Here is a 57,671-nt window from a genome sequence, read left to right as displayed (position 1 = left end):
TTTTCTACAAACTCAGGATTATTCCTGATAATCTCTTCGTCCTGACACGAAGAGAGCCCAACCATCAAAAGGGCTGCTAAAGCTATAAATTTCTTTTTCATTGCTTTATCTGTTTTTATTGTTTATATTTTATCTCTTTTCAAGATTAAGAACCGGCCTGTGTTACTGTAATCGTGTTAGAAACAACCGTATTGTCAGTCGTATTAACCAACTTGATAACAGCTGTACGTTCTGCACCTGTGCTATTTACTTCATCACCACCGGAGGCCATAGAAACTGTCAATTGAGACGTACTATCCAGTGTAGCAGTTAGCCATGTAACAGGAGTAACGTTATCGCTTCCGTCTACAACAGAAACCGTCCAATCCGAAGTATTTTCTACATCGCCACTAACAACTATTGTAGAAATATCTAAACCTGTACCGTCAACAGCAACAGAACCTGTTGTTGTTGCAAAAGACGGAACCGTCTTTCCAGCTGGTTGAGAAACTGCGATTGTTTTTGTCGTGCTTCCTGCTGATTCCGTAACAGTAATAGATGCTGTTTTTGCTTTATAGGTATCATTGGCTGCATCCGGAGCTACAGTAAAGTCGCCATTACCTGTTACAGCAGTATAAGAACCACCTAATGAAAAACCGGTACCTGCCAAAGCAGCAGTCCAAGTGTTTGCCGGGTCTCCCAAGACTACACTGATAGTCTTTGTATCCATTGCAGTTTCGGTAGCTGTGAAGGCAAGAGGTGTTTCATCCACCGTTATAGCCGGGGCAGCAGCAGTACCTGCTTTCTGGGTAATGGTAATTGTTTTGTAAACTTCCGTTGGTTTTGTTGTATTGGCAACCTTCAAAACGGCTGTACGCGGAGTTGTGGTACTGTTAGTAGCAGCTGTTATACCAAAATAGCCATTATTACCATCTACAAGAGTCTTGCTTTTTGAAACAGACAACCAATCATCACCACTTTCAACAGAAACAGTCCATTCAGAAATAGCAACAACCGTTACCTTACGTTCGCCCTCAGTTGTTTGTCCCTCAACGGCAGCATCAATAAAACCGGTTGCAGGAATACTATCCATCTTATAGTTAGCAGCATCATCCTTGTCTACCAATGTACCACGCGCAGCCAAACGGATAGAACCGATGTTCTGGGCAGCCTGTTTCACAACGATGTACTGAATCACCTTATCTGCTCCTTCCGGACCGGAGATAGTCATTTTAATAGAGTCTATACGTGCCTGATCCGTCTCATTCTTCTGGGCAACAATCGAGAATGTACCCGAACCTGTACCGGTTTTACCGTCATCATTATTCGTAAAGCCTGCATCTGCCCTTGTCAAAACGGCTTTGTCAGCCAGGTTAAACCAATTTGCGCTCTCTGAAGCTGTCCATGTTGCTCCGTCAGGAACAGTTACATCGATGTTCATAGAGTCCGAAGACATCTTTTCGCCAGAGAAGCTGATCTCGTTGCCGGCAAGCAAAGCACCGGACAAATCGATATAGCTGGAAGCATTAGGAGCCTGTTTTACAATAAGGGGCTGTTTGATAGACGGACGTTTTACGTTTCTCACAATGACAGTTCCTACACGGTCTTCTTTGCTACTTGGATTTGTAGTAAGGGTAACCAATTTGAATGACTTCATTACAGAATCGCCCGGAAGGACAGAGAATGCAATCCAGTCGCAATCGGCCGGCTTAACCAGTTCCCATTCTTCATCGGCAGCAACTTTAATAGTTACAGAATCAGCAGCCGTTTCACCGGTTGTTGCAGCAGGCAAAGAAAGCGTATTGTCGGCAAATGCCTGGCCTGCTTTTAATCCGGCAGCATCAACGCTCAGTTTGATAGTGCCGTGGGTAACATCAGAATTAACCGTATCGCCAACCAGCCAGTCTTTAACTTCCAGGGTAGCGTCCAACGTACCCGAACCTACATTTAAAATACTTAACAAATAACGGTTGTTTGCCAGGACAGGGATCGTGTTTGCATCACTCTGGTTCTTTTTAAACTCTACATTGTAAACCTGAGCCGCACCGGCCAAAGTTTCACCAACCAATGACAATTTGATATTTTGTGTTTCAGCAGCCGTTGCCGGATACATGTAGAATACACTCTTGCTCTCACCATAGTTGCTGTTTTCGTAAGCAGTAAAGTCTATGATAGGAAGGCTTGCCACTATCGTCGGTGTATAAGGAGTAGCTTGTGCAAAAATACTGTTACTACCCGGAATATCTTTCAAGACGATTTCACTAATCTTGAAAGATGATTCTTCACACCAGTTCAACACGTCGAAACGGGCCATACGGCGGGTAAGATGTACCTCCTGGTTTCCAGCCAGACCACCTTCCGGCACTGTGATCGTACCTAATTCGGGGAAAGAACCGCTCATCAACAACGGGCATGCGATATGTCCCTTCAATGTGTTGGTGGCCTTTGCAAGGAAAGCGGTTGTGTCGGTTACGCCCAGTTCCAGGCTATCCAATGACAGGTTGTCGCGGCCGTTGGCTACGAAATAGAACTTTTTCTGTTCACCCGGATAGACTGAGATTGTGGCCTGGTAAGAGGTTCCTACCGGTGTAAGCGTAAACGAGCTGCCGGCTTCGCCGCTTCTGAAGATTTCTTTCAAAATCACAGGCTTAGGATCGGCTTCCAGGGAATCTTCGCCGAACACATAGATGTCGAGCGTTTTCAATTCATTTTCAGCATCTGTTGCCAGTGCTGCGTAAGGCACTACTCCCTGAGCTGTGCCGGGAAATACAAACGTAATCGTCTTTCCGACCGGATTCCCGTTTTCCGGGCCGCCGGTGAAAAGAGAATCGTCATCGCTACAAGCCGCCATCATGAGGGAGGCAAGAGCCAATAAATAATACTTCTTTTTCATAACATAAAAATTAATTAATAAATTAGTAAATATGGGGTATGTCCATTCGCCAATATTAACGTCCATATATATCTTACGCATCTCTTATATAAACCCGCCGATACTGCCCCCGTCGTTCCAGTCCATCACCACGGCCGACGAGACGATGATACCCCCCGACGGGTCTACCTCTACCACAAGGTCGAACTCCTGGCGAAGGTTCTCATCCAGGTTGATCTGCATCGTACGGAAATACTTCCAAAGATCTATCTCCTTGATGACCGGGGTGTCCCCGGCATAAAGGCAGAAAAGGGGATGCGTATCATTGGTTAAGCGGTATGTGACAAACTCGCCCGATACACTGCCTGTGATTTCCATTTTGACGTCTATACGGTGGTCTACCTGCGTTTCCAGCTTCTGGGGGATATAATAAAAGATACCGGCACGGGTTATCAAACCTTCCGTTTCATCATAGTATGATAAGGGGGAACCTTTAATTTCGTACTCCGGACTGAATGTGTAAGAAGAAGGCACATCACGCAAAGTCATTACAAAATTATTCGTATTGGCAGGAGGCTTACCTGTCCATTTTACCATGATATTCAATTTGCAATGGCTATGCACCATATCGATACGCTGACGGCTGACACCACGCTCCCTGACCGAAAATGTGGTGTAACCGTAATACAGCTTTTCTGCATTTTTCTGCCAGTAAGCATATTCCGATTTCATTGTACTGTACGGGTTATCCAGAAAAAGCTGCATATCCGAAAGTTTGGTTTTACCTATTACAGACTCATTTACGTGGCTGGCCGTATCTACATTTGCCCAGGTGACCAATGTGTATTTACCCGGACCCAAAGTGAACTCGCCATACAGTATCTTATTCCTGTCTACCAGGTTATTTACCTGGCGAAGGATACCCGTGTCATCAAAAATAAACTCCTGCATGCTGTGGATATAGTCCGGCAACACGTTAGCCGTTCCGCTACCCGTATACCAATACTCCAGACGGGCGTTGTAACGACACTCCTCCAACTCGCCGTCCAGGCTGCAAGAAGCCACGAGGAGAAGCAAGAGCAAGGCGCAGATAAACGCAGACAAGAGGCGTTTTAAGTCGATATGAACAGACTGGATTCTCATCGTTTCACCTCCAATCTGATTAGGTTTTCGCGAGCCTTGGGGGCATCAACCGCCAATGCCTTGCGGAAGTAATACTCAGCCTCGGCACGGTTACCTTCGATAAAGCATAAGACGCCGTAATTATTATACGTCAATGGATTATCCTTAAAACGATCCAGATACATACGGGCAGACTTTGTATCGCCCACCAAAAGAACGGCGGCGGCAGCATTGACGCTGGCGGTAACGTCGTCAGGGTAAAGGTTAGCGGCTATCTCGTAAACCTCACGGAACTGCGTAGTGCCGGGACGGTAAAAATGGGACACGCCCATGATCTCTTCCAAACTGAGCAAATCCGGATGGGTATAAAGCAGTTTGGAGGCTTCACGGTCACTGACATTCCTTACCTCATAAGCAACCATCAACTCGATTCGCCGAAGTTTGGGAAAGTAATTTTTTAAGAGCTCCTTATAAGGCGCACCACCATCCAGTTCCATCAGGTAACGCTCCCTGCCCTCGAATATCCCATAATTGTCGATGATGAAACCTACCGCCTTTTTATAAGGCAAACCCGAAGAATCCACCAGGCTACGCAGGCCGTCCCAATCCTCACCCACCCAAGATGTGAGCAAAGGGCAATCCTGCAAATCATAATGCCCGCTGAGGTACTTTTTGAAACCCTCGCTACGATGTTTTGACAATGTCTCGTTATCGTAATAAGCTCCGTCGGGAGATGAATAACCCGTGATCTGGATATGGCGGAAACGGGCCAGGTCATTCTGCAACAAGGGCTGCAACAAATCATCTATTTTAGACAATTCTCCTTTATTATTGCCAAACGAAGGATCGACTACCGAAACGCCCTTGGGATAATCGATATAAGCCGTAGCCGAAGACGTACGGACTTTAACGGCCTCCTCCTTCGGGATCAGGTAATTTACCATATCCGAAAATGCGGAACTCTCCACCTCGCGGATGACGCGGACTGCCGGTACAGAAGCCAATGCCGGCGGCTGAACGCCTGGCTGGGAACAAGGAGGAGTTAAATTGATATCCTTTGTCAAAACATCCGTAGCCAGAACCGATTCCGTACAACAATCTTTACTTATCTGGCGCAAAAGCAAGGAAGAATGCTCCATCCAAGAAGCATAAGGTATACTCACGCGGTAACGCAAATTATAACTGCTGCCACGTTTAACACCCACCCAAACATGGTAAGGCTCCTGGCCGCGGCGGGCAGGATCGACCGTTTCCTCACGACGGTCGAAGCGTGCACGCTGGCTACCGGACAATACAACAGGAGGCAAAACGACACGTTTACCTTTATAATGCAACTCGGGGACAAGGCTTAATGATTGCTCGGAAGGTATACGGATGCCATGGGCAACGATCTTTAAGTCGATACGGACACTATCGTCCCTCACTGCCATTTGCTGGGGGATAATACGGATACCGATCTCCGAACCCGATACCGTCTTCTTGGAATCGGCATGTATTGTTGGAGAACTCAAAAGTAAGGCTATGAGCAGTATTATGGCACGCAGATGACACAGACAGCCACAGATAGACGCAGATAGATGTCCTTTAAAAAGAAATCTGCGCAAATCTGTATGATCTGTGTCATCTGCGTGCCATAATACTATATATATTCCCATATCTTTATCAATGTATCAGGTAGATTATCGAAATGCCCAACTTGGTGGGGCCGTAATAATGGCGCTTGTAACGGCCCATCAACTCCGCACATTCCGCACATACGTATTTATTATATTCCATATAAGCGTAACCCACCCCCAAGCTGAGTTCCAAACCCCAACGACGGCCGATAGCGAAATGGTAACCATACGAAACACCGCCACCGTAAAAGTTACCGCGGTACGTATATTTATCCAGATCGGGAATGAATGGGATCTGACCTACGTTGTATTTTGCCCAATGGCCATGGACACCGAAAAAATGCCCCTCGAAAGACTTACAAGGCCAAAAACGAAACTCAGGCTGGACTAGGACGTGGCGAAGACTCATCCCATCAGGGAAAAATGTCCAGGAATTGTAATTGCCCGAAACATCCAAAGAAAACTTTCGACCTAACGCAACCTCTAACCCCAGATTCGGCGTGGTAGTTGCCAAATAAGCTAAATTTGTCTTTATAGCTAACTTCTGGGTGTAGACATTCAAGCTACAGGTTATACATAATATGATCCACAATAGTGCTCTAAGCATTTTATACTCTTTTTTATATAAAAAAAATTCCGCTTCATAAATGTCTCTTATTTATGAAATAAGGGACAATAAGCACAAAATGATGATTATCAATTACATACAAAAACAAAAAGTTTACTTTGTTTGAAATACGCCCAAAAAAATATTTATCGAGAGAGCTTACAATATATGCTCTGTGAAAGATTGATGAAGCATTAAAAAAATAGAGGCAATTTAGGTAGTTTGGTTATTTTCCCTTATTATTTTTTTACTAATAATACCTTTTTGTAAACAAATATTTACAGTATTAAGCCTGCAGAAAAGGGGAAATCATGTAAATTGATGTTAAACACAAAAAAGGTACTGCCCACGCTTTATCTAATATGACCGAAGTTTCATTGCTTTTGTGGCTCAAATAGTAGATTTCGCAGGTAAAAACTATAAAAAAAGGTGTTTTTTAACCTTTAGTATCCAAAAATCCTATTGATAAATTTTTACATTCAATTTTTATACCTATCTTTGCAGCATATATCCGTTTTTGTAGGGTAAAATGTAAACTCTTTCATAGGGTTTTTGAGCATAAAAAAAAGAGGATGTCCCTTATTTCATAAATAAGCGTCATTCTCTTTTTCTCTTCTGTATCATTTCATCAAGCCTCCTGATTATTTGCATATTAGCTTTATCCAATACAGATTGATCCAAACTGTCCAGATAGAAACGTGTTGTTTTCTCTGAGGTATGTCCTAATGCTTCACCAATAACGGCAACCGGCGTGTTCTGACGTTTAGCTTCTGTTGCCCAAGAATGGCGCGCGGTATAAGAAGTCAGCTTAACCGGATTTTTCATCAGATTTGAAATCTTTTCCAAATTACGATTATACCTCCTTAAACACGACTTATATTCCGTATATGATGCATCAACCCTTTTCAAGATCGGAAATAAAAGACCATCTACCCCCTGCCCTGCATATCTCTGTATGATTACACGCATACCTTTTGTAAGACGGGTGGTAATAAGAGCATTCGTTTTTCTACGGTAATACACCAAAAAGTCGCCTTGAATATTTTCCTGTTTAAGATTTACCAAATCTATGAACGGAATACCGCTAGCCATATAGCTGAACACAAAAATATCGCGCGTCAATAATAAAAAAGGCAGCTCTAGTACAAGCATAGCAATTTCTTCGATTTCTTTTGCCGAAATAGCACGCTTATGTGTACGTGTCGGACGCATACGCATACGCGAAAACGGATTTACTCCTAGCGCTACCAACCCCTCACTTACCGCACTATGATAAGCAGCACGGATACAACTGATATAAGTATAAGTTGAATTCTGGCTCAACCGCTGCTTTTTTAAAAAATCTTCAAAATCACACACCATCTGTATCGTGATTTTATCCAACATAACAGAACCTCCTTTCATAAAACTGGCAAACCGGTTATGGGCGCTTCTGTAAAGATTGGCAGTACCGTAACGTTGATTACTTTCCAACACTTTTTGTCGGGACATCATGTAAACTAAGGCATCTGTGCCTGCCTCACGCTGTTTCACTCTATTCATAATTAATTAATTTAGTTTATAACAAAAACATACTGAAAAACAACTGAAGCAAAACCATTGTTGTACCGGTATAAAACATCCCGATGATTTTTTTAAATCATCGGGATGTTTTCCAGAAATGATCAGGATGATTTTAATTATTATAAAGAACACATATATTATACCCTATACCAGGAAAATTCAAGATTAACAACAAAACAATAAAATAAAGGCCGCCCTACCTTCACAGGCAAAGCAAAGCCAAACTTATAACTAATACCTACTATAAAGTACTACCATCTTTTTAGTACAATAAATTACGGGCTAAAAATATGTATTATTTTTATACAAAAACCGGGGTATATAACAATGTCATTAAAATGTAATTAAATCCACGATGTATTTTATAAAGCAAATCGGCATCAAACATCCTAATAACCAGCACAAAAATACACAAAGCAAGTTCTATTTTTATGGCTTCAGCCAAACTATCAAGAAATTTGGCTGAAGCCTAAAAAAGGCTACTCTATCTTATCCGTCAGCTAAAGCAGACGGTAACTGAACTTAGGCTGAAGCCATAAAAAACAGAAAAACTGATAAAATAAAAGCCCTATCCCCGAATCATGACCGGTAAACCGTATGTTATCCACCGGTAGGCTACTGAATTTACATATCACACTTCCGAAAGCAGTAACCTGCGGAACTCCGGATGTAAGCCACTCTTTATGAAAGGCAAAGGTATGAAATAAAATTAGACTTAGCGCAGAACATAATAAGGCTGACAAAAGCGACTTAGGCGATAAAAAGGAAAGAGCAGAAAGCCATCCGAAACCAACAAAAAGCCAGATGAGGACAGAGTTACAATATTCTTTCATGCTGAAAAACAAAGAAATAATTCTTTTGTATAGTCGAAGTATTTTGATAAATTTGCATATTGTGTAAATTAGAATGAAGACAAAGACAATTAATAGGCTCAAAGCAGTGCTTGCAGAAAAGCAAGTAACCAACAAATGGCTCGCTGAAAAGATGAATTTAAGCACTACAACCGTTTCGTGTTGGTGTACATATTATCAAGAGGAAAATTAGAATATGGCTAAGAAAAAGAAACTACAAATTCGCAATAGCACCGCCGAATTTTTAACTTTTGCCTATCAGTCGAAAGGCGATGGCGTAGAAGTGCGTGTGCAAGACGGCACCATTTGGTTATCGCAAAAAAATATAGGACTACTATTCGATACCTCAACTGATAATATCGGCTTACATCTCAAAAATATCTATGCCGAAGGTGAATTGGATGAGGTTTCAACTACCGAGGATTTCTCGGTAGTTCAACAAGAAGGTAGTCGCGAAGTTTGCAGAACGATAAAACATTATAATTTGGATTTGATTATTGCCGTTGGTTATCGTGTAAATTCCAAGCGGGCAACGGCGTTTCGGCAATGGGCAACAGCGATTTTGCGCGATTTTACATTGCGGGGATATCTCATAGACCGAAAACGAATGGAAAACGGCGCTTTTCTTGATGACGATTATTTTGAACGGCTTTTGGAAGAAATTCGGGAAATCCGTTTGTCAGAACGGCGATTTTATCAGAAAATTACCGACATATACGCTACAGCAATGGATTATAATCCTGAATCACCCACGACCAAAGAATTTTTTGCAAAAGTTCAAAACAAAATGCACTATGCAGTACATAAACATACCGCTGCCGAATTGATTTACACACGAGCCGACCACAGCAAAGAAAATATGGGATTGACTTCTTGGGAGAAAAGTCCAAACGGGAAAATAATAAAAACAGATGTGACGATAGCCAAAAATTATCTTACCGAAACGGAATTGGAATCTCTTGGGCGTATCGTCAACGGTTATTTGGATTTTGCCGAAGAATACGCAAAACGGCATGTTCCCCTCTCTATGTCTGATTGGGCAAAGCATTTGGATTTAATTCTACAGGCAAATGGAAGAGATTTATTACAGAATACAGGCAAAATTACTGCAGCTCTTGCCAAGCAACATGCTGAGAGTGAATTTGAAAAATATCGTCCTATTCAAGACCGCCTGTTTGAATCCGACTTTGACAAAGAAATAAAACGTATTGAAGGTAAGCGAGATAAATCAGACGATTAAAAATGATGTTTTCAACTTTAGTGTCAAATCGTTACCTCTATCGCTGAAATTCCTTGCTTATAGTCTTTTGTTCAATAACTTATCCCCAAAAATTACAACTTGGATGTAATAATCTCAGTCGGCTACAGGGTGAAATCTATGCAAGGTACAAGACAGGATTCGAGAGATTCGCTTGTCAGAACGGCTTTTCTATCAACAAATCAAGGATATTTACGCCACTAGTATTGATTATGACCCGTCCGATGAAATGACCCTTGCCTTTTACAAAAAGATAATAAAAAGAGTGGCATGTAAAGGCTTGGATTAATGGCTTTAGCCTGGTTTCAATTGCCGTCGGTTTCAACCAACGGATTATAGGCTAGTTCTATTTTGATGGCTTCAGCCAAACTATCAAGAAATTTGGCTGAAGCCTAAAAAAGCTGTTTTATCTTATCCGTCAGCTAAAGCAGACGGTAACTGAACTTAGGCTGAAGCCATAAAAAACAGAAGAACTGATAAAATAAAAGCCCTATCCCCGAATCATGACCGGTAAACCGTATGTTATCCACCGGTAGGTTACTGAATTTACATATCACACTTCCGAAAGTAGTAACCTGCGGAACTCCGGATGTAAGCCACTCTTTATGAAAGGCAAAGGTAGGTAAATTAATTACCGTAAATCTAAAAAGAAAAGAAGTACCGTCCGGGTATTGTCTCAAACACCTTGGTTAGCGGACTGAACGATTATGAACCGACTGTATTTTTAAAGAATACATATTGACCGAGCTCAATAAAGTAATTAATTTAAAAAACAAAGATTATTGTATAAAAATAAATCATTATATTTGCACCCGTACGCTTCATTTTTATATTAGCTATTATGGAAACCACAGTCTACAATTTTACATATATATAATACTAATGTATATATGGAAAAACATATCGGGAATACTATTAAATCACATCAATATTATAAGTAAATGAAAAAGATAAGTTTTTTTATCGGGATAATCTGTACTCTCTGTTTGATTTCATGCAGTAGCAACAAACAGAAAAATTTGGAAAAGCCAAAGTACATGTGGTTCGATGCACAAGGGAATTTTGACCGTTTTTCCAGCAAAGATTCTATTATCTATTATTTAGATAAGACAAAGGATGCCGGATTCAACACAGTTGTAATTGATGCGCGCGGTTTGAACGGGTATGCAAACTACTCAAGTAAAATACTCCCATCGGCACGTCCGAATCAGGATTGGGATTATTTACAATTTTTTATTGACGAATCCCGCAAACGAAATCTTGAAGTATGCGTGTCTGCCACGATCTTTCCGGCAGGCCGCCCATTCAACCGGACAGGTGTAGCGTATGACGATAACAGATGGGATGGCAAAACCTCTATACTATATACTCCCGATGGAATGATTGACATCAAGGACGATACAACAAAAGTTGCAACGTTTTTAAATCCTATTTTCCCCGAAGTACAAGACTATTGCCTAAGCTTTATAAAGGAACTTGTTACAAATTACGATATCGATGCATTTGCATTAGATTATTGTCGTTACTCAGGCATAGAATCTGACTTTTCGGAAGCAAGTAAAAAAGGTTTTGAAAACTATATCGGTAAAGAAGTAGCGAATTTCCCTACCGATATTTTTACCTGGCAAAAAGATGAAAAGGAAGAATACTATGTAAGTGACGGAGAGTTAGCTCCTTTATGGTATGAATATCGCTCAATGGTTATACACGACTTTGTAAAAAAAGCAAAAGAGGAAATTAAAGCAATCAAGCCGTCAGTCCGCCTCGAATATTGGAATGCATCCTGGCATCATGTTTTATACCGGCAGGGGCAAAATTGGGCAAATAAAAACTACGACCCATATGGAGAATATCCATGGGCATCTAAAAACTACAAAAATACAGGATTTGCCGAACATCTGGATCGTTATATGGATGGGGCTTATTTAGAAAGAGTTTATGGTCTAGATGACCCCGAGTCCATCGAGTTTGCTTATGAAAAAGGGAAACGGCTTATTGGAGGCGAGAATGTAATGGTTGGCAGTATTTATGCCCAAGCCCATGATATAATGGAAGATGCAGCATACGTATCCTTGGAACAAACCGAAGGATTGGTTGTTTTTGATATTTCACAGGTTATTCAATTTGATTTATGGGATGAATTTAAACGGGCAATAGACAAGTACGAGTCACAGAAATAAGCTTTTCTGAATTTATATCCAAAGTACAGCAAAAAACAGCCTGTAAAAGTCAGGGTTAATGGCTTCAGCCAAACTATCAAGAAATTTGGCTGAAGCCTAAAAAAGGCTGTTTTATCTTGTCCGTCAGCTAAAGCAGACGGCAACTGAACTTAGGCTGAAGCCATAAAAAACAGATAAGCTATCCGGGAATATAGTACCACTCTTTTGGAGAACAAAAATAAGAAAACATACTTAATACACAGAAAAAGAGTGGCCTATAAAGGCTTGAATTAATGGCTTTAGCCTGGTTTCAATTGCCGTCGGTTTCAACCGACGGATTATAGGCTGGTTCTATTTTTATGGCTTCAGCCAAATTTCTTGATAGTTTGGCTGAAGCCTAAAAAAGGCTGTTTTATCTTGTCCGTCAGCTAAAGCAGACGGCAACTGAACTTAGGCTGAAGCCATAAAAAAAACAGATAAGCTATCCGGGAATATAGTACCACTCTTTTGGAGAACAAAAATAAGAAAACATACTTAATACACAGAAAAAGAGTGACCTGTAAAGGTTTGAATTAATGGCTTTAGCCCGGTTTCAATTGCCGTCGGTTTCAACCGACGGATTATAGGCTAGTCCTATTTTGATGGCTTCAGCCAAATTTCTTGATAGTTTGGCTGAAGCCTAAAAAAGACTGTTTTATCTTGTCCGTCAGCTAAAGCAGACGGCAACTGAACTTAGGCTGAAGCCATAAAAAAAACAGATAAGCTATCCGGGAATATAGTACCACTCTTTTAAAGAACAAAAATAAGAAAACATACTTAATACACAGAAAAAGAGTGGCTTGTAAATACTTGGACACAACGGACGGAGAAACCGTTCGCAAGGTTGTTCTCATTCATATTGGCATTACTACTGTTGAAGTTCAAACGGGGAGATTTACCCGACGCCGAAAGTGTAGAAGACCAATAATTACCCTCGGTAGACAGACCGCCGGAATTACCATTACTGTTGTTACGGTAACCTGCAGCAGGCAGAACCAAAGTAACCGGTATAAGCTATACGAAGTGAATACAATTAAGCAAGCAAAACCGTAAAGCTTCATTAATAACTAATAGAAATACGAAACAGGCTTTACTAATACGCAACTTTTAATCTATCAGTCGGTTACTGAATTTACATAATCACACTTCCAAAAGCCATGACCTTCGGAACTCTGGATATAGCCACTCTTTTGGAGAACAAAAATAAGAAAACATACTTAATACACAGAAAAAGAGTGACCTGTAAAGGCTTGAATTAATGGCTTTAGCCCGGTTTCAATTGTCGTCGGTTTCAACCGACGGATTATAGGCTGGTTCTATTTTTATGGCTTCAGCCAAACGAATATCTTAATATAAACTCACTATACTCATCATTAAAAGATTTCCTTTTATGATGCTCTTCTTGATTTTGTATATACTTACGAATTTTATCCAAGATACTTTCACTTACTGATACTGCAAAATAGTCATCTTGCCATTCCAGTTTACACTTCCATTTTCGATTAAACCAAAAAGCGGATTCACCTTTTATTAATTGAATAACTTTTGCTATATTCTGCTCAGAACCTAAAGATACTAAACAATGAACATGTTCCTTCTCCCCTCCTATTTGATCAATGAATATTCCTTTGTTAAGTGCATTTATCCGAATATGTTCAAAAAGTTGAATGCGATGCGCCCTATTAACTAATTGAGGTAGCCGGTTCTTTGTACTCCACACACAATGAACAATAATTTTAACGTAAGCCATAGTCTATAATGTTTTGATTTTTCACCAAAAATCGCAATTCTATTTATAAAAAGCAAGAAAATAGAATCTGCAATTTGGCTGAAGCCTAAAAAAGGCTGTTTTATCTTGTCCGTCAGCTAAAGCAGACGGCAACTGAACTTAGGCTGAAGCCATAAAAAACAGATAAGCTATCCGGGAATATAGTACCACTCTTTTGGAGAACAAAAATTCAAGAAAAACATACTTAATACACAGAAAAAGAGTGGCCTATAAAGGCTTGAATTAATGGCTTTAGCCTGGTTTCAATTGCCGTCGGTTTCAACCGACGGATTATAGGCTAGTCCTATTTTGATGGCTTCAGCCAAATTTCTTGATAGTTTGGCTGAAGCCTAAAAAAGGCTGTTTTATCTTGTCCGTCAGCTAAAGCAGACGGCAACTGAACTTAGGCTGAAGCCATAAAAAAAACAGATAAGCTATCCGGGAATATAGTACCACTCTTTTGGAGAACAAAAATTCAAGAAAAACATACTTAATACACAGAAAAAGAGTGGCCTATAAAGGCTTGAATTAATGGCTTTAGCCTGGTTTCAATTGCCGTCGGTTTCAACCGACGGATTATAGGCTAGTCCTATTTTGATGGCTTCAGCCAAATTTCTTGATAGTTTGGCTGAAGCCTAAAAAAGGCTGTTTTATCTTGTCCGTCAGCTAAAGCAGACGGCAACTGAACTTAGGCTGAAGCCATAAAAAAACAAATAAGCTATCCGGGAATATAGTACCACTCTTTTGGAGAACAAAAATAAGAAAGAATGTTTCTGAACATACTTCCATGAAATAAAATCGAGCCTTATCCTACTTTTTAGATCTATTTCATACATTTGCGGGCGTATAAAAAGAAAGACGCGAGAAATAATTACAACAGCGAATAAACAATCATTAAATAATGAATCTGCTTATTAATAAAAATCCTCGTATCGAGGTTGTGGATGCTTTACGTGGCTTCGCAGTAATGGCCATTGTTTTAGTACATAACCTGGAGCATTTTATCTTCCCGGTCTATCCGGCAAACTCTCCAAACTGGTTAAATGTATTAGACCAGGGAGTATTCAATGTTATTTTTTCCTTATTTGCCGGAAAAGCTTATGCAATCTTTGCACTCCTGTTCGGATTCACATTTTATATTCAAAATAACAATCAAAAAAAGCAAGGTAAAGATTTCGGTTATCGTTTTCTGTGGCGTTTGGTATTGTTGGCCGGATTTGCAACACTAAATGCCGCCTTTTTCCCTGCCGGAGATGTATTACTATTATTCGTTGTTGTAGGAATTATATTGTTCTTTACCCGTAACTGGGACAACAAAGCTATTTTAATAACCGCCGTTATCTTCCTATTACAACCTGTCGAATGGTATCACTATATTGCAAATCTGATAAACCCCACTCATCAGCTACCAAACTTAGGAGTAAAAGAAATGTATACAGAAGTGGCAGAATATACGAAAGCCGGAAACTTTGTAAATTTTATTTCAGGCAATATTACGTTAGGACAAAAAGCAAGTTTGCTATGGGCGGTAAATGCCGGGCGCTTCTTTCAGACAGCCGGATTATTCCTGTTAGGTTTCTATATCGGTAGAAAACAACTTTTCATTACATCAGAAAAAAATTCCCTTTTTTGGGTAAAAGCGTTAATAGCCGGCGCCATATCTTTCGCTCCCCTGTACACTCTGAAAGAACAGATTATGACAAATGACACAATCATACAACAAACTGTAGGTACGGCATTTGATATGTGGCAAAAATTGGCTTTCACACTGGTACTGGTTGCTTCATTCATTCTGCTTTACCAACAGAAAAACTTTAGTAAAGCTGTTTCTAATTTACGTTTTTACGGAAAAATGAGCCTTACCAATTATATATCCCAGTCAATAATAGGAGCTATCATTTATTTCCCGTTCGGTCTGTACCTCGCTCCTTATTGCGGATATACGACCAGTCTGTTAATAGGCTTTCTGGTATTCCTGTTGCAAGTAAAATTCTGCAAATGGTGGTTGTCTAAACATAAACAAGGCCCGTTAGAATACATATGGCACAAATGGACTTGGATAGGAACAAACAAGTAAAAACAAAAGAGTGGCCTGTAAATGCTTGGACACAACGGACGGAATAACCGTTCGCAAGGTTGTTCTCATTCATATTGGCACTACTACTGTTGAAGTTCAGACGGGGAGATTTACCTGCCGTAGAAAGTGTAGATGACCAATAGTTGCCGTTGGAAGCCAGATTGTTGGAACTACCGTCACTGTTGTTACGGTAACCTGCAGCAGGCAGAACCAAAGTAACCGGTAGGAAACTATACGAAATGAATACAGTTAAGTAAGCAAAAACGTAAAGCTAAATTCATAACTGACATAAAACAGTATATTCAACTATCTGCAACCTTTATTTTGCCAGTCGGTTACTGAATTTACATATCGCACTTCCGGAAGCCATAACCTTCGGAACTCCGGATATAGCCACTCTTTTGATGATGCAAAAGTAGATAATAAAAAAATAGAGCTACCTGCTGTTTTCAGATAGCTCTACTAAAAATTATTTATTATGTCCGGGCGCATACCTTTTAGCTGATTTTTCGCCCGTAATCTTTTTTGCTTGTCCCGGTGGAATAGTTTTTATCTTATCAGGCTTGGAATTCACATGAATACGAGTGGCACAGGAAGAGAAACTGATACCTGCCGATATTATGAATAAACACGTATAGAAAAAGGAACCCGTTCGATTTTCATTCATCAAACAGGTTCCTTATTTTCTGTTTCCAACTCCTTAATTTCTTTATTCAAAAAGACAGACAGAATAGTCCTCAACACAACTATTCCTCCTAAGATAGCCAATTCATTGAGAGTAGGTTCTAAGACCGTTTTCAATATATCAGAAGCTATCAGAAATTCCAACCCAAGAAGTAAGTAGGTTCCAAATGTGGCTCTTAGTTTTCGTATATTGATAGTAGAATAGCCACCTGTGAATCGCCTAATTTCGTTACGTAAAAATGATATAGCCCCGATGAATGCACCATAAGTGACAATCAGAAGACTTGTCACACTTATTATTGTTGCCAATGTATTCAAAAAACTATTCAACATAAATAAGAGGCTTTGTTATCATAACATAAATAGCCGGTTGAAAGTTTCATACAGAAGTTTATCATAAATAATGTACCGGAAGATCTGAAACAAAAGAGTGACCTGTAAATGCTTGGACACAACGAACTGAGAAGCCGTTCGCAAGGGTGTTCTCATTCGTATCGGCACCGCCACTGTTGAAGTTCAATCTAGGAGACTTACCTGCCGGAGTAAGAGTAGAAGACCAATAGTTACCGTTGGAAGCCAGATTAGCGGGACTACCATTACTGTTGTTACGGTAACCTGCAGCAGGCAGAACACCAAGTAACCGGTATAAAACTATACGAAGTGAATATAAACAGGCAAAATCGTAAAGTATTACTAATAACTAATAGAAACACGAAATAAGCATTGCTAATCCGAAACTTTTAATCTACCAGTCGGTTACTGAATTTACATATCACACTTCCGCAAGCCGTAACCTTCGGAACTCAGGATATAAGTCACTCTTTATAGAGGGCAAAGGTAGTAAAAAGGGTGGGGTAGTAAACAATAAAGAACGACAATGATAAGCCCATGCCTGCATTCACAAAGCATCTATACAAGGAATAAAAAGAACAGAAGCCGGAAAAACAACCTTTTTATAATATTCAGCAAGATCTCAATTTATCACTTGATTTATGCCAAGCCGCTAGCTGTTTAGATACAGATTCTATAATCTCAGCTGCGGCTGCATATTGTTTAAGGCTGATCTGTTTCAAATCCATAAGTAAACGTATTTGCAATTTTATAACAACAACATGTTCGCGCGCTTTTGCCAAAATAGGAGCTTTTTCAGAATTTGAATTCGCGTTATATATACACACCAAAAGATTTATCAATTCATTCTTCACATTTTCACCTAACGTATAACGATAATCTCGTTGAAAATTCCGGTTTAAACGAAATATCATCAATAACAAATCGTACGTAGCTTTATATACCGGAAGGTTATCGTATATCATTTTTTTAATTGAGCTTGCAAATTAGAAACCAACATCATGCATTGTATAGGTGAAGCCGTTTCGACACTGAAAGCCATTAACTGACTAATTACCCTCCGTTCAACTGTTGTTAATCCGGATATAGTTTGAGATTGGCAGCTTTCTGAAGCAGATGTTTCTTCAATCAACGATATTTGTGATTTCCATTCTTCAAATTCTTCCGGGGTATAAACATTTTCCACTTTAAATGATACTAATTTATCATTTTCCCGGATATATTCTCTTCCGGACAAAATATCCTCTAATGAACCGGAAGGAAAACCTAAAGAAACAACATCTTTTTTTATGGCTTTAATGTGTTTCTTTAATAACTTATATGCTTTTATCTCCTTCACAAACCGCATAGCAGATTGTTCATAAGCTTTCCAAAACATACCTTCCATATGTAAAAAAACAATCGGCTCAGACGTAGATTCGGCTTCTAATTTATCTTTCAAATTCATACTTAACCTTTCTGCTTTTTGCTTAATTAATACTATTAAACTTACAAAGGTAATTAAATAAAAAAACATCACGACGATTTATTTCAATCCATCATGATGTTTTCTAGCATTTTTTTTAACTATTTATCCGAAAAAAAATGCTAATCCATTAATTTTCACCAAACAAGCAAACAGAGTCCCTACGTGCTGCAGGAACAGCCCATTGTATTGGGACAAACATCCAATGATTCATAGGCTGTGGAGAAAGTACCTTTTTCTCTTCAATGTACTTCATCAGATAAAAACGGAGATCTTTATCAGTAGATGCTATAATACGATCTTTTAACTGTTCTAGCGGAATACCAGCTCCTTTTGTCAACAACTCTCCTCCTCCATTTCCCCGATATGAATTCAATGCCACTTTATACATTTTATTCATTTCAAAAGGAGTTCTGTCGGCCATACTTAAAATTGTCACTTTTTCACCTGCAGGTTTAGTTACATCAACTGTATAAATAATACCTGAAGCCGAATCAAAATTAAAACTAAAATTAGTAAAGGTACAGCGACCGTCATCTCCTTCCTTTTTGGTCAATAACAAAAGATGATCTGATGGTGATTTCATATAATTACTCCACAGGGCATAAGATTCTTCGAGGTATCCCTTTATTTCAGTCCCGGATAGCATCATTGTATAAAGCATATTTTCATACTTATACAAATTAAACATATCACTAACCTTCACATCTCCCTTATAAATTGTAGCATCAAAAGAAAGAGGTGCCGCAAAAGATATTTCAGCCCCTGTTAACTGTAACTGCAACGTATGTATAAAATCAATAAAAGCCGACGAGCCAAAATAGGCAGGCCGCGTATTAATAGTCTCCGTAAACGAGCCGATTTTACGAGAAACAAAATTCTTAACTATATCATATTGCGTATTGAATCTTTGCATAAACTCTTTACTTGGTTCATACGTATCAATATCAATAAGTCTACCTGTAATGTTTTTCTTTTCTACAACTTTATCATCCAAAGTTAATACTACATCTACACAAGCAACCAATCGCCCATTACTGGCCGGATCAATAATTAGAATTGAATCACCATCTGCATTCAATATTTTTTCGCAAGCACGGCGATGGTCATGCCCCATCAAAACAAAATCGAAACCGGAAACATTGCGGGCAACTTCGGCAGATGCATTCTCCCGATATTTGTCCATCATTGTACTGGCATCTTTTCCTGAATGAAAAACTCCAACAATAATATCCGGACTCTCTTTTTCCCGAATTATTTTTATCCATTTACGAGCCGTTGCCTCCATATCTTCAAAACGCAAGCCTTTCCATAAATTTTCTGATAACCAAGCAGGAATAGCAGGAGTTATCATACCCAAGACTGCAATTTTAATTCCGTCCCGTTGAATAATATGATAAGGTTTCAAATAAGTACTTTCATCTGATGTTCGTATAATATTTGCTCCGAGAACCGGAAAATTACATTGTCTGATCCAACGATCATAAACAGTATGTCCGGTTTCAACATCATGGTTTCCCATATTACCGATATCATATTTCATATAATTCATCATATCAGCCGCTATATGAATAGAAGCCGTATCTATATAATTATAATAATATGCAGAAGGCTGTCCCTGGAGAATATCACCATTATCTATCAAAATCAAGTTTTCTCCATAAATTTCCCGTTCCCCTTGTACAAAATTACACACACGAGCCAGACTTCCACCCCACTCATGCTGATCTATAAAATTATAAGGGAAATAATTACCATGTATATCACTTGTTTCAATGAATCGCAATTTCACCTCCCTGATTGCTGCTGAGATATCATAAAAAATCAGCAACAGGACAAAAACAATAGCAGTACGTTTCATTATACAAACAGTTGGTTTAAATAAATAACTCAGGTTCTTTACGGGCACTGAAATTTTTATGAAGCATTGCAGTGTATGGAGTATCAAAAGTACGTGCACCTTCCGGGCATTCTTTCACACAAGCGCAGCATTTAATACAACGCTCAGGATTACTGAACATTCCTGTATCAAGAATTGAAATAGCATCCGTAGGGCATATTTCTATACAATATTCACATTGGGTACAAAGTTCTTCATCCGTTACAGGAGCCTGAGGAGTAGAAGCACCCTTTATCTTATATGGAAAATTTCCCTTTACCTGAAGAGGAGTAATATCTTCTAAAGACCGTAAAGAAGAAAGTTTCTTCAATACATCTTTTCCTAAAGTCATTGCTTTTTGTATATCCATGTCATCCGGACGCCCTGCTGCAATTGGCATATCCTTACGGCTAAATGAATGCTCCCCTATAAAAGCTCCTGCCATGACCGGTATAAAGCCCAATTCCGTAACAAGATCACACAACTCCTTCAAAGCATCTTCATAATCCCGATTTCCATACAAGACAACGGGAATTACCGGAGCTTGATTAGAACGAAACATACGTAATCGCTCTATTGCCGTTTCAGCCACCCGTCCCCCATAGACAGGTACAGCTATAATAGTCAGCTCTTCTTCCACATTTTCAATTTTATCCGGAGTCTCATGAGTTATATCCGATTCAGAAAATGTAACAGCATCTAGCCCTTCTGCAATAGCATAAGCGATCTTTGCAGACGTATGTGTTGGCGAAAAATAAATTAAATGTACTCTATTGTAATGCATATTTATTATTTTAAAGCTTCGTTTATCTTTTCCATTAACTCAGAAAATTCTTCTTCCGTATAACCGGAAGTGGCATAAATTACCTTCCCGTTTTTTCCTATCAAATAACTGCGCGGGATCAAACTATTGGCAAAAGCGCTGAAAATAGCACGGTTCTTATCCGGATACAGAGGAAAATCAAAACCTTTCTTTTCATTATATTTTTGTAAATCGGCATCTGTATGTTCACGGCCTATTACCAACAATTTAAACTTATCATTATCTTTATATGCAGGCCATAATGTCTTTTGTATTTCAGCCAACTCTTTCTGGCAAGGAGGGCACCAGGTTGCAAAGAAATTTACAAGAATTACTTTTCCTTTAAGAGAGGAAGACGGAAGTTTTGTTCCATCATCTGAAATAACCGTAAAGGCAGGCATTGAATCTCCAACTTTTACAAGTTCTGCATTACTTTGAGCTTTAATGGCCAAAGACAAGACAGCCAATAAGCATGCAACTATACACTTCTTCATATTTTTTTTGTTTGCCGTTTAAAAATCAAAGGCAAATGTACGTTATTTATTACGACAAAAAAAGCTGAGAATAAACGATTATTCCCAGCTTTAATTTTATGACAAATATTAAGATTCACTTTCTGCTTTGAGCCACATCATAACCGGCTTTCAATGCTTTCAGGTTCATTTCTACTATTTCTTCCCCTTTACGTCCGAAAATATGACGAATACCATCTTCTATCTTATTATAGTCTATACCAATAAATGGAGCCGCAGCACCCAACATTACAATATTTGCAGCCCGGACAGAACCAACTTCCTTTGCAATTGCTTCTACATCCAAAATAACTCTATTAGGTAATTTTCCCAATTCCACATTTACTTTTTCTATATCCGGATAGTTTGGTATATTAATAAATGGTTGAGAATTAGTGACCAACCAACCTTCTTTCTTCAAATAAGGCAAGTAACGAAGACTTTCCATAGGTTCCAAAGATATAATTAAATCAGCTTGCCCCTGTGGAATCAGATCCGAAGCAATGGGCTGGTCAGACAAACGAAGATTAGACTGAACATCTCCTCCACGTTGGCTCATACCATGTACTTCTGCCTGTTTCATATATAAGCCATCTTTCAAAGCGGCTTCTCCAATTACGGCGGCAATAGACAGGATACCTTGTCCTCCTACACCTGATAATATAATATCGGTTTTCATTTTTTGCTTGCTTTTTTCTTTCTTGTTAATGTCTGTATACATTCACGACGAGGTATTAAAACAGATACACCATTATATTCTATCTCTTCACGAATGATAGTTTTCATTTCATCATAATTCTTCTTCAGTGGGATCATAACACGAATATGGGCCGGATCAACTCCTATTCCGGCACAAATAGATTCCAATCGTCCGGTTCCCGCAGAATCCTGACCACCAGTCATTGCAGTTGTCTCATTATCAGAAATTACAATCGTTACATTACTGTTTTCATTGACGCAATCCAATAAACCGGTCATGCCGGAATGTGTAAAAGTAGAATCGCCAATTACAGCGACAGCCGGAAACACACCCGCATCAGATGCACCTTTTGCCATAGTAACAGAAGCTCCCATATCAATACACGTATCAATAGCCCGGAAAGGTGGTAACGCTCCCAAAGTATAACAACCTATATCTCCGAATACCTTAGCATCCTTATATTCTGCCAGTACTTCATTTAGCGCTTCATACATATCGCGATGTCCGCATCCCTGGCATAATGCAGGTGGGCGTTGCTCTACAACTTCCGGAATTGCATAATAACGATGAATTTCCTTACCCAATGCCTTGCCAACAGCATCAGGAGTAAGTTCTCCGTCCCGCTGCAAAGTTCCATCTAAACGACCACGAATGGTTATCCCTTTACCCAAGAAACCTTTCAATTGCTCTTCAACAACCGGGTAGCCCTCCTCAAGAACAAGAATTTCCTTGCACTCATCTGCCATTTTTTCAATATACTTCTTAGGCAATGGATATTGACTAATTTTCAATACCGGATATTCAAATCCATCCGGATAATTTTCGGACAAATAATTAAAAGCAATTCCTGTAGCAATAATTCCTTTATCTTTCTTCGGAGTATCATAGTAAACATTATATTCCGATTTTTCAGACGCTTCGGTAAATACTGCTTGGGCTGCCAATAATGTTTTAAAACGTTTGCGAGCCAGAGCTGGTAACAAAATAAAACGTTGACGGCCATCTTCCGGACAACTCATCTTATTTTGTGATTTCATTTCACGGGTAACAACTCCTGCACGAGAGTGTGCCATACGAGTCGTAATACGCACCAATACCGGATATCCCAATCTTTCTGAAAGCTCAAAGCCTTCATACACCATATCGTATGCTTCCTGTTGACTGGACGGTTCCAACATCGGAATCATGGCAAAATTTCCATATAGACGATTATCCTGTTCGTTTTGTGAAGAATGCATGGAAGGATCATCTGCAGAAATGATAATCATACCGCCATTAACTCCACTCATAGCAGCATTCATAAAACAATCGGCAGCAACATTAAGCCCAACATGCTTCATGCAACATAGTGCCCTTTTCCCGGCATAACTCATACCCAAAGCGGCTTCCATTGCTGTTTTTTCATTTGTACTCCAACGGCAGTGAATGCCTCTGTCTTTTGCTACCGGAGAATTTTGTATAAATTCGGTAATTTCAGTAGATGGAGTTCCCGGATAAGCATACACACCCGACAGGCCTGCATCAATAGCAGCCTGGGCGATGGCCTCATCCCCTAAAAATAGATGTTTTTCCATGTGTATTTAGTTTTCTTTTTATTGACCACATATTTATAATACAGACGCCAAAGATACAGATTTTAATATAACCTGAAAGTAAAATGCTACCGAATCTTCCTTTTGTTAAGTTCTGCACGGTAACGATTAGCATTTCGATTATGCTCGGCTAATGTGACTGCAAAATTATGGCGTCCGGAAAAATCTTCTTTGGCACACATATACAAATAATTATGTTGTGTATAATTTAGCACGGCATCCAATCCTTTAATTGTAGGAATACGCAAAGGAGCAGGTGGCAATCCTGCATATTTGTAAGTATTATAAGGAGATTCCACATCCAAATGCTCAAATAAGATACGCTGCAAAGCAAAATTTCCCAAAGCAAATTTAATAGTCGGATCTGCTTGTAGAGGTATCCCTTTATGCAAACGATTGATATAAAGCCCGGCCACCATCGGATATTCATCCGCAGCTGCAGTTTCTTCTTCCACAATAGAGGCCAGTATAGTCACTTCTATAGGAGTGAGACCTATTGCTTTTGCTTTTGCCAAACGTTGTTCTGTCCAAAAGGAGTTATATTCGCGAAGCATACGCTGTAATAATTTTCCGGCAGAAATATTCCAGTATACTTCATAAGTATTAGGAATAAACATAGCATTAACAGTAGCCGGAGTAAATCCCAGAGATGCACAATATAAAGAATCATTCAACAAATCCATTAATTCGGGCTTATCAATCATCAATTGTTCACTCAAGCGCTCCGCCAGATCTTCTTTAAAACGAATATTATTAAATGTAATACGCGTAACTGTCTGGTGACCACGTCGAAGTTCTTTCAATAAAGACAGGTTACTCATCCCCGGAACCACAGCATAACGCCCGGTCTTCATATTCGAAGCATACTTTAATAATCCGGCAACTTGTTTAAAACCTCCAATATGGGAACAATTTGCAGAATCCTCCAATTGGCGGCATAAGTTTTCAAAATTCTTTTGACGGTCAATATAAACATAGACTGTCTTTTCCGGAGAAAAGTTTGGAGCTAGCAATAAACAATAGGTCCACACACCAGCACCTATCAACATGAGCGCAGCAATAATAGCTGCAATAATAACTGTACGCTTCTGGAATTTTTTTTCATTCATATCGTAAAAATAATCTACTGAATATCAGAACAAGCCACAAAAGTAGCATCTTTTTCTTAAAAATACAGTGAAAAAGCCTTGCATATTCAAAAACATACACCTATCTTTGCGTCGCATTTCAAGGGAATAAGCACAAAGCACAAGGAAGTTTGGGTGAGTGGCTGAAACCAACAGTTTGCTAAACTGTCGTACGGGTAACCGTACCGGGGGTTCGAATCCCCCAGCTTCCGCGCCAAGGCTGTCAATCTTACATGATCGACAGCCTTTGTTGTTTCTTGAAAATGCTATCATAAACCACATAAACATCTAGCCTTTCTATTTGTTATAGTAGAAACATATAAAGATATAATCTATGATAGTTGCACATATCCGTACATATACTAGCAATAAGCTATCTTCCGAAATCCAACAAGAAACTATCGAGAAGTTTGCCAAACTCCATAAATTAACTATTGATAAATGGTATAAAGATTCCGGCAGCAACGCCCGTAACAATAAAAAAATAGAAAATGTCATTAAAGGATTAGATGAAGGAGACACGTTAATTATAGCCGACATTTCCCGTCTCAGCCGAAAACTTGTAGAAATAATGCATCTCCTGATGATATGTATTGAACGTAAAGTTATTCTATACAGCGTATCAGAGGGATATACATTTAAAAACAACATAAACAGTAAAACATTAGCATTCACATTCGGCCTCGTTTCCGAAATAGAACGAAAACTTATTTCTGTCCGCACAAAAGAAGCCCTGGCTTTAACCCGAAGCAAAGGAGTAAAACTAGGCCGGCCAAAAGGAAGCTTACAAATGGAACGGCTTTTACCTTACAAAGAACACATAAGAAAAGAAATTAAAGACGAAAACATCACTTATGCAGAATTAGCCGAATATTACAAAGTATCTCTCAGCAGTTTCAAACGCTTTGTAAAAGAATATGTCAATACAGAAGAATAAAACAGAATTCCACAAACAGAGGCTTTAGATATCCTTCCACTTTGTCACCTTCTTCGGGGCTTATTCCTAAATTGTAAAACGATCTGACGCCAGGTATAAATACTGATACATACATTATTGATCTATTATTTCGGGATTGTGCTTGCAACGCTTTAGTGCTTCCCGCGAACATTTTTCACTACTTTTCTGTCAAGAGAAAAGTAGTGAAAAGATACAAAGTTGTTTCTGTCACTTTTGGCTTGACCCAAAAGTAACCAAAAGGTCAAGGCTACACCGTCCGGGCTACTCCGGAAAAAGACTTCGCTGAACCAGCGGAACTCGCTTTGCTCAGACAGCCGCCGGTTTCGTCGCTACGTCTTTTACCTGCGTTTAACGCCCAGCCGCTGATGCCACAAGTGAGAAAGCAGAGCTTTCTTTTGGGATGGCCGATACAGTCTGCTCTTTTATGGCTTTAGCCTGGTTTCAATTGCCGTCTGCTTCAGCTGACAGACTAAAGGGAGATTTATTTTTATTGGCTTTAGCCAAATTTCTTCTTGGAAAGCTCTTTTTAGCTATCTTCTCCAATTGGGCTAAAGCCCTTAAAAGATGAAGGCTCTACTATCCGTCGGTTGAAACCGACGGCAATTGAACTTAGGCTAAAGACATTGGAGAAAAGTGTTCGCGGAAGTGTTAAAATAAAATTCGGTCCGGTTTGTTTTTAAGTTTTTAAAATAGTGGTTTTGTGTTGTAATATTCTATATAGTAGCATGCCATATATGACAGTATTTAGGCAGACAACTAAATTGAATAAGGTAAGCAACCTGTAAGAAAAGGGTAGGCAACAATAAAAGGGACTTTCAGGCAAGTTTTATAAAACTTGCCTGAAAGTCCCTTTTATTGCTATTTATAACCAAACTGATTTTAGAATCACTTTTCTATACGTATGCGGGCATCTACTGCAAACAAACCCCTATCTGTTGCAAGCAGCGGATTTATATCCATTTCTTTAATCTCACTGGCAAAACGAAGAAGGGTGGAAAGACGTACTATTATATCAGCATACAATTGTTCATCTATACCTTTCTGTCCGCGTGTACCTTTAATAATAGGATAACCCCGCAAAGAACGGATCATTGAGAATGTTTCGTCGTACGATAACGGAGACAAACCATAAGAAACATCCTGAAGGACTTCAACAAAAATACCTCCTAAACCACATAAGACAACGTGCCCGAAACGATCTTCATATTTCGCACCCAGAAATAACTCCTGCCCTTTCAGCATCGGTTGAATCATTATTGCTTCTACCCCCGGCAAGCGCATCATACGTTCATATTCAAACAATAAATGCTCCTCACAACGAACGTTCAACGCCACTCCTCCAATGTCGCTTTTATGGACAGGTCCAACTACTTTTGCCACCACCGGATACTTGACTTTCTTGGCAAAAGCGATCAATTCGTCTTTATCAGTAGATGTAAACTCTTCTACCAAAGGAATATTTGCAGCACATAGCAACATACGAACCTCTTCAGGTTTGAGATACCCACTCCCCGGCAACCGGTCTATAATACGGCGGACTTCGGGAACATCAACACCATATAACTGAATGTCCGTACTAGCAGGCTTCGGCGTATTTATCACGCGTGAAAGAGCTGTTCCCAATGTTACTTCATCCGAGAAATTAACATGTCCTTTCTTAACAAAACTCTTTACCTCGGGACCTGCTGTTACAATTGAGGGCAAAACAGGGAAAATAGGCTTCTTGCATTCCTCCATTTTCTTATGCAACACTTCATATGTATCATATAATTTAACCAAACCGGGACTACCGAAAATAACCATTATCAAATCAATATTCTCAAACTTATTTTCGCAATAGTCGATAGCTGTCGCCAAATGCTCAGGCGTTCCGGTTCCTATTATATCGATCGGATTGCCAACTGCTGCACCCGGATATAGTTTTGATTTCAACTCATTAGCTACAGGGCCTTCCAGATTCGGAACATTCAAACGGCCTTTAGATAAAGCATCCGCAAGCATTACTGCCGGACCACCGGCATGAGTTACAATAGCACAATTTTTGCCTTTTACATCCTTTAAGGTAAAGATACTAGCCACTGTAGTCAATTCTTCACGACTGAAACAACGAACAATACCTGCCTTACGGAATAAAGCCTCAACAGCCGAATCTGAACTGGCAATTGCTCCTGTATGAGAAGAAGCCGCACGCTTACCGGATTCGGTACTACCAGCTTTAATAGCAGCAATCTTACAGCCTTTACGTATCAAAGAAGATGCGTGGTACAACAATTTATCGGGTTGCTTGATCTGTTCTATGTAAAGCATTTTTATTTTAGAATCGAACACCGGATCAAAATTACGATCCATATATTCCAGTATCTCCTCTACTCCGTTCTGTTTGGAATTGCCAACCGACCAAACGGAAGAAAAACGAAGTCCTTTTGTCAATGCAGATTCAATAATAAACAAAGCCGTACCACCCGAACTGGAAATAAAATCTACACCATCCTGATGAAACTCCGGTATCGGCTGAGTGAATACACCATGATAATTCATATTCATCAATCCGATACAATTGGGTCCGATCAAAGCTGCATTCGCTTCTTCTACAATATCCAGCATACGTTGTTCCAGAATTGCACCTTCATGCGTTTCCTCCCCAAAACCGGCCGATATTACAATAAAGGCTTTTACGCCTTTCTCCCTGGTCAATACTTCCATTACGTCCGGGCACGATTTACCTGGTATGGAAATAATAGCCAACTCTGTATCCGGTATATCATGTACAGACGGATATGACTTCACTCCCTGTACATCGGTCTCTTTTGCATTTACAACGTACAAGTCTCCTTTATATTTACCATCCAACAAATTACGTACTAAACGGCCACCCGGCTTATGTACATTGTTGGAACCTCCCACCACTACGATGCTTTGAGGATTAATTAGCTCTCGGTTAATCATAACATTTTGATTAAAATAGATTCTGCGAACGGGAACAAATATAGTTTTTTTATCGACTTTTTCGCAAAATCCGGATAATTTATTTACACTTTGCACATTCAGCAAGCAACCAGTTACACCAGTTATCCATTCCGTCTCCTTGCAGAGCAGAAACTTCGAATATCTGTAAATGATGATTTACCTTCAAGGCATTTTCTTTTAATTCGGCTACACTTGTATTCAGATAAGGAGCCAGATCGATCTTATTAATAACACAAACTTCCGCTTCGACAAATATATGCGGATATTTCAGCGGTTTATCGTCACCTTCGGTTGTACTGACAATCACCACTTTTCTGGCTTCTCCCAGATCAAACATCGCAGGACAAACCAAATTGCCGACATTCTCAACGAACAAGACCGATCCTTCCACCGGATTAAGATGTTTTACCGCATGATTTACCATAGACGCTTCCAAATGACAACCCGTTCCTGTATTTACCTGGAAAACGGGAACATCCAACGCCGATATCCGGTCGGCATCATTAGAAGTCTGCTGGTCTCCTTCTATTACATATATAGATTGCTTACCTTTAAGCCATCGGATCGTTTCTTCCAGCAGGGTTGTTTTACCAGAACCGGGCGAACTCATCAAGTTCAGTACAAAAAGTCTTTTGGCTTCAAAATAGCCTCTGTTTCGTTCCGCCAGAAGATTATTGCGCTGAAGAATATCCTGTTCCAGATTTATAACAGCTACTTCTTCATGGTGGTGTCCATGTTCATGTGAATGATGATGCTCTCCGCATCCGCAAGTTCCACACATACGCTTTGTTTTTTATAGTTTGAATTCCTTTTCTATTTAATAACAATCGACTTTATACGAAGCTCTTTTCCGTGCAGGATATTTATCAGCCACGAACCGCAATGGGGGCAAGAAGCATATAGAGCACTAGTAGGAAATCGTGTTCCACACTCGCCGCAACAAGCCTCGCCATCTATATAATGGCGCACTATACGGGCTTTGTCAAGCATAGTGCCTTTCACAGCACTTTCAAGAGCAAATTCCAGCGTTTGCAATTCTACACCAGCAAGACACCCAATCTCCAACTCCAGCTCTTCTATCGCCGAAGCCTGCCTCTCGCGGGCCTTTTCTTCTGCAAGTTCTACAATACTCTGCGCTATTGATAATTCATGCATATACAAATGTAAACGGAATATCCGTATTAAACTCTATTTATATAACAAATATTGTTCAAGGATTGTTAAGGCGCTTTGCTGCCGCAACCGTTAATTGTCCTGCCGCCACGCCACTATCGTTACACGGAATACGCGAAGGTATATATAAAGGTATATCCACATCGGCAAACATGCGTTGCAACGTCTCCGTAAGAAATTTATTCTGAAAACATCCGCCGGATATTACCACTTTCCGTGCACCCGTGAGGTTTAATAGTTGTTCGGCCTTCTGTCTGATCACAGCAGCCAGTGTAAGATGGAAACGGGCAGAAATCACTCCGACAGAAACACCGTCTGCCTTATCCTTTATAACCGATTCCAAAACAGAGCGAAAAGAGACAGTTTCACCTCTCTTCCCGTCAACAGGATAGAGTATCTGCCTTGCATCCATAATGGTTTGCTCCAACAGAATGGGTGCTTCGGCCTGCCGTGTTGCCACATCACAGACTCCCAACAAAGAAGCCACAGCATCAAACAACCGGCCAGCACTGGAGGTATAAGGCGTATTCACCTTCTTTTCCATCATCTTCTGCAACATTCCGATCTTCTCTTTTCCGATCCGTTCTTCAAATGCAGCCGGAACCGGCAGTCCATAATGCCATAGATAAGCAACCGCCATGCGCCACGGCTCCACAGAAGCCTTATCTCCGCCCGGTAGAGGAATGGGCTCAAAGTATGACAAACGCGTATATTCCATACGGTCGCAGAGAAAAAATTCACCGCCCCAAACCGTACCATCATCACCCAGCCCGGTACCATCCATTATGACGGCTATCACAGGCTCGTGCAAACCATGTTCCAGCATACAAGCAACAGCATGTGCATGGTGATGTTGCACCTTCAGCAAAGGAAGTTGTTCCTCCTGAGCCAGGCGGGCAGCTTCGCGTGAAGAAAGATAATCGGGATGAAGGTCGCAAACCAGATAGTCGGGTATAAAGCGGAACAGATGCCGGAAACGATTCAGCGATTCGCAATAAAAAGCATACGTCTCCCAGTTCTTCAAATCGCCAATATACTGGCTCTGCAAAACGGTATCGCCTTTTCCCAAAGCAAACGTATTCACCTTCTCGGCACCGAATGCCAAAATCCCCTCCACCGGCATATCCGCAAAGAAAGGCTCCGGTACATATCCGCGCGAACGGCGTACCAGGCAAGGCTGCGTGCCACAAACCTGCACTACAGAATCGTCTACCCGATTATGTATATCCCGGTTATGATGGAGTATAAGGGACACTTCAGACTGCAATTGCCTTTCGGCCTCTTCGGGAGTAATAAGGATGGGGACTTCACTCAGGTTGCCACTCGTCATCACTAATACCGGAGTTTGCAGGCAGTCGAACCAGTCATAATGCACAGGCATATATGGAAGCATGCAGCCCAACGTGCGCATACCTGGATTCAGAGCTGCCGGCAAAGACGGTTGTTGCAGCTTTTGTTTCAGCAAAACAATAGGCCGACGCCACGACGCCAGGCAGTCTTCTTCTGCCGCATTTACTTCGGCATACCCATGTACTGCTTTCATGTCCCGGAACATCACAGCAAACGGTTTGCTGTCACGCTGCTTTATCACCCGAAGGTGTTGCACGGCTCGTTCGTTCAAGGCATCACATACCAGATGATAACCGCCTATACCCTTCACGGCAATCACTTCGCCACCGGCAATTAAACGGGCAGTCAGTTTCAGCAAAAAAGAATAATCCGCATACCTTTGTCCTTTGTAAATTGCATAATAAGATGGTCCGCAATGATTGCAAGCTATCGGCTGCGCATGAAAACGACGGTCGGCTACATCTTCATACTCCGTCCGGCAAACAGGGCACATAGGAAAGACAGACATCGTAGTCTGTTGCCTGTCATAAGGCAAATCGCGGATGATAGAAAAGCGAGGACCGCAATGCGTACAATTAACAAACGGATACCGGATACGTGATGCCTGTAACTCGCGATCTATCAAGCAGTCGGAGCAAACAGCAATATCCGGAGAAACTTGCGTAACCCTGTCGGAATCTGAACGGCTTGGCAAAATACGGAAATCCGTAAAAACAGTATCTTCTTCCGGTTCTTCACTTTCTATAATCTGATGAATGAAAGCAACTGGTGGATGCTCTTTCCAAATACGCTCAATAAAAACAGCCTTCCGGCCAGAAGGAAAACAAGCGCGGATATAAACACCGTCCGTACGGTTGTCTACCTCGCCCTTTATCCCCATCTCCGTAGCCAGGTGATAGATAAACGGACGGAAGCCGACCCCTTGCACCTGTCCGCGGACAACCAAACCAGTTATCTTTGCTTTCTTCATAAACACAAAGATAACCTATTTTCGTATTAATATCACCAGCTTTACACCTCTCCCACCGGAAACTTAAAACGTTTGCCTATTATCGATCAACATACGCAACCTACTTACCGATATATTTGTTACATTTGAAAGCGCGAAGAAAGTTAACAAAAATCATTTCAATATGTGTTTAGCAGTACCAGGCAAAATAATAAGCATTGACCAGCGTATTGAAGATTTGGCCATGGCAAAGGTAGATTTCGGAGGAATAATCAAAAATATCTGCATTCAATGGGTCGATGTAGCCGAAGGCGATTATATCCTGGCACATGCCGGAATGGCTATTTCCGTAGTAGACTCCCAAGAAGCGGAACAAACGCTGGCCGACCTGAAACAACTTACCATCGACTGCTGAGTAATACAGTATAGTATGAAATACGCCGACGAATATAAAGACAAACAACAAGTACAAGCCCTGGTTCATGCCATCCGCAAAACAGTGACACGTCCTTGGCACATCATGGAAATATGCGGCGGACAAACGTACGCCATAGCCCGCTATCGTCTGGAAGAAATGCTGCCGCCGGAAATACGGCTGCTTCACGGACCAGGCTGCCCCGTATGCGTCACACCTGTCGAAACGATAGACCGGGCATTATATATAGCCAGCCAACCCAATGTCATTCTGGCTTCCTTCGGAGATATGATGCGCGTTCCCGGAAGTAAAGAAGATTTATTACAAATAAAGGCCAAAGGAGCAGACATTCGCATGCTCTACTCTCCGTTGGATGCAGTCACGTTAGCCGCAGAGAACCCGGACAAAGAAGTCGTATTCTTCGCTATCGGTTTCGAAACAACAACACCCATACACCTGATGGCTCTGAAGGAGGCTATCAGACGGAAATTGGACAATTTCTCCCTGCTCACCTCCCTGTTTACCGTACCGCCGGCAATTGAAACAATTCTTTCAGACAAAGATTGCAAAGTAGACGGATTCCTTACAGCCGGCCATGTATGCGCCATTACAGGAAACAGCACCTACCATCGGCTATCCGAACAATATAAAACGCCAATGGTTGTGACAGGCTTCGAGCCTGTCGATCTTCTATACGGCATCTACCGGTGCCTCTGTCAGCTGGAGGCAGGTATCTATAAGTCGGAGAACGCTTATAAACGAGCCGTTCCCGAAGAAGGAAACCTCCAGGCTCGTGCCCTGATGGACGAAATGCTCAAACCATGTGATCAGGAATGGCGCGGAATAGGGATTATCCCGAATAGTGGGAGGCAACTCAGGCAAGAGCTGAAAAAGTATTCCTCCCGGGAGAAATTCAGATTTCATCCGAAGGAAATCCGGTTTCCGTCCGCATGCATTGCCGGAGAGATTATGAGAGGAAAGAAACAACCGGGCGACTGCCCCCATTTCGGAACGGCCTGTCATCCGGAACACCCTATAGGTGCACCGATGGTTTCGTCGGAAGGCGTTTGTGCCGCTTACTACATGAATAAGAAGTAGTCATTCTGACTACTTAAATAAAAGAAAAGAATATGGAACTAAATTGCCCGATTCCCTTTACCGATTCAGACTGTGTTCTACTGGCACACGGAGGTGGAGGAAGAATGACGCACCAGCTTATCAGCCGTATTTTCTATCCGGCTTTTCGCAATCCGTTGCTGGAGCAAGATCACGACGGTTGTGTCTTTCCTGTTTCAGCCGGAAGGATGGCTTATTCTACCGACTCATTCGTGGTTGATCCGATCTTTTTTCCCGGAGGAAACATCGGCGACCTGGCTGTGAACGGTACGGTAAACGATCTGGCTTGCTGTGGCGCCAAGCCGCTTTATCTCACGGCCGGATTCATACTGGAAGAAGGATTAAAACTGAATGACCTGGAACGCATCGTACAATCTATGAAAAAAGCGGCCGACCGTGCCGGAATACAAATCGTTGCCGGCGATACCAAAGTAGTAGAACGAGGCAAATGCGACAAACTATTTATCAATACCAGCGGCATAGGGATTGTGCCGGCAGGCATACACATTGCACCTTCACAGGTACAAGAAGGCGATGTGGTTATATGCAGCGGGGCCATAGGAGTACACGGCATAACGATTCTTTCCGCCCGCGAAAGCCTTGGCTTCGAAACAAACCTGAAAAGCGATACCGTTTCTCTAAACAATATGCTTTCAGAATTGTTAACATCTATAGAGGAAGTACATGTTTTACGCGACCCTACACGAGGAGGCGTAAGCGGAACTTTAAATGAAATTGCCCAGGCTGCCAACGCAGAGATTATCCTTGACGAAACATCCCTGCCTATTCCCGAAGAAGTACGCGCCGCTTCCGACATTTTGGGGCTAGACCCGCTTTATATAGCCAATGAAGGGCTCGTATTAATTATTTTACCGGAGAAGGATGCCCAAACAGCATTATCCGTCATGCATCGTTTTGACGAAGGAAGAAAAGCAACTGTCATAGGGCGCATATCTTCAAAAGGAAAAGCGCTCGTCAGGATGAAAACCATTTACGGTAATTACCGTATTGTTGATATGCTGAGCGGCGAACAGCTTCCCCGGATTTGTTGATGATGAAAGCATAAACTATTAACAAGAATAAGTTATGGAAAAGAAACGACCTACCGTTTATGAGGAATGCCGCCAGAAAGGGATTTCCCGGAGGGATTTTCTAAAGTTCTGCACCACAATGGCTGCACTTATGGGACTCGAATCCACAGGCGTTGCACAGGTAGTACATGCTTTGGAAACCAAACCGCGGCTTCCTATCATCTGGCTTCATTTGCAGGAATGCACCTGTTGTACCGAATCATTCATCCGGGCGGCACATCCGATTGTTGCCACTTTGCTACTCGACAAGATATCACTTGACTATACAGAAACCCTCATGGCTGCAGCCGGCGAACAGGCAGAAGCAGCAAAAGAGGAAACAATGAAAAAATATCACGGACAATATCTTCTTATGGTGGAAGGATCCATTCCTACCAAAAACGAAGCCTATTGCTGTGTAGGCGGTAAGAGTGCCATGCAAATCACACAAGAAGCCGCAGAAGGAGCCAAAGCCATTATTGCCTGGGGCAACTGCGCTTCGGCAGGTTGTGTACAAGCAGCCAACCCGAACCCGACAGGGGCAAAAGGCATTCACCGTGTGATCAAAGGCAAACCTATTATTAATGTACAGGGTTGCCCTCCTATCGCCGATGTTATGGCAGGTGTAATCGTTTACATGCTCACTTTCGAACGTATGCCTCAGCTGGACGGCCTGGGACGTCCGAAGATGTTTTACTCCAGACGCGTACACGACACGTGTTATCGCCGTGCCAATTTCGATGCAGGCTTGTTTGTTGAAAGTTTCGACGACGAGAATGCCAAACACGGTTACTGCCTGTATAAAGTAGGATGCAAAGGGCCAAGCACCTATAACTCCTGCGGTATTATCAAATGGAACGAAGGCACCAGCTATCCGATACAAAGCGGACATCCATGTATAGGCTGCAGTGAAGAGAACTTCTGGGACAACAGCCCGTTCTACAAACGTATGCCAGACATACATGGTTTCGGCATAGAAGCAACTGCCGACCAGATTGGTCTTGCCCTGGGGGCGGCAACCGCCGCCGGTATTGCAGTTCATGCCGTAGCAACTAATATCCGAAAGAAAAAGCTTATCGACAACGACGAGCCGGAAAGCAAATCCACCATCTAAATCCGAAATACCATGTCAGAAAGAGTAGTTATAGACCCTATTACCCGTATAGAAGGACACCTGCGGGTAGAAGTAGAAATAGAAGGCGGCAAAATTAAAGACGCCTTCAGTTCCGGCACGATGGTGCGTGGAATAGAAAATATTGTACGCGACCGCGATCCCCGCGATGCCTGGGTATTTGTAGGACGCGTATGCGGTGTTTGTACATCCATTCACTCGTTATGTTCAGTAAGAGCTGTAGAAAATGCACTAAACATATCCGTTCCGCCCAATGCCGAAATGGTTCGCAATATAATGCAAGCCGTATTATTCATGCACGACCACACGGTGCACTTCTACCAGCTTCATGCACTGGACTGGGTGGATGTGGTTTCGGCTTTAAAAGCAGATCCCAAGGCGGCGGCACTCATGGCACAACAGCTCTCTCCCTGGGCTAAGAATACGGAAGGCTATTTTACCGAGACCCAAAACAAGCTGAAGAAGTTTGTTGCCAGCGGACAACTGGGCATCTTTGCCAATGGTTATTGGGGACATCCGGCCTATAAGCTGACACCGGAACAAAACCTGATTGCCACCGTTCATTATCTGGACGCACTGGAATGGCAAAAAGAGGTTGTGAAAGTACATGCCGTATTCGGAGGTAAGAATCCGCACCCCAACTTCCTGGTAGGCGGAATGCCCTGCAGCATCGATATGAATGAAGCCAATTCTATTAACTCAGACCGTCTTTCTCTTGTAAAGCAAAAGCTGCAACAGGCAAAAGAGTTCATAGACCAGGTGTATATCCCAGACCTGATGATGATTGCCAACGTATATAAAGACGAATGGACGAAGATAGGCGGAGGAGTGCGAAATTATCTGTCATACGGTGATTTCCCCTTACATGGTTACGACAGTGTAGACCATTATTTCCTGCCTCGTGGAGTTGTATTGGATCGCGACCTCAGCAAGGTTCATCCTATCGATGCCAATTCATCCGAAGAGATACAAGAGTTCATTTACCATTCATGGTACAATTATACACAAGGCAACAAAGCCGGTTTGCATCCCTACGAAGGCGAAACAAACCTGAACTACACAGGTCCTAAACCTCCATATAAGTTGCTGGATGTAGAAGATAAATACAGCTGGATTAAAACTCCACGTTGGAAAGGCCAGCCGATGGAAGTAGGTCCGTTAGCCCGCATGATCGTTGCTTACGCGGCGGGTAAAGAACCGCAGAAAACGGCTATCGACAATGCCCTGCAACAATTAGGCCTGCCTCCGGAAGCCCTTTTCTCCACACTGGGAAGAACTGCAGCACGCGGTTTGGAAACCCAATTGGTTGCCAACTGGGCACTCAAGTTCTTCGATCAACTGATGAAGAACCTTGAAAATGGAGACTCCCGTATGGCGAACCCCATCATGTGGGAGAATGAAAACTGGCCGAAGCAGGCAAAAGGCGTAGGCCTTACCGAAGCTCCACGTGGCGCGCTGGCCCACTTTGTTGTCATAGAAAACAATCGGGTAAAGAACTACCAGATGGTGGTACCAACCACCTGGAATGCTTCTCCGCGAGATGAGAACGGCGTACTTTCTGCTTATGAATCGTCGCTACTGGGAACGCCGATGCACAATCCGAACCAACCGCTGGAAATCCTCCGTACCATACATTCCTTCGATCCGTGCCTGGCTTGCGCCGTGCATTTATACGATGAAGAAGGAAAATACGTACATCAAATAGATACTTTCTAAACCGAAGATTTATGAAAAGCAGAAAGAGACGATTGAGAGAGGTATATGTATGGGAACTTCCCGTACGTATATACCATTGGGTAAATGCGCTATGTATCGTGATACTCTGCATCACCGGCTTTATCATCGCCGATCCCCCAGCCATATTGAACCCTTCGGAGGCTTATTTCAGCTATTGGTTCGGAGTGGTCAGGTTTATCCATTTCATAACGGCATTTGTTTTCTTCTTCAACTTCGTCTTCCGCCTTTACTGGGGATTTGCAGGAAACCGCTATGCGCGCTGGAACAACTTTATCCCGCTACGCAAATCCCAATGGAAAGAATTAGTGGAAGTCATCAAAGTAGATATCCTGATGGTAAAGAATAAACCGGTAGACAGTATTGGCCATAACACACTGGCCAGTGTCATCTACTTCGGTACCTTTTGGGCGTTCTTGTTACAAAGCATCACCGGGTTCGGATTATATGCAAAGATGAGCCAGTCCGTATTTCCGCAACTGTTTGCATGGACTATTCCTTTGATGGGCGGCGACCTGATGGCGCGACAGATACACCACTTCCTGATGTGGTTCTTCATCCTCTTCGCCATCGTACATATCTATCTGGTATTTTACCATGATTATATCGAACGGCGTGGCGAGGCCTCTTCTATTATCGGAGGCTGGAAATTCATAGAAGAAGATATTGCCAACAAGGAAGAAGTAACCGAAACGGCAGAAAAACTGACCGAAATTGCGCGTAAGGAATGAACGAAACGAATCACCACCAGAGAAATACACTTATACTGGGTGTCGGCAACCTGCTTCTCAAAGACGAAGGTGTCGGCATCCATACTATCCGGGCCTTGGAAAAAGAGACACTTCCATCTCACGTCCGTTTAATGGACGGAGGAACAGGCGGACTGCATTTGCTTTCGTGGCTGGACGGCTACGACCCTATTATCATGATAGATGCTACCCTGGACAATAATCCGCCGGGTACCGTACGGCTGATACGTCCGCGCTTTGCCACCGACTTCCCTCCGCTAATGAGTGCCCACGAAATAGGCCTGCGCGATATGATTGAGGCGATGATACTGACAGGCAAATTACCTGAAATACATCTTATCGTCATCTCCGTAGGAAGCATCAACGAAGTAAACATGGAACTAACACCGGAGGTGGAGGCAGCCATACCCTACGTGGTGCAGACAGTGAAGGGGTTAGTGTGCCACAGCAGGCTCCCACATCCATCTCCCTAGGTAGGGAGGTTATTTCTCCCTAGGTAAGGAGAAAAGTTCTCCCTAGGTAGGGAGAACTTTACCCCCTAGGTAGGGAGACATATCAAACAGGAGAAGGCTAGAGCCTCCCATATGCTCGTACGGAAAGGTAAAACAGGCATTATTTCAAGACATAGTATAGCATAGCCGCAACGGCAGCCCCCGCGATAGGAGCCAACACCGGAATCCAGGCATAGCCCCAATGGCTGCTGCCTTTGCCCTTGACAGGAAGAATTGCATGCATGATACGTGGCGCCAAGTCTCGTGCCGGATTGATGGCATAGCCTGTAGGCCCTCCTAAAGAAAGACCTATCACCCATACGGTAAATGCTACAGGTATGGCACCGACAGAACCCAGCCCGATGGGAAGCGTGCTATTGCTATCGTAAGTCAACTGGCCATCCGTAATATAGAAGACAACAAACATCAGGGCGAATGTGCCCACAGCTTCGGTGAAGAAATTAATAGCCGGATGGTTGATCTCGGCATTCGTACAGAATACTCCCAATTTGGCATCCTGGTCTTCCGTTGCATCAAAATGATCTTTATAGACTAACCAGACTAGCAGAGCACCAGCTGCAGCTCCCAGCATCTGTGCAATAATATAAGAGCAGACATCACACCACGGGAACGTACCGCCAATGGCTAACCCGATAGACACCGCCGGGTTCAAATGCGCCCCACTATACGGGCCGGCTACAACAACTCCGATAAACACTCCCAAAGCCCAGGCTGTGGTAATAGCCATCCAACCGGCTCCGTGGCCTTTCGTCTTAGACAATACAACATTTGCCACAACACCTCCTCCCATCAGGATAAGAAGCATCGTTCCGATAAATTCGGCTATAAATGGAGACATGGTATTCTAATTTAAGTATTAATATTGCAGATTAGTCAACAGCCCATTGCTGCGAGCGGCCAACGGCCTTATGCCATTCGGCCAGTTGTTGCCTGGCAACTTCCTCTTTCATTTGAGCGCTGAATACTTTGTCCAGGCACCATTGTTCTTTCAGTTCGTCTACATCTTTCCAATAGTTCACAGCTAATCCCGCCAGATAAGCAGCGCCGAGAGCTGTTGTTTCCAATACTTGCGGACGCACTACCGGACAACGGGATATATCGGCCTGAAACTGCATCAGGAAGTTATTTGCTATAGCTCCGCCATCGACACGGATCTCTTTTGGTTTTGCATGTATATCGTTTTCCATTGCAGTAAGCACGTCATACACCTGGTAGCAGATACCTTCAAGAGCTGCACGGGTAAGATGTGCAGCCGTCGTTCCGCGCGTTATTCCGATAATAGCGCCCCGGGCATACTGGTCCCAATAGGGAGCACCTAATCCGGTAAGTGCCGGAACAAAGTAAACACCTCCGTTATCAGACACCGATTTAGCCATTTGCTCCGTAATAGAAGCGTTTGGTATCAGCCCTATTCCATCACGCAGCCACTGTACGACTGCACCGCCGACAAACACGCTTCCTTCCAGGGCATACGTTACTTTGTCCCCCAATTTCCACGCAATGGTAGTCAATAGGTTATTCTGCGACAAAACGGGCTTGTCTCCTGTATTGACAATCATAAAACAACCTGTACCGTAAGTCGTCTTTATCATGCCTTCTTCCACACAAAGCTGTCCGAAAAGTGCAGCCTGCTGATCGCCGGCCATGCCCGAAACAGGGATGCCCTTCTTGAATAAAGGCAAAGAAGCCTCACAGTACACTTCGCTGCATCCCACCACACGAGGCAGCATGGAAGCCGGTATAGTAAACAGGTCTAATAGTTCTTTGTCCCATTCCTGGGTACGGATATTAAACAACATGGTTCTGGATGCATTCGTAATATCCGTAATAAATTTTTCGCCACGGGTCAGCTTCCATACCAACCAGGTATCTACTGTCCCGAAGCATAGTTCCCCGCGTTCGGCGCGTTCGCGGACACCTTTCACATTATCTAAAACCCACTTTATTTTAGTTGCCGAGAAATAGGCATCTATAACCAAGCCCGTTTTCTGCTGAAGACGTTCGGCGTAGCCTTGCGATTTCAACTCTTCACAATAATCGGCCGTACGCCTGTCTTGCCAGACAATAGCATTATATACGGGGAAACCTGTTTCCCTGTCCCATATGATTGTGGTCTCGCGTTGGTTTGCAATACCTATGCAAGCGATATGTGTATCCGTCACGTCCGCTTTAGCCATTACTTCCTTAATAACAGACGATTGTGTATACCATATTTCATTCGGATCATGTTCCACCCAACCGGGCTTCGGAAAATATTGCTGAAACGCCTTCTGAGCTAAAGTAATAATTGATCCCTGATGGTTGAACAGTATGGCACGTGAAGTTGTAGTCCCCTGATCTAAAGCCAGTACATATTTGTTTTTGAAATTCATATCTTTATATTCTATAAGATTGTTCTGTTTGTCTTTTACTAATTCAGTATATAATTAGAAGCCACTTTATTGAAAGCTTCCAATTGCTTTTCCTGCCAATTTATATCTTTTCCGCGTTCTCTGGCTAAAATGGAAGCTACCTGTGGTGCCATTGCCATAGCAGCACGTGCATCCATAAAAAGGATGCGCAAACGGCGCGCCAACACATCTTCCAGCGTACGTGGCATTTCATTACGAATAAGCCAAACCACTTCTCCCACTGTATAATCATAATCAGGATGCAGCTTCTCTCCCATCTCCGGGGAAGATTGGCTTAATTGTTTTATTTCTTCGGCATCAGAGCCATATACGTAGAGAGGATCGGTAAAATCGGGTGAAGGTTTGGAACCGTGAATGGCAAATGTTTCCGTCTTGCAGTCACGCGTAGGCACGTGCATATACCGGATTGCCAAATCTAATGTATCCTGAGCCATTTTCCGGTAAGTAGTCCATTTCCCGCCGATTATTGTTATCAGGCCCGACTTTTCACGTATCAATTTATGGCTGCGAGATATTTCTTTTGTCTTGGTACCCTCACTACGGGGTGCGGCCAACGGGCGAAGGCCTGCAAAGACAGATAAAACGTCGCTCCGTTTCGGAGCTTTCGTCAAATATTTCCCTGCTGTTTCTAAAATGAATTGTACTTCTTGTTCCAAAGCAACCGGTTCATCTACCGGACAATCCATTAACGTGTCGGTTGTCCCTACCACCACTTTGTTATGCCAGGGGACGGCAAAAAGCACACGACCGTCGGAAGTTTTAGGTATCATTACCGCACAGTCGCTTTCCAGGAAGGAAGAATCCAGAACCAAATGTACGCCCTGGCTGGGACGAACCGTGCGGCGTTTTCCCGGTTCATTCATCTGCAAAATATCATCAGCAAACACACCGGTTGCATTAATTACGCTATGTGCTTTTACATTATATACAGTATCACATTCAAGGTCGCGTACAACAACTCCCGAGACTTTATTGCCTTCTTTCAACAGATCAGTCACCTTCATATAATTAAGTACACACCCCCCGCCGTCTACAGCCGAACGAACCAGGTTCATTGCCAAACGGGAATCATCAAACTGTCCGTCATGATAGATCACTCCGGCTGTCATTCCTTTAGAAACTAATCTGGGAATAGTCTGCAAAGCACGTTTCGGGCCTATACATATGGAACGTCCCAAACTTAGTTTGCCGGCCATAAGGTCATAAAGAATCAGGCCGATCGTATAAAACGGTCCTTCCCACCAATGATAACAAGGAATAAGGAATGTCTGGTCTTTAACCAAATGGGGAGCATTATTACGAAGCAAGCCCCTTTCGCGTAAGGCTTCAAGCACTAAAGATACATCTCCCTGGGCAAGATATCTTACACCGCCATGAACCAATTTGGTACTCCGGCTGGATGTCCCTTTTGTAAAATCGTTCTGTTCAAACAAAGCAACACTATATCCACGCGTAACTGCATCCACAGCTATACCTAATCCGGTAGCGCCACCACCAATAACTACAAAGTCAAATACTTTTTCTTTGTCCGCTAATTGCGATATTACAGATTCCCGCTTCATGTGTCCTCCCTGTTTTTAAGATTAACCTCCCAAATCTAACAATAATTTCCGGAAATAGTTTCATTTACAGGGAGTATTTTAAAAGGTTTTATTAAAGAGATGCCAATGATACCAAAAATTCAAAAAGAAACAGGACCATTTTTATATCTATCTGCCTAGCAACCGAATAATTATTTTATTCAAACATTTTATCAATACCTCCTACGTCTGTCGGTGTATGTTTGGATTCCTCCGAACCGGACGAATTACACGGATTAGAAAATTGTTCAGGTACTTCAAATGAGTCATCCTGCGTATAACCTAATGTTTTGTCTGCATATACTTTCTGCATATATAAACCGTATATAGGCAAAGCCATACTAGCACCTTGTCCTTCTGCCAAACGGTCGAAATGAATGGAACGATCTTCGCCCCCAACCCAACAGCCCGAAACCAAACTTGGTGTGAATCCAAGGAACCAACCATCAGAATTATTTTGTGTTGTACCTGTCTTTCCTCCCATTGGAGCAGTAATACCGTAGCGGAAACGAACACGGCCACCGGTACCTCCATCTATCACACTTCTCAACATATACAACATCTTATAAGAAGCATCTTCAGTCAGCACCTCACTCATTTGAGGGGCAAAATTAGCGATCGTATTACCGTACGGATCTTCTATACGAGTCACATACAACGGTTCCACACGAATTCCTTTATTAGCAAATGCCGTATAAGCACTGACCATTTCTCCTACCGACACATCCGGCGTACCCAGACATACCGAAATTACCGGATCTATATAGTTCTTCAAACCGAACGAATGCAACAAACGGACAAATGTATAAGGAGAAAGCTGACTCATCAGATAAGCCGTTACCCAGTTATCCGAGTTTTGCAAGCCCCATTGAATAGATACCATTTCGCCAATTCGTTTAGCACTGGCATTGCGCGGAATCCATAAACGTCCGTTTTCATCCATCAGTTGTTGTTGCACATGTAACATTTCGTCGCAAGGGCTGAAACCTTCTATCATAGCTAATGAATAAAGGAACGGTTTAATTGTTGATCCTACCTGACGGCGTCCGCCATTTACCATATCATACTGGAAATCATTGTAATCTATTCCGCCCACATAAGCCTTAACCTGACCGGTACGCGGGTCCATAGACATAAAAGCAGAACGAAGAAAGCTCTTGTGATAACGGATTGAATCCCAAGGTGACATAATCGTATCAATAGGACCATTCCAGCTAAACACACGCATTTCAACCGGTTTTTTAAATTCTTTCCGCATCTCTGTCTCGTTCATACCACTTTTCTTCATCGCCCTGTAACGGTCTGTCTGATGCATTGCACGCATCAACATTGTATCGACCTGCCCCGTAGATACATCACGAGAAAACGGGGCATAACTACGCCCCGTTTTTTCTTTAAAGAAGCTGGGTTGTAATGTTTGTCCTACATGTTCACGCACAGCATCCTCCGCATATTGCTGCATACGCGAATCGATTGTTGTATAGATCTTTAATCCGTCGGTATAAATATTATAATGACTGCCGTCAGTCTTCTTATTCTTATTACACCAGCCATATAACGGATTAGTAGCCCATGACAAAGAATCTTCTGCATATTTTTGCATTTGCCATGAAGCATAATCACTCCTGTCCGGTTTTTTAGCAGTCAATGTCAGACGAAGATATTCGCGGAAGTAAGGAGCCAGACCATCCTTATGGTCCATACGGGTAAAATGAACAGTAAGGGGTAATTGTTTTAGAGAGTCGCATTCCGCTTTCGTAATATATCCGGCCTTTACCATCTGTTCTAATACCGTATTCCGACGTCCCAATGTACGTTTATTGTGGCGTACGGGGTTAAAATAAGACGGATTTTTGCACATACCTACCAAAGTGGCAGCTTCCTCTATTTTCAGCGTTTTTGGTGTCTTTCCAAAATAAACGCGTGCCGCAGATTGGATGCCAACTGCATTATACAGAAAGTCAAATTTATTCAGATACATATTTATGATCTCTTCCTTCGTATAATTTTTCTCCAACTGAACAGCAATTACCCATTCAATCGGTTTCTGAAAAAGACGTTCCATAATATTGTCGGCACTCGGAGAAAACAACTGCTTTGCCAATTGTTGTGTAATGGTGCTACCGCCTCCACCACTTTTTTGCATCAACAAACCGCGTTTTACAATAGCGCGGAACAAGCCTTGGGCATCAATACCGCTATGTTCTGTAAAACGTATATCTTCGGTAGCTATCAATGCTCTTACTAAGTCCGGTGAAAGGTCTTCATAGTTCACATATATACGGTTGTCTTTGCTATGTGCATAACTACCTAAAGTTTTTCCGTCGGAAGAGATAATTTGTGAAGCATATTTGTCAATCGGATTCTCCAGTTGCTCAACAGGAGGCATATAACCTATTGAACCGTTCGATATTGCAACAAACACCAATGCAACCGCACCTAGTGCAATTAGATACAGGACCCAGAATGAAATAATTATACGTTTTGTTATTTTCGAAGCCATAAACCTTGGATTAATTGAGAATTGATAATCAGAATACTGTTTGCACAAAATTCATTATTATCAATCCGCTATCATCAATTATTTAGTTCGCAAAGGTAATAAAAAACTATTACAACAACATGATAACGCCGAGACTGATAAGACCAATAAATATCCAGAGTATTACTCCTTGCACCATCGGACGGATACCGACATTCTTAATTACTCTCCGGGATAATCCTGCACCGATCAAGAATAATGTAACCGTCAATCCTTTCTTGGCCAGCCAAACCAAAGCTCCGCTCACTTCCTGGGGAATCGACAAATAAGTATTGGCAATCATTGCCAGAATAAAGAAAAAGATAAACCAAGGGATCGTGATTTTTGCACCTTTTTGTTTAAACAGAAACATGGTAACAATTGTCATCGGAATAATCCATAAAGCACGAGTTAGCTTAACCATCGTAGCTATTTCCAAGGCTTTTTCACCATAAGCAGCACCAGCCCCAACAACAGAGCTGGTATCATGTATTGCAATAGCAGCCCACATACCAAATTGCTCTTGTGTCATTCCCAACAAATGGCCGATTGGAGGAAATATAAACAATGCTATCGCATTTAAGATAAAAATAGTACCAAGCGACATACTCATTTCATTATCATTCGCCTTTATAACCGGAGCAACAGAAGCAATAGCACTACCTCCGCAAATAGCTGTTCCGGCAGAAACCAAGTAAGCCGTTTTTCTGTCCATCATCAAACGTTTACCCAGATACATGCCCAATATCAGAACCGATGCAACAGATACAATCGTAAATACCATACCTTCTTTACCCGTTTGCAATGACTCATGCAGATTCATTCCAAACCCTAAGCCAACAACGGAAAACTGTAATAAATATTTAGATGTTTTCTTACTGAATACCGGAAATGGCTGCCCTGCCGTCATTCCAAAAGCCAATCCCATAAACAAGGCGATTGCAGGAGATATAAACGGCATTAAACATAAAATAAAAAGAAGGATAAAAAGCGGCTTATTATACTTGCCAGGTAGATACTTGAGAGTATTCATCATTTTCTTATTAATTATTACTTTCAATTGTGGCACAAAGGTATTACAAATGAGCACACTCTACCAAATAACAATAATGAATAGAAAATAACCTGAAGTTATAACAATTATTTTTAAGTCTGATTTTCCGGTTTATAAAACAAAGGGATGTATAAATCGCAAAAAGGACAGATGTGTTTTTTAGCAGGTTTACAACAAATTGAAATCAAGCCATTTCTGTTTACCAACTTGAATTCCTAAATTTGCAATCACAAAAGACTTTCGGAAAAATATACGTTAATACAGAATTATAAACTTGATACTTATAAGATATGACAGAAAAAGAAAAGATGTTGGCTGGAGAACCTTATGACTGTGGTGATACAGAATTAATCAACAGATGGCATTTGGCTAAACAGTTACAGAAAGAATATAATAACACTCCGTCCGACAATACGGAAAGACTCTCTGCTTTATTAGATGAACTAATCGGTTCTAGAGGGAGAAACGTATGGATTGCAGCTCCTTTCTTTGTAGATTACGGGGAAAACATACACATAGGGAACAACGTAGAAATAAATATGAACTGCGTATTTTTAGACTGCAACACCATAACTATCGGAGACTTTTCCGGGATTGGTCCAGGAGTGCATATTTACACGGTCTTTCATCCCACCGCACCGCATGAACGAATTGGAGAAAACAGTAGTTTTTGGAAATCACTCACCGCACCCGTCCACATCGGAAAAAACGTTTGGATTGGTGGAGGAAGCATTATTTTGCCAGGTGTAAGCATAGGAGACGGTACGACAATCGGAGCCGGGAGTGTTGTTACAAAATCTATCCCTGCTAATTGTATCGCTGTGGGAAAATCATGCGAGGTTATAAAAAAAATATTATAAAGGCCCGGACACGAAGAACAAAAATGATCAGTATCTTTTTTCCAAATCATCGGGATCATTTTATAAAAAGATCGAGATCATTTCCGACAAACTAGCAATAACGTTCCACGTAACGTATAAAACTTTCCTCCAATCCGCTATTCTGTCCCAAAGGTTCTACAAAAGAAAACATCCGTTCTGCTTTAAAACCATCTATGTCTATTACTTTAAGAGAGCCGGACATTAACTCGCGTGTAACTGCACGAACAGATAAAATACCTAATGCATCAGAATTTTCAAGAAATAATTTGATACTTTCCGTACTTCCTAATTGCATTAATACATTCAGTTGTGAAAGCTTGATTTGATGAGTAGTCAAGGCCGTTTCCAACACTTCTAAAGTACCTGATCCGTTTTCACGCAACACAAGCGGCAACGAACGCAGTTGTTCAAGAGTAAGTTCATCAAAATGAGCAAATTTACTACCCGTATGGGTAACAACAACCAATTCGTCTTTCATAAAAGGACTATAATGCAATGTATTCTGGCGTGTGCTTCCCTCTACCATCCCCAATGTGATTTTACCTTCCCAAAGAGCTTGCTCTATATTGCGGCTATTTCCGTTCAGAAGAGATACACGAATATCAGGAAACTTCTTTATAAAAGAAGATAATATAGGAGGCAATACATATTGCGAGATAGTAGTGCTAGCACCTAAGCGAAGTTCTCCTGAAAAATTATTGGTAAGCAGATTCATTTCAAAATCCAGTTGACGGTAAGCTGATAAAAGAAGATTTGTATGCGACAGCAATAACTCTCCTGCCCTCGTCAATTTGATACGGCTCCCTACACGTTCAAATAACGGCGTCTTATATTGTACTTCCAACTCATGGATATGTTTGCTTATGGCAGGCTGACTTATATACAACTCGCGTGATGCTTTAGTAAAACTCAAATTACATGCTACGCTATGAAAAACTTTAAGGCGAAAATCCATGACTTGTTTCGTTTTAAATAAACTTATTAATACAAAGATATGCGTTTATTTATATACATTTGTAAGGCAAAACAAAGAAAGATTATGGCAAAGAGCAAGAAAAAAATATTTATAGTATCTGCAGTAGTTTTAATTACTCTCTTTTTTATATTACCCACCATCGGATTCGGCGTACTAAAATGGGGGGTTCTCCCTCCCGAAAAACTAACACCTCTGGTAATACAAAAAACAAATGAATTCCTCGACGCACATCTGGAATGCGAAAAAGTAGAACTTACTTATTTTGAGACCTATCCTCATTTGGGCATCCGACTCACCAATGGACGGCTAATTTCTCATCTAGGTGAAGACTCCACTATGCACAAAGAGAGTCTGCATATACCATCGGATTCATTATTAAGTTTCCACAACGCAACCATATCATTGCGTCCGACCGATTATTTATTTGGTGGAAAAATAACAATAGGTGAAGTAATCATAGACAATCCGCGTTTTTACGGATTTGTTAATAAAGCTGGTAGAACAAACTGGGATATATATCATAACGAAAATGATAGCACATCTACAGACAACGACAACAAAAAGTCTTTGCCTCCTATAGATTTACAAAAAGTACGCATATCAAACGGACATTTCACATACGATGACCGACAACAAGACGTATTTACGGAAATAAAAGGATTCTTCCTTAATATAGATGGTTCACTAACCAAAGGAGAAAACACACTGGACATAGAAACAGGAACATCTTCTATTTTATTCCGCAGCCAGGCTTATACACTACAAAATAAACTTGCGTTGAAACTGAAAAGCAGATTACAACTCGGCAACAACTACAATACTATTACACTGAAAAATGCTGAATTATTAATCAACTCTCTTCCTTTTACCGCTGATGGATCAATTATCACAATACCGGATAGCAAACGTATGCGTATCGATATGGATATGGGATTAAAAATCTCTGACATGAACGACCTGCTTAAATTCATACCCGATGCTTATTTCCAAAATAGGGAAAAAATGCAGGCAAAAGGAAGTATTATTCTGGATGGAAATATTCATGGAGAATTTGGAGACAGCATAACTCCCTCAGTCAATTTATGTTGCAAAATAAATGACGGCTCTTATCACATAAGCGGAATAAAACAGGGAATAGACTCTATACAAATGGATCTGGATATTCATTTGAACGGACAATATCCGGATTCCTCTTACATATCTCTGGAAGAATTAACCGTAAAAGGTCAGAACACGTCTTTCAATATGAATGGAAAAGTAACCAATGTGTTCAAAAACCCGGCAATCAATACCCAAATAAAAGGGCAGGTTGATTTTACACATTTGGCAAAAGAATTTCTAAATCCTGACACCTTATTACTTGAGGGAAAACTGGAAGCTGATCTGAAAGCAATATTTACTGTAAACGATATATTAAACAGCCGGTATGGGAAAGTACAAGCCGCCGGTATTTTAAACATTGACCATTTTAAAGCATTCAGCAAACCTTTAGACATGGATATGTATATTGTCGGTACCCGTTTCTTTATAGGTTCGACAAAAAATGAAAGCAAATATCTGAATAAAAAAGGATTGTTGAATGCCACTTTGGCAATCGATACAATGAATATAACATATAAAGACGATATAAATACAAAGATCAGGCAATTAGAAATGCAGGCAAACACGACTCCGGTTATTGATACCACTGCTGTAATACCTTTAGTTGCCGGTATAAAATTCGATCACTTAAGCAGTCGTTTACCTGACTCCGTATGGGTTATTGCAGGACACACATCTTTGCAAGGGGGTATGAAAGCATCTGCAACAAACAAACGGATTCCAACAATAGCTGCAACAATTAATGTCGATACATTAAAATACTTCATGTCACCTATACGAACCGGAGCAATTCTAACTGGCAGTCAATTCAATATTGAAGCTTTACCTTATCGTGAAGCGGCTCAGCAGAGAAGGTTACGGTCTGGCAACTCTCAACAAGTTGTACGTAAACGCACCAAAACCACTTCACAAGCAAAACAAGATTCTCTGGACTATACAAATAAACTATTACGAAAATGGGAAGCACGCGGGAACGTCAGCTTCAAGCAATTACGGGCATTCAGCCACCTTTTTCCTGTTCCGATGCATATGGAACAAACAAGTGTAAAATTCGACACAAATACAGCTACTCTTACAGATGCCCGTCTGCATCTGGGAAAAAGCGATTTGAAATTAAGCGGAGAAATAAATCATATTCGCCAGGCAATGCTCCGTGGTAGAAAATTAACAGGGAATTTCAATCTCACATCAGACTATATAGATTGCAACCAGTTAATGAAAGCTCTGAACAATGGCATGCAATATGCCGAGCAACACCCTGTATCTTCCGAGTTAACAGCACTTAGCAACGGTACTATAACCAATATGAACACACAAGATATACAAGCGACCGTAACCGATGCAGAAACCGATTCAACCGATCAGTTATTCATACTTCCGGCAAATATAGATGTTACACTTCATACCAACGCAAAGCGCATCGATTTCAAAGACCTGGCATTGGAAAATGTACAAGGAGAAGTTATTTTGCGAGATCAAAGCGTTAATTTGAGCAATTTAAATATGCACTCAAACATGGGATGTGGAACACTGACCATGGTATATACAGCAAAAAACAAACAAGGTGCCACCGCAGGCTTTGATCTTGATCTGGAACAAATCCAGGTGGAAAAACTAATAAGTCTCTACCCTGCCATTGACACATTAGTTCCAATGCTCCGCTCGTTTGAAGGCGTTGTGGATTGCCAAGTTACGGCTACCTGCAAAATAGACTCTACAATGTCTGTTATTTTGCCTTCTTTGAATTCGGCCTGTTATTTGCATGGAAAAAACATGGTATTACTAGATGGTGAGACATTTACCGAAATATCAAAAACACTTATGTTTAAGAACAAAAAGCGTAATATGATAGATAGTATTTCCGTAGATCTCGCCATACATGATGATAAAATAGAAGTATTCCCTTTTTTAGTAGAAATGGACCGTTACAAAGTGGCTGTTGGCGGAACACACAATCTGGATATGACATTCGATTATCATATCTCAGTACTAAAATCCCCCGTACCATTCAAGCTGGGTATCGATATCAAAGGAAACCTGGATGATTTCAAATACAAAATCGTAAAATGCAAATATAAAGACTTCTTAAAACCAGCAAAACAAGCAGAACTGGATAGTACAAGAACTAATATACGGCATAATATACGTGAAGCTATACGGAAACAAATAAAAGAGGCTGCACCGGAATTAGCGGGCAGCCTTGTAGCAGAACACGTTTCGACACATATACATGCAAAAGCAGAAGAATTGGCCGAATAGCCGGGAGTTTACTTCAATTCTCTTCCGGCATACATTTGTTCATAATATTTCATATAATCACCACCTGTAATATCTTCTACCCATTTCTGGTTTTCCAAATACCAACGGATTGTCTTTTCGATACCTGCTTCGAAACATGTTTCGGGAATCCAGCCTAATTCTTTGGTAATTTTAGAAGGATCGATAGCATAACGCTGGTCATGTCCTAAACGGTCTTTTACAAATGTTATCAGATCGTCGTTAATCCATTCGACAGAGATTCGGCCATCAGCATCTATTTCTCTCTTTTTTAGTATCTGGCGATACTCCGGCTGATCGGTCATCAATTGACGGATTGTACGAATTGTTAATTTCACAATTTCAATATTTTGCTTTTCATTATGTCCGCCTACATTATAAACTTCTCCTTCACGTCCATTATGAATAACGGCATCAATTGCCTTACAGTGATCTTCCACATATAACCAATCACGAACATTTGTTCCATCACCATACACAGGTAGTTTTTTACCTTCCAGTATATTCTTAATGATAAGAGGTATCAATTTTTCCGGGAAATGATACGGACCATAATTATTAGAACAACGCGTTATGCTTACAGGCATTTTATACGTCTCAAAATAAGCCTTTACAAACAGATCCGCACTAGTCTTTGAAGCACTATAAGGGCTACGCGGATCCAAAGGGGTTGTCTCGTGGAAATAGCCCTCGGTACCCAAACTCCCATATACTTCGTCTGTAGAAACCTGATGGAAACGAACATCTTTACGCCAGGTAGGATAACCTTGATCGTCTCTTCCCGTCACCCATGCCTGACGGGCTGCATCCAGCAAGTTTTGCGTACCAAGTATATTAGTGATAAGGAATAATTGAGGGTTCTCTATACTACGGTCCACATGGCTTTCGGCAGCAAAATTAACTACATAATTAAACTGATATTTGGCAAACAGTTCATCTGCTAATGTCCTGTCACAAATATCACCTTTTACAAACACACAACGATTATTGTCTATATCTGTTGCAATTGTACCCAGATTACCGGCATATGTCAGCGAATCAAGTATTACCACTTTTATATCCTGATACTTTGCCAACATATATTTAATAAAGTTGGCTCCAATAAAACCGGCTGCACCGGTAACCAAATAAGTTTTCATATTTGTATTCCCTTTAGTATATCGTTTAAAATGTAAAGTTTAGTTCGGCATCTTTCAGACAAGGTGCATTTTTATCTTTCTCAGAGAGATTAACACATTCAAGATCTTCAATGCTCCAATCCACATGAATAGCCGGATCATCAAAACGAATCCCCCTTTCATGCGAAGGCATATACTGATTATCAACCTTATATGTAAATATGGCTTCATCACTTAAAACATGAAAACCATGGGCAAATCCCTGAGGAATAAAAAACTGACGTTTATTCTCTCCGGACAACTCAACCGCTACATATTTTCCATATGAAGGAGAACCTGCACGTACATCGACTGCAACATCCAAAACACTTCCTTTTATCACGCGTACCAACTTTGCTTGAGAATAAGGAGCCAACTGATAATGCAACCCTCTTAACACTCCTTTAGTAGAACAAGATTCATTATCCTGTATAAAATTAACCTGCCCGATATGCGACTCAAAATCAGATTGTTTGAACGCTTCCATAAAATATCCCCGCGCATCATTAAACACTTTTGGTTCAATAATCCAAACACCGGGTATTTCTGTTTCAATATATGTCATATTTTTGTTTTTATCTAAACGAGATAGCAAAGTAACTGCATTTTTCCTACTTCTACAATATTACGTTGAAAAGATTACAGTTACCCAATGAAATAGATAGCCAGACCACGTATAAAGGATTTTCGAGAAAGCAACAAAAAGAATAAAACATTTGGTTATTCCAAATATATTCTATTTCTTTGCACTCGCAAAATGAGGATTTTTGCATACATATATCGGTTCCTTGGATGAGTGGCTTAGTCAGTGGTCTGCAAAACCATGTACGGCGGTTCGAATCCGCCAGGAACCTCACAAGACTTTAAAATTTAAACAAAACATCCGGTTCCTTGGATGAGTGGCTTAGTCAGCGGTCTGCAAAACCGTTCACGGCGGTTCGAATCCGCCAGGAACCTCTTCCTCAAAAAAGGATTAGAAAGAAAATTTCTAATCCTTTTTCTTTTTTAATAAAATTGCCTATCTTGTCGCCGCTATTAAAATGAAAGAGGTACAAATCAAAATATATGATTAAAAACCACATATTCCATTTGTAATTATTTTGAAATATATTTGAAAAAACAACATTATACTTTTGTCCTCATTAATTGTAGCAAAATGAAAAGATCTTCCGATGAAGCAATATGGGAGTTGTGCCTCAAAGGAGATAAAAGAGCTTTCGAAGAATTATATAAGCGATTTTATCCTCTTTTATATAATTATGGCTGTAAATTTTCTGCAGACAAAGATTTGATACGTGATTGCATACAGAATCTTTTTGTCCGTCTGATTCAAAACCACCGTACATTATCGAAAACAGCATTAGTTAAAGGTTACTTATTAAAAGCATTCAGAAATCATCTCTATGACATGCTTAAAGCTCAAAGTGAGCAAAAGGAAATGTTCCCTTGTATTGATGAAATACTCACATTTGAAAGCGAATCGGTTCTATCAGCCACAGATAAATCTGCTTCACTCAAATACGCGATTATGAAACTCGCTTTCATGGAGCTTCCATTACGTCAACAGGAAATACTTTATCTCTTTTATGTTGCAGAAGTTAGTCATGCTGATATATCTTCCGCTTTCGATATCAATTACCAATCCAGTAAAAATCTACTATATCGCTCCCTCATTAAATTTCGCGAATTATATTTTCTGAAATGGAAAGAGGCGCAGATACATGGAAATAAAGTAATTTCCATCATCCATACACCTAAAATCAAAGATATTGTAAACTGGCTAAACCCTGAATTTGCAAAAGAATGTTAACCATCCGCTTTTAACGAGTACCTTTTTCAAAACACCTCGTATTAATAAAAAAGATTGACGAGTGAACAAGAAAAAGAGCACATATAACAATTTATTTATCCATAAATCACAACAGTTTCTGTCACTTATTAAACAGACTGAAAAGATAAATAAAAAGGAAATAGACAACTCCTGGAAGGAGGTAGAAAAACAACTTTATGCAAAAACCTCTTCCCAGAAAAAAAGTACATTTACACGCACAATCTTTTGGATATCATACTCAGCCACAGCAATCGTATGTATCTTTCTTTCTCTGAATATTTACAATAACCACTTCAAAAACAATCATACTTTATCGACCCAACTACTGGATAACATGACAACTATCGAACGCATAGACGATATTTGTCTGATGACTCCTCAAACGCACATAAAGCTAAAAGACAAATCCATACTTCATTATAGTACGGATGGTTCTTTAACAATTCCCCGGGAACAAATCAAAGACTCAATACATGATGATATTCACCATAGTAAAATACAATTAAACCAAATAATAGTCCCTAAAGGAAAACGTACGGAAATCATATTTTCCGATGGAACCAAAGCTTATATAAACGCAGGAAGCCGAGTTATATACCCCCGGATATTCGACAAAAACAAACGGGAAATAGTGATAGAAGGAGAAGTCTATTTAGAGGTAGCGCCCAATCCCAAATCTCCGTTTATTGTCAAATCATCCAATTTCGACATAAAAGTACTGGGAACAGCTTTTAATGTATCTGCCTACAAAGAGGATAAAGCCGGATCTGTCGTACTGGTACATGGTAAAGTGGAAATAGAAACCACCCAGAAAGAAAAAATAGTACTTCAACCGGATCAATTGGCATATATCACACCAGAAAAAACGACTACACAAAATGTCAATGTACTTAAATATACAAGTTGGAAAGACAATTTACTGTTTCTGGACTCTGACAAAACAAGCGATGTCTTAAATCAATTATCCCGTTTTTATGGTGTCAACATAAATTATGCTACAGAAGTAGCCGATATTCCTATTTCGGGAAAACTCGATTTACGAAAAGACATAGAAGGTGTACTGAAAAACATAGAAGAATCTCTTTCATTAGAATGTAAAGGGAATAAAGAAACTGGTTTTTATTTATTCGTCGGGAAATAACATATTAATTACTAAAAACAAATGCCTATTGAAGAAAAAAGAAAAACAAAAAAAGACCGGATAATATTGGTCGTATTATCCGATCCTATGAATTCCCTAAAAAGTTACACATAAAAGAATTAGAAAACAAAGGTATGAAAAAAAGAAAACAGGTTAGTCTAAAAAAGACTAATTATCTAAAATGTATCTGTTTATGTACGACGGTGGCATCGTTTTCTATATTGCCGCTACACGGATACTCTGTATCACAGGAGAAATTTGAGTTAACAGAGAACCTGCAAAACATGTCTCTGAAAGATGTTTTTTCTTATATTGAACAAGAAAGCGGATATGTAGTTCTCTACCACAGCGACAAAATCAACATGAACCAAAAAGTTCATGTTGATCTGGAAAACAAACCTGTAGAAAAAATAGTGGAAGAAGCACTCAAAAACACAGGTATTACCTATATTATTAATAACAGGCAAATTGTTCTCCGTAAAGAAAAAGAGACTCAGTTTTCTTTAAAAAGCACTCCCACAACTTCACCTCAGCAGAAAAATATCATTATCAAAGGAAATATAAAAGATATTGCAGGAGATCCGCTTATCGGAGTCAATATTCTGGTGAAAGGAACGAGTATAGGAGCTATCAGTGACATCGACGGAAATTTCGAACTTGAAGTTCCTCAAGGTTGTACTATTATAGCTTCATATATTGGATATATAAACCAGGAAATCAAAGTCAACAACCAGAAAACTATCCAAATCATTATGCAAGATGATTTGAAAAAATTAGAGGAAGTTGTTGTTGTCGGTTATGGAGTTCAACAAAAACGTGATGTTACAGGCTCTATTGCAGCCATCAAAGGAGATGACCTTAAAAATTTACCCGTAGCACAATTGACAAATGCATTGCAAGGATTGGCATCAGGTATAGATATCGTATCTGACGGTGGCTCTCCCGGTGCGGAACCGACCATACGCGTACGCGGAACAGGAAGTATGAATGCCTCTAATCCTCTTGTAGTAGTAGACGGAGTTCCTTCGGGTAAAATATCGGATATAAATCCGAATGACATCGAAACAATAGAAGTCTTGAAAGATGCCTCTTCCTCTGCAATCTACGGAACGCGTGCAGCAAACGGTGTAGTTATCATCACAACAAAGAGGGGAAACAAAGAAACAAAAACAAACGTAGAAATCAATGCTTTTGCAGGTATAGCCAATGTTAGCAAAACATTAGACCTGTTGACTGCTCCTGATTTGGTGATGTTAAAAAAAGAACGCTATGCCAACGATAACATTCCAGTAAATACATTTTGGGAAAATCCTTACTACGGAGTTCAACGCACAAATTGGCAAGATGAGTTATTTGACCAGGGAAGTGTTTATAATGCGGATGTACGTTTAACCGGAGGCAATCAAAAATCAAACTTCATGTCCAGTATCGGATACTACAAAGAAAAAGGTATTATCACGAACTCAGATTTTGAACGTATATCTTTCCGCTTGAACTCAGACCACCAGATTACAGACCGGTTTAAAGTAGGACAAAGTGTGCAATATACCTACCGTAAATGGTATAATCCCAGTACGGCTTCTGTCTATAATG

General features: G+C 40.9%; 44 protein-coding genes, 3 tRNA genes and 1 pseudogene (2 of these 48 cut by a window edge). 20 read left to right on the top strand and 28 right to left on the bottom strand.

What is annotated here, in order from left to right:
• The 6 genes from ACYIB7_RS05785 to ACYIB7_RS05760 form a co-directional block, all read right to left on the bottom strand.
• Positions 1 to 101, bottom strand: partial view of a fibrobacter succinogenes major paralogous domain-containing protein gene (locus ACYIB7_RS05785; RefSeq protein WP_480338321.1) — the 5' end (the start) only. It extends 2,038 nt beyond the left edge of the window; only the first 101 of its 2,139 coding nucleotides appear in the window; the start codon lies at positions 99 to 101; its stop codon lies off the left edge, out of view.
• A gap of 44 nt (positions 102 to 145) precedes the next feature.
• Positions 146 to 2,872 (bottom strand): BACON domain-containing protein, encoded by a 2,727-nt coding sequence (locus ACYIB7_RS05780; RefSeq protein WP_480338320.1) that lies wholly within the window; start codon positions 2,870 to 2,872, stop codon positions 146 to 148.
• An 84-nt stretch (positions 2,873 to 2,956) separates the two neighbouring features.
• The gene (locus ACYIB7_RS05775; protein ID WP_480338319.1) at positions 2,957 to 3,994 is read right to left on the bottom strand and encodes a FimB/Mfa2 family fimbrial subunit; all 1,038 of its coding nucleotides are present in this window, start codon (positions 3,992 to 3,994) and stop codon (positions 2,957 to 2,959) included.
• Positions 3,991 to 5,628, bottom strand: coding sequence for a DUF3868 domain-containing protein (locus ACYIB7_RS05770; protein ID WP_480338318.1), 1,638 nt, complete (start codon positions 5,626 to 5,628; stop codon positions 3,991 to 3,993). Before ACYIB7_RS05770 ends, ACYIB7_RS05775 begins: the two co-directional genes overlap by 4 nt.
• 7 nt (positions 5,629 to 5,635) lie before the next feature.
• Positions 5,636 to 6,196 (bottom strand): DUF3575 domain-containing protein, encoded by a 561-nt coding sequence (locus ACYIB7_RS05765; protein ID WP_103984442.1) that lies wholly within the window; start codon positions 6,194 to 6,196, stop codon positions 5,636 to 5,638.
• A gap of 597 nt (positions 6,197 to 6,793) precedes the next feature.
• Positions 6,794 to 7,738 carry a tyrosine-type recombinase/integrase gene (locus ACYIB7_RS05760; protein ID WP_103984428.1) on the bottom strand — a complete coding sequence of 315 codons (945 nt, stop codon included), beginning with the start codon at positions 7,736 to 7,738 and terminating at the stop codon, positions 6,794 to 6,796.
• 1,068 nt (positions 7,739 to 8,806) lie between these two features.
• On the opposite strand from ACYIB7_RS05760, the gene ACYIB7_RS05755 reads away from it, so the two are divergent.
• From ACYIB7_RS05755 to ACYIB7_RS05745, 3 genes and pseudogenes are all read left to right on the top strand, one after another.
• Positions 8,807 to 9,850, top strand: a complete 1,044-nt coding sequence (locus ACYIB7_RS05755) for a virulence RhuM family protein (RefSeq protein ID WP_480338317.1) — start codon at positions 8,807 to 8,809, stop codon at positions 9,848 to 9,850.
• A 93-nt stretch (positions 9,851 to 9,943) separates the two neighbouring features.
• Positions 9,944 to 10,124 (top strand): annotated as a pseudogene (gene rhuM / locus ACYIB7_RS05750) (RhuM family protein); the annotation flags it as partial.
• A 685-nt stretch (positions 10,125 to 10,809) separates the two neighbouring features.
• The gene (locus ACYIB7_RS05745; protein ID WP_480338316.1) at positions 10,810 to 12,048 is read left to right on the top strand and encodes a family 10 glycosylhydrolase; all 1,239 of its coding nucleotides are present in this window, start codon (positions 10,810 to 10,812) and stop codon (positions 12,046 to 12,048) included.
• A gap of 1,348 nt (positions 12,049 to 13,396) precedes the next feature.
• Here ACYIB7_RS05745 and tnpA read toward each other — a convergent pair.
• Positions 13,397 to 13,816, bottom strand: a complete 420-nt coding sequence (gene tnpA, locus ACYIB7_RS05740) for an IS200/IS605 family transposase (RefSeq protein ID WP_480338315.1) — start codon at positions 13,814 to 13,816, stop codon at positions 13,397 to 13,399.
• Positions 13,817 to 14,735: 919 nt separating this feature from the next.
• Between tnpA and ACYIB7_RS05735 the strand changes: the two genes are divergently transcribed.
• The gene (locus ACYIB7_RS05735) at positions 14,736 to 15,911 is read left to right on the top strand and encodes a DUF418 domain-containing protein (RefSeq protein ID WP_480338314.1); all 1,176 of its coding nucleotides are present in this window, start codon (positions 14,736 to 14,738) and stop codon (positions 15,909 to 15,911) included.
• Positions 15,912 to 16,577: 666 nt separating this feature from the next.
• On the opposite strand, the gene ACYIB7_RS05730 is transcribed toward ACYIB7_RS05735, so the two are convergent.
• The 9 genes from ACYIB7_RS05730 to mltG all read right to left on the bottom strand — a co-directional run bounded on the left by ACYIB7_RS05730 (position 16,578) and on the right by mltG (position 25,005).
• A complete protein-coding gene (locus tag ACYIB7_RS05730; protein WP_480338313.1) occupies positions 16,578 to 16,928 on the bottom strand; it encodes a DUF1622 domain-containing protein in 351 nt (116 codons plus the stop codon).
• Between the two features lie 629 nt (positions 16,929 to 17,557).
• On the bottom strand, positions 17,558 to 17,911 hold the full coding sequence (locus ACYIB7_RS05725) for a four helix bundle protein (protein ID WP_099463135.1): 354 nt from the start codon (positions 17,909 to 17,911) through the stop codon (positions 17,558 to 17,560).
• The gene (locus ACYIB7_RS05720; protein WP_103984422.1) at positions 17,908 to 18,462 is read right to left on the bottom strand and encodes a hypothetical protein; all 555 of its coding nucleotides are present in this window, start codon (positions 18,460 to 18,462) and stop codon (positions 17,908 to 17,910) included. The genes ACYIB7_RS05725 and ACYIB7_RS05720 overlap by 4 nt, the downstream gene beginning before the upstream one ends.
• Positions 18,463 to 18,541: 79 nt before the next feature.
• Positions 18,542 to 20,272 (bottom strand): bifunctional metallophosphatase/5'-nucleotidase, encoded by a 1,731-nt coding sequence (locus tag ACYIB7_RS05715; protein ID WP_480338312.1) that lies wholly within the window; start codon positions 20,270 to 20,272, stop codon positions 18,542 to 18,544.
• 16 nt (positions 20,273 to 20,288) lie between these two features.
• Positions 20,289 to 21,074 carry a 4Fe-4S binding protein gene (locus ACYIB7_RS05710; protein ID WP_103984420.1) on the bottom strand — a complete coding sequence of 262 codons (786 nt, stop codon included), beginning with the start codon at positions 21,072 to 21,074 and terminating at the stop codon, positions 20,289 to 20,291.
• A 5-nt stretch (positions 21,075 to 21,079) separates the two neighbouring features.
• The gene (locus ACYIB7_RS05705) at positions 21,080 to 21,586 is read right to left on the bottom strand and encodes a TlpA family protein disulfide reductase (protein ID WP_103984419.1); all 507 of its coding nucleotides are present in this window, start codon (positions 21,584 to 21,586) and stop codon (positions 21,080 to 21,082) included.
• A gap of 115 nt (positions 21,587 to 21,701) precedes the next feature.
• Positions 21,702 to 22,283, bottom strand: coding sequence for an indolepyruvate oxidoreductase subunit beta (locus ACYIB7_RS05700; protein WP_099464031.1), 582 nt, complete (start codon positions 22,281 to 22,283; stop codon positions 21,702 to 21,704).
• Positions 22,280 to 23,878: a thiamine pyrophosphate-dependent enzyme gene (locus ACYIB7_RS05695; RefSeq protein ID WP_480338311.1), complete on the bottom strand. Its 1,599-nt coding sequence runs from the start codon at positions 23,876 to 23,878 to the stop codon at positions 22,280 to 22,282. Before ACYIB7_RS05695 ends, ACYIB7_RS05700 begins: the two co-directional genes overlap by 4 nt.
• 86 nt (positions 23,879 to 23,964) lie before the next feature.
• Entirely contained in the window at positions 23,965 to 25,005 is a 1,041-nt protein-coding gene (gene mltG / locus ACYIB7_RS05690) for an endolytic transglycosylase MltG (RefSeq protein WP_103984418.1), read from the bottom strand.
• A 143-nt stretch (positions 25,006 to 25,148) separates the two neighbouring features.
• Here mltG and ACYIB7_RS05685 point away from each other — a divergent pair.
• Positions 25,149 to 25,235, top strand: a tRNA-Ser gene (locus ACYIB7_RS05685).
• 122 nt (positions 25,236 to 25,357) lie between these two features.
• Positions 25,358 to 25,960, top strand: coding sequence for a recombinase family protein (locus ACYIB7_RS05680; protein WP_103984417.1), 603 nt, complete (start codon positions 25,358 to 25,360; stop codon positions 25,958 to 25,960).
• A gap of 906 nt (positions 25,961 to 26,866) precedes the next feature.
• Here ACYIB7_RS05680 and ACYIB7_RS05675 read toward each other — a convergent pair.
• The 4 genes from ACYIB7_RS05675 to hypF all read right to left on the bottom strand — a co-directional run bounded on the left by ACYIB7_RS05675 (position 26,867) and on the right by hypF (position 32,441).
• Entirely contained in the window at positions 26,867 to 28,927 is a 2,061-nt protein-coding gene (locus tag ACYIB7_RS05675) for an acetate--CoA ligase family protein (protein ID WP_103983482.1), read from the bottom strand.
• A gap of 79 nt (positions 28,928 to 29,006) precedes the next feature.
• The gene (hypB, locus tag ACYIB7_RS05670; protein WP_480338310.1) at positions 29,007 to 29,729 is read right to left on the bottom strand and encodes a hydrogenase nickel incorporation protein HypB; all 723 of its coding nucleotides are present in this window, start codon (positions 29,727 to 29,729) and stop codon (positions 29,007 to 29,009) included.
• 32 nt (positions 29,730 to 29,761) lie between these two features.
• Positions 29,762 to 30,103: a hydrogenase maturation nickel metallochaperone HypA gene (gene hypA, locus ACYIB7_RS05665; RefSeq protein ID WP_099463146.1), complete on the bottom strand. Its 342-nt coding sequence runs from the start codon at positions 30,101 to 30,103 to the stop codon at positions 29,762 to 29,764.
• 55 nt (positions 30,104 to 30,158) lie between these two features.
• Positions 30,159 to 32,441 (bottom strand): carbamoyltransferase HypF, encoded by a 2,283-nt coding sequence (gene hypF, locus ACYIB7_RS05660; RefSeq protein ID WP_480338309.1) that lies wholly within the window; start codon positions 32,439 to 32,441, stop codon positions 30,159 to 30,161.
• Between the two features lie 163 nt (positions 32,442 to 32,604).
• Between hypF and ACYIB7_RS05655 the strand changes: the two genes are divergently transcribed.
• From ACYIB7_RS05655 to ACYIB7_RS05625, 7 genes are read left to right on the top strand one after another with little or no spacing between them, the layout of a single operon-like run.
• On the top strand, positions 32,605 to 32,835 hold the full coding sequence (locus ACYIB7_RS05655; protein ID WP_099463148.1) for a HypC/HybG/HupF family hydrogenase formation chaperone: 231 nt from the start codon (positions 32,605 to 32,607) through the stop codon (positions 32,833 to 32,835).
• Positions 32,836 to 32,850: 15 nt separating this feature from the next.
• A complete protein-coding gene (gene hypD / locus ACYIB7_RS05650) occupies positions 32,851 to 33,933 on the top strand; it encodes a hydrogenase formation protein HypD (RefSeq protein ID WP_103983485.1) in 1,083 nt (360 codons plus the stop codon).
• A 32-nt stretch (positions 33,934 to 33,965) separates the two neighbouring features.
• Entirely contained in the window at positions 33,966 to 35,003 is a 1,038-nt protein-coding gene (gene hypE / locus ACYIB7_RS05645; protein ID WP_103983486.1) for a hydrogenase expression/formation protein HypE, read from the top strand.
• A 34-nt stretch (positions 35,004 to 35,037) separates the two neighbouring features.
• Positions 35,038 to 36,135, top strand: coding sequence for a hydrogenase small subunit (locus tag ACYIB7_RS05640; protein WP_099463151.1), 1,098 nt, complete (start codon positions 35,038 to 35,040; stop codon positions 36,133 to 36,135).
• 12 nt (positions 36,136 to 36,147) lie between these two features.
• Complete coding sequence (locus ACYIB7_RS05635; RefSeq protein ID WP_103983487.1) at positions 36,148 to 37,869, top strand: nickel-dependent hydrogenase large subunit; 1,722 nt, start codon at positions 36,148 to 36,150, stop codon at positions 37,867 to 37,869.
• Positions 37,870 to 37,880: 11 nt separating this feature from the next.
• The gene (gene cybH / locus ACYIB7_RS05630; RefSeq protein ID WP_480338308.1) at positions 37,881 to 38,618 is read left to right on the top strand and encodes a Ni/Fe-hydrogenase, b-type cytochrome subunit; all 738 of its coding nucleotides are present in this window, start codon (positions 37,881 to 37,883) and stop codon (positions 38,616 to 38,618) included.
• Complete coding sequence (locus ACYIB7_RS05625; RefSeq protein WP_103983488.1) at positions 38,615 to 39,109, top strand: HyaD/HybD family hydrogenase maturation endopeptidase; 495 nt, start codon at positions 38,615 to 38,617, stop codon at positions 39,107 to 39,109. Before cybH ends, ACYIB7_RS05625 begins: the two co-directional genes overlap by 4 nt.
• A 139-nt stretch (positions 39,110 to 39,248) precedes the next feature.
• On the opposite strand, the gene ACYIB7_RS05620 is transcribed toward ACYIB7_RS05625, so the two are convergent.
• The 5 genes from ACYIB7_RS05620 to ACYIB7_RS05600 form a co-directional block, all read right to left on the bottom strand.
• Positions 39,249 to 39,986 (bottom strand): MIP/aquaporin family protein, encoded by a 738-nt coding sequence (locus tag ACYIB7_RS05620; RefSeq protein ID WP_099463155.1) that lies wholly within the window; start codon positions 39,984 to 39,986, stop codon positions 39,249 to 39,251.
• 31 nt (positions 39,987 to 40,017) lie between these two features.
• Positions 40,018 to 41,520 (bottom strand): glycerol kinase GlpK, encoded by a 1,503-nt coding sequence (glpK, locus tag ACYIB7_RS05615; protein WP_480338307.1) that lies wholly within the window; start codon positions 41,518 to 41,520, stop codon positions 40,018 to 40,020.
• A 38-nt stretch (positions 41,521 to 41,558) separates the two neighbouring features.
• Positions 41,559 to 43,121 (bottom strand): glycerol-3-phosphate dehydrogenase/oxidase, encoded by a 1,563-nt coding sequence (locus tag ACYIB7_RS05610; protein WP_103983490.1) that lies wholly within the window; start codon positions 43,119 to 43,121, stop codon positions 41,559 to 41,561.
• Between the two features lie 175 nt (positions 43,122 to 43,296).
• Positions 43,297 to 45,642, bottom strand: coding sequence for a transglycosylase domain-containing protein (locus ACYIB7_RS05605; RefSeq protein ID WP_480338306.1), 2,346 nt, complete (start codon positions 45,640 to 45,642; stop codon positions 43,297 to 43,299).
• Positions 45,643 to 45,751: 109 nt separating this feature from the next.
• Positions 45,752 to 46,696, bottom strand: a complete 945-nt coding sequence (locus tag ACYIB7_RS05600; RefSeq protein WP_480338305.1) for a YeiH family protein — start codon at positions 46,694 to 46,696, stop codon at positions 45,752 to 45,754.
• Between the two features lie 308 nt (positions 46,697 to 47,004).
• On the opposite strand from ACYIB7_RS05600, the gene ACYIB7_RS05595 reads away from it, so the two are divergent.
• Positions 47,005 to 47,574: a sugar O-acetyltransferase gene (locus tag ACYIB7_RS05595; protein ID WP_234999334.1), complete on the top strand. Its 570-nt coding sequence runs from the start codon at positions 47,005 to 47,007 to the stop codon at positions 47,572 to 47,574.
• Positions 47,575 to 47,665: 91 nt separating this feature from the next.
• Here ACYIB7_RS05595 and ACYIB7_RS05590 read toward each other — a convergent pair whose 3' ends face one another.
• Positions 47,666 to 48,550, bottom strand: a complete 885-nt coding sequence (locus ACYIB7_RS05590) for a LysR family transcriptional regulator (protein ID WP_103983492.1) — start codon at positions 48,548 to 48,550, stop codon at positions 47,666 to 47,668.
• A gap of 84 nt (positions 48,551 to 48,634) precedes the next feature.
• On the opposite strand from ACYIB7_RS05590, the gene ACYIB7_RS05585 reads away from it, so the two are divergent.
• On the top strand, positions 48,635 to 51,931 hold the full coding sequence (locus ACYIB7_RS05585; protein ID WP_103983493.1) for an AsmA-like C-terminal region-containing protein: 3,297 nt from the start codon (positions 48,635 to 48,637) through the stop codon (positions 51,929 to 51,931).
• A gap of 8 nt (positions 51,932 to 51,939) precedes the next feature.
• Here the strand turns inward: ACYIB7_RS05585 and rfbB are convergent, their stop codons facing one another.
• Both rfbB and rfbC read right to left on the bottom strand, forming a co-directional pair.
• The gene (rfbB, locus tag ACYIB7_RS05580) at positions 51,940 to 53,088 is read right to left on the bottom strand and encodes a dTDP-glucose 4,6-dehydratase (protein WP_103983494.1); all 1,149 of its coding nucleotides are present in this window, start codon (positions 53,086 to 53,088) and stop codon (positions 51,940 to 51,942) included.
• 25 nt (positions 53,089 to 53,113) lie between these two features.
• Positions 53,114 to 53,671 carry a dTDP-4-dehydrorhamnose 3,5-epimerase gene (gene rfbC, locus ACYIB7_RS05575; protein WP_103983495.1) on the bottom strand — a complete coding sequence of 186 codons (558 nt, stop codon included), beginning with the start codon at positions 53,669 to 53,671 and terminating at the stop codon, positions 53,114 to 53,116.
• A gap of 217 nt (positions 53,672 to 53,888) precedes the next feature.
• Between rfbC and ACYIB7_RS05570 the strand changes: the two genes are divergently transcribed.
• The 5 genes from ACYIB7_RS05570 to ACYIB7_RS05550 all read left to right on the top strand — a co-directional run.
• Positions 53,889 to 53,960: transfer RNA gene (locus ACYIB7_RS05570), tRNA-Cys, on the top strand.
• A 31-nt stretch (positions 53,961 to 53,991) separates the two neighbouring features.
• A tRNA-Cys gene (locus ACYIB7_RS05565) sits at positions 53,992 to 54,063 on the top strand.
• Positions 54,064 to 54,262: 199 nt separating this feature from the next.
• Positions 54,263 to 54,916, top strand: a complete 654-nt coding sequence (locus ACYIB7_RS05560; protein WP_480338304.1) for an RNA polymerase sigma factor — start codon at positions 54,263 to 54,265, stop codon at positions 54,914 to 54,916.
• Between the two features lie 61 nt (positions 54,917 to 54,977).
• Complete coding sequence (locus ACYIB7_RS05555) at positions 54,978 to 56,078, top strand: FecR family protein (RefSeq protein WP_480338303.1); 1,101 nt, start codon at positions 54,978 to 54,980, stop codon at positions 56,076 to 56,078.
• A gap of 134 nt (positions 56,079 to 56,212) precedes the next feature.
• On the top strand, positions 56,213 to 57,671 hold the beginning of the coding sequence (locus tag ACYIB7_RS05550; protein WP_103983498.1) for a TonB-dependent receptor. It continues 1,937 nt past the right edge of the window; only the first 1,459 of its 3,396 coding nucleotides appear in the window; it begins with the start codon at positions 56,213 to 56,215; its stop codon lies beyond the right edge, outside the window.

Source organism: Parabacteroides sp. KHUB-03 (assembly GCF_056640975.1).
Note: the sequence above shows the minus strand (reverse complement) of the source record. Positions and strands in the feature narration are given on the sequence as shown.

What these genes read in the sequence shown, in the direction of transcription:
- ACYIB7_RS05780 (WP_480338320.1), bottom strand. Translation starts at nt 2,872, where the DNA reads ATGAAAAAGAAGTATTATTTATTGGCTCTTGCCTCCCTCATGATGGCG.
- ACYIB7_RS05775 (WP_480338319.1), bottom strand. Translation starts at nt 3,994, where the DNA reads ATGAGAATCCAGTCTGTTCATATCGACTTAAAACGCCTCTTGTCTGCG.
- ACYIB7_RS05770 (WP_480338318.1), bottom strand. Translation starts at nt 5,628, where the DNA reads ATGGGAATATATATAGTATTATGGCACGCAGATGACACAGATCATACA.
- ACYIB7_RS05765 (WP_103984442.1), bottom strand. Translation starts at nt 6,196, where the DNA reads ATGCTTAGAGCACTATTGTGGATCATATTATGTATAACCTGTAGCTTG.
- ACYIB7_RS05760 (WP_103984428.1), bottom strand. Translation starts at nt 7,738, where the DNA reads ATGAATAGAGTGAAACAGCGTGAGGCAGGCACAGATGCCTTAGTTTAC.
- ACYIB7_RS05755 (WP_480338317.1), top strand. Translation starts at nt 8,807, where the DNA reads ATGGCTAAGAAAAAGAAACTACAAATTCGCAATAGCACCGCCGAATTT.
- ACYIB7_RS05745 (WP_480338316.1), top strand. Translation starts at nt 10,810, where the DNA reads ATGAAAAAGATAAGTTTTTTTATCGGGATAATCTGTACTCTCTGTTTG.
- tnpA (WP_480338315.1), bottom strand. Translation starts at nt 13,816, where the DNA reads ATGGCTTACGTTAAAATTATTGTTCATTGTGTGTGGAGTACAAAGAAC.
- ACYIB7_RS05735 (WP_480338314.1), top strand. Translation starts at nt 14,736, where the DNA reads ATGAATCTGCTTATTAATAAAAATCCTCGTATCGAGGTTGTGGATGCT.
- ACYIB7_RS05730 (WP_480338313.1), bottom strand. Translation starts at nt 16,928, where the DNA reads ATGTTGAATAGTTTTTTGAATACATTGGCAACAATAATAAGTGTGACA.
- ACYIB7_RS05725 (WP_099463135.1), bottom strand. Translation starts at nt 17,911, where the DNA reads ATGATATACGATAACCTTCCGGTATATAAAGCTACGTACGATTTGTTA.
- ACYIB7_RS05720 (WP_103984422.1), bottom strand. Translation starts at nt 18,462, where the DNA reads ATGTTTTTTTATTTAATTACCTTTGTAAGTTTAATAGTATTAATTAAG.
- ACYIB7_RS05715 (WP_480338312.1), bottom strand. Translation starts at nt 20,272, where the DNA reads ATGAAACGTACTGCTATTGTTTTTGTCCTGTTGCTGATTTTTTATGAT.
- ACYIB7_RS05710 (WP_103984420.1), bottom strand. Translation starts at nt 21,074, where the DNA reads ATGCATTACAATAGAGTACATTTAATTTATTTTTCGCCAACACATACG.
- ACYIB7_RS05705 (WP_103984419.1), bottom strand. Translation starts at nt 21,586, where the DNA reads ATGAAGAAGTGTATAGTTGCATGCTTATTGGCTGTCTTGTCTTTGGCC.
- ACYIB7_RS05700 (WP_099464031.1), bottom strand. Translation starts at nt 22,283, where the DNA reads ATGAAAACCGATATTATATTATCAGGTGTAGGAGGACAAGGTATCCTG.
- ACYIB7_RS05695 (WP_480338311.1), bottom strand. Translation starts at nt 23,878, where the DNA reads ATGGAAAAACATCTATTTTTAGGGGATGAGGCCATCGCCCAGGCTGCT.
- mltG (WP_103984418.1), bottom strand. Translation starts at nt 25,005, where the DNA reads ATGAATGAAAAAAAATTCCAGAAGCGTACAGTTATTATTGCAGCTATT.
- ACYIB7_RS05680 (WP_103984417.1), top strand. Translation starts at nt 25,358, where the DNA reads ATGATAGTTGCACATATCCGTACATATACTAGCAATAAGCTATCTTCC.
- ACYIB7_RS05675 (WP_103983482.1), bottom strand. Translation starts at nt 28,927, where the DNA reads ATGATTAACCGAGAGCTAATTAATCCTCAAAGCATCGTAGTGGTGGGA.
- hypB (WP_480338310.1), bottom strand. Translation starts at nt 29,729, where the DNA reads ATGTGTGGAACTTGCGGATGCGGAGAGCATCATCATTCACATGAACAT.
- hypA (WP_099463146.1), bottom strand. Translation starts at nt 30,103, where the DNA reads ATGCATGAATTATCAATAGCGCAGAGTATTGTAGAACTTGCAGAAGAA.
- hypF (WP_480338309.1), bottom strand. Translation starts at nt 32,441, where the DNA reads ATGAAGAAAGCAAAGATAACTGGTTTGGTTGTCCGCGGACAGGTGCAA.
- ACYIB7_RS05655 (WP_099463148.1), top strand. Translation starts at nt 32,605, where the DNA reads ATGTGTTTAGCAGTACCAGGCAAAATAATAAGCATTGACCAGCGTATT.
- hypD (WP_103983485.1), top strand. Translation starts at nt 32,851, where the DNA reads ATGAAATACGCCGACGAATATAAAGACAAACAACAAGTACAAGCCCTG.
- hypE (WP_103983486.1), top strand. Translation starts at nt 33,966, where the DNA reads ATGGAACTAAATTGCCCGATTCCCTTTACCGATTCAGACTGTGTTCTA.
- ACYIB7_RS05640 (WP_099463151.1), top strand. Translation starts at nt 35,038, where the DNA reads ATGGAAAAGAAACGACCTACCGTTTATGAGGAATGCCGCCAGAAAGGG.
- ACYIB7_RS05635 (WP_103983487.1), top strand. Translation starts at nt 36,148, where the DNA reads ATGTCAGAAAGAGTAGTTATAGACCCTATTACCCGTATAGAAGGACAC.
- cybH (WP_480338308.1), top strand. Translation starts at nt 37,881, where the DNA reads ATGAAAAGCAGAAAGAGACGATTGAGAGAGGTATATGTATGGGAACTT.
- ACYIB7_RS05625 (WP_103983488.1), top strand. Translation starts at nt 38,615, where the DNA reads ATGAACGAAACGAATCACCACCAGAGAAATACACTTATACTGGGTGTC.
- ACYIB7_RS05620 (WP_099463155.1), bottom strand. Translation starts at nt 39,986, where the DNA reads ATGTCTCCATTTATAGCCGAATTTATCGGAACGATGCTTCTTATCCTG.
- glpK (WP_480338307.1), bottom strand. Translation starts at nt 41,520, where the DNA reads ATGAATTTCAAAAACAAATATGTACTGGCTTTAGATCAGGGGACTACA.
- ACYIB7_RS05610 (WP_103983490.1), bottom strand. Translation starts at nt 43,121, where the DNA reads ATGAAGCGGGAATCTGTAATATCGCAATTAGCGGACAAAGAAAAAGTA.
- ACYIB7_RS05605 (WP_480338306.1), bottom strand. Translation starts at nt 45,642, where the DNA reads ATGGCTTCGAAAATAACAAAACGTATAATTATTTCATTCTGGGTCCTG.
- ACYIB7_RS05600 (WP_480338305.1), bottom strand. Translation starts at nt 46,696, where the DNA reads ATGATGAATACTCTCAAGTATCTACCTGGCAAGTATAATAAGCCGCTT.
- ACYIB7_RS05595 (WP_234999334.1), top strand. Translation starts at nt 47,005, where the DNA reads ATGACAGAAAAAGAAAAGATGTTGGCTGGAGAACCTTATGACTGTGGT.
- ACYIB7_RS05590 (WP_103983492.1), bottom strand. Translation starts at nt 48,550, where the DNA reads ATGGATTTTCGCCTTAAAGTTTTTCATAGCGTAGCATGTAATTTGAGT.
- ACYIB7_RS05585 (WP_103983493.1), top strand. Translation starts at nt 48,635, where the DNA reads ATGGCAAAGAGCAAGAAAAAAATATTTATAGTATCTGCAGTAGTTTTA.
- rfbB (WP_103983494.1), bottom strand. Translation starts at nt 53,088, where the DNA reads ATGAAAACTTATTTGGTTACCGGTGCAGCCGGTTTTATTGGAGCCAAC.
- rfbC (WP_103983495.1), bottom strand. Translation starts at nt 53,671, where the DNA reads ATGACATATATTGAAACAGAAATACCCGGTGTTTGGATTATTGAACCA.
- ACYIB7_RS05560 (WP_480338304.1), top strand. Translation starts at nt 54,263, where the DNA reads ATGAAAAGATCTTCCGATGAAGCAATATGGGAGTTGTGCCTCAAAGGA.